Source organism: Streptomyces sp. NPDC055189 (assembly GCF_053606765.1).
The window spans coordinates 1-57,399 of sequence record NZ_JBSGSG010000015.1 but is presented as its reverse complement, the minus strand read 5'-3'; the positions used below and the strand labels follow the sequence as shown (position 1 = coordinate 57,399).

The 57,399-nt window shown below is 70.2% G+C and carries 47 protein-coding genes, 1 tRNA gene and 1 pseudogene; 23 read left to right on the top strand and 26 right to left on the bottom strand.

Features of this window, described 5'->3' with window-relative positions; all coding sequences use genetic code 11:
• Positions 1–247 precede the first annotated feature (247 nt).
• The 5 genes from ACWFR3_RS14070 to bldG form a co-directional block, all read right to left on the bottom strand.
• Positions 248–1,780 carry a DUF7059 domain-containing protein gene (locus ACWFR3_RS14070; protein WP_453734814.1) on the bottom strand — a complete coding sequence of 511 codons (1,533 nt, stop codon included), beginning with the start codon at positions 1,778–1,780 and terminating at the stop codon, positions 248–250.
• A gap of 174 nt (positions 1,781–1,954) precedes the next feature.
• The gene (locus tag ACWFR3_RS14065; RefSeq protein WP_453734813.1) at positions 1,955–2,536 is read right to left on the bottom strand and encodes a small secreted protein; all 582 of its coding nucleotides are present in this window, start codon (positions 2,534–2,536) and stop codon (positions 1,955–1,957) included.
• A 187-nt stretch (positions 2,537–2,723) separates the two neighbouring features.
• The gene (locus ACWFR3_RS14060; RefSeq protein ID WP_453734812.1) at positions 2,724–5,129 is read right to left on the bottom strand and encodes a sodium-translocating pyrophosphatase; all 2,406 of its coding nucleotides are present in this window, start codon (positions 5,127–5,129) and stop codon (positions 2,724–2,726) included.
• Between the two features lie 356 nt (positions 5,130–5,485).
• The gene (locus tag ACWFR3_RS14055) at positions 5,486–5,923 is read right to left on the bottom strand and encodes an ATP-binding protein (protein ID WP_453734811.1); all 438 of its coding nucleotides are present in this window, start codon (positions 5,921–5,923) and stop codon (positions 5,486–5,488) included.
• 113 nt (positions 5,924–6,036) lie between these two features.
• Positions 6,037–6,378, bottom strand: coding sequence for an anti-sigma factor antagonist BldG (gene bldG, locus ACWFR3_RS14050; protein ID WP_003975386.1), 342 nt, complete (start codon positions 6,376–6,378; stop codon positions 6,037–6,039).
• Positions 6,379–6,458: 80 nt separating this feature from the next.
• Here bldG and ACWFR3_RS14045 point away from each other — a divergent pair, with 80 nt between their 5' ends.
• A complete protein-coding gene (locus ACWFR3_RS14045; protein WP_453734810.1) occupies positions 6,459–8,912 on the top strand; it encodes a DEAD/DEAH box helicase in 2,454 nt (817 codons plus the stop codon).
• Between the two features lie 207 nt (positions 8,913–9,119).
• On the opposite strand, the pseudogene ACWFR3_RS14040 reads toward ACWFR3_RS14045, so the two are convergent.
• The 7 genes and pseudogenes from ACWFR3_RS14040 to ssd form a co-directional block, all read right to left on the bottom strand.
• Positions 9,120–9,455: pseudogene (locus ACWFR3_RS14040) on the bottom strand (Rv3654c family TadE-like protein); the annotation flags it as partial.
• Complete coding sequence (locus ACWFR3_RS14035; RefSeq protein ID WP_453734809.1) at positions 9,452–9,844, bottom strand: TadE family type IV pilus minor pilin; 393 nt, start codon at positions 9,842–9,844, stop codon at positions 9,452–9,454. The pseudogene ACWFR3_RS14040 and the gene ACWFR3_RS14035, both read right to left, overlap by 4 nt.
• The gene (locus ACWFR3_RS14030) at positions 9,831–10,034 is read right to left on the bottom strand and encodes a DUF4244 domain-containing protein (protein ID WP_453734808.1); all 204 of its coding nucleotides are present in this window, start codon (positions 10,032–10,034) and stop codon (positions 9,831–9,833) included. The genes ACWFR3_RS14035 and ACWFR3_RS14030 overlap by 14 nt, the downstream gene beginning before the upstream one ends.
• A 71-nt stretch (positions 10,035–10,105) precedes the next feature.
• The gene (locus ACWFR3_RS14025; protein ID WP_453734807.1) at positions 10,106–10,900 is read right to left on the bottom strand and encodes a type II secretion system F family protein; all 795 of its coding nucleotides are present in this window, start codon (positions 10,898–10,900) and stop codon (positions 10,106–10,108) included.
• Entirely contained in the window at positions 10,897–11,784 is an 888-nt protein-coding gene (locus ACWFR3_RS14020; protein WP_453734806.1) for a type II secretion system F family protein, read from the bottom strand. The genes ACWFR3_RS14025 and ACWFR3_RS14020 overlap by 4 nt, the downstream gene beginning before the upstream one ends.
• On the bottom strand, positions 11,781–12,956 hold the full coding sequence (locus ACWFR3_RS14015) for a TadA family conjugal transfer-associated ATPase (RefSeq protein WP_453734805.1): 1,176 nt from the start codon (positions 12,954–12,956) through the stop codon (positions 11,781–11,783). Before ACWFR3_RS14015 ends, ACWFR3_RS14020 begins: the two co-directional genes overlap by 4 nt.
• Positions 12,953–14,086: a septum site-determining protein Ssd gene (gene ssd, locus ACWFR3_RS14010; protein WP_453734804.1), complete on the bottom strand. Its 1,134-nt coding sequence runs from the start codon at positions 14,084–14,086 to the stop codon at positions 12,953–12,955. The genes ACWFR3_RS14015 and ssd overlap by 4 nt, the downstream gene beginning before the upstream one ends.
• A gap of 521 nt (positions 14,087–14,607) precedes the next feature.
• Between ssd and ACWFR3_RS14005 the strand changes: the two genes are divergently transcribed.
• The gene (locus ACWFR3_RS14005) at positions 14,608–15,447 is read left to right on the top strand and encodes an HAD family hydrolase (RefSeq protein ID WP_453734803.1); all 840 of its coding nucleotides are present in this window, start codon (positions 14,608–14,610) and stop codon (positions 15,445–15,447) included.
• Between the two features lie 338 nt (positions 15,448–15,785).
• On the opposite strand, the gene ACWFR3_RS14000 is transcribed toward ACWFR3_RS14005, so the two are convergent.
• Positions 15,786–16,601: an oxidoreductase gene (locus ACWFR3_RS14000; RefSeq protein ID WP_453734802.1), complete on the bottom strand. Its 816-nt coding sequence runs from the start codon at positions 16,599–16,601 to the stop codon at positions 15,786–15,788.
• 101 nt (positions 16,602–16,702) lie between these two features.
• Here ACWFR3_RS14000 and ACWFR3_RS13995 point away from each other — a divergent pair, with 101 nt between their 5' ends.
• Positions 16,703–17,683, top strand: coding sequence for an ATP-binding protein (locus tag ACWFR3_RS13995; protein ID WP_453734801.1), 981 nt, complete (start codon positions 16,703–16,705; stop codon positions 17,681–17,683).
• Positions 17,684–17,752: 69 nt separating this feature from the next.
• Here ACWFR3_RS13995 and ACWFR3_RS13990 read toward each other — a convergent pair whose 3' ends face one another.
• On the bottom strand, positions 17,753–19,042 hold the full coding sequence (locus ACWFR3_RS13990; RefSeq protein ID WP_453734800.1) for a hypothetical protein: 1,290 nt from the start codon (positions 19,040–19,042) through the stop codon (positions 17,753–17,755).
• A 352-nt stretch (positions 19,043–19,394) separates the two neighbouring features.
• On the opposite strand from ACWFR3_RS13990, the gene ACWFR3_RS13985 reads away from it, so the two are divergent.
• The 6 genes from ACWFR3_RS13985 (at position 19,395) to ACWFR3_RS13960 (ending at position 27,385) form a co-directional block, all read left to right on the top strand.
• The gene (locus ACWFR3_RS13985; RefSeq protein WP_453734799.1) at positions 19,395–21,758 is read left to right on the top strand and encodes a bifunctional SulP family inorganic anion transporter/carbonic anhydrase; all 2,364 of its coding nucleotides are present in this window, start codon (positions 19,395–19,397) and stop codon (positions 21,756–21,758) included.
• A gap of 49 nt (positions 21,759–21,807) precedes the next feature.
• The gene (gene acs, locus ACWFR3_RS13980) at positions 21,808–23,811 is read left to right on the top strand and encodes an acetate--CoA ligase (protein ID WP_453734798.1); all 2,004 of its coding nucleotides are present in this window, start codon (positions 21,808–21,810) and stop codon (positions 23,809–23,811) included.
• A gap of 234 nt (positions 23,812–24,045) precedes the next feature.
• Positions 24,046–25,470: a Na+/H+ antiporter NhaA gene (gene nhaA / locus ACWFR3_RS13975; protein WP_453734797.1), complete on the top strand. Its 1,425-nt coding sequence runs from the start codon at positions 24,046–24,048 to the stop codon at positions 25,468–25,470.
• A gap of 107 nt (positions 25,471–25,577) precedes the next feature.
• On the top strand, positions 25,578–26,099 hold the full coding sequence (locus ACWFR3_RS13970; protein WP_453734796.1) for a phage holin family protein: 522 nt from the start codon (positions 25,578–25,580) through the stop codon (positions 26,097–26,099).
• The gene (locus ACWFR3_RS13965; protein WP_453734795.1) at positions 26,096–27,043 is read left to right on the top strand and encodes an alpha/beta fold hydrolase; all 948 of its coding nucleotides are present in this window, start codon (positions 26,096–26,098) and stop codon (positions 27,041–27,043) included. The genes ACWFR3_RS13970 and ACWFR3_RS13965 overlap by 4 nt, the downstream gene beginning before the upstream one ends.
• Positions 27,044–27,196: 153 nt before the next feature.
• Positions 27,197–27,385 carry a hypothetical protein gene (locus ACWFR3_RS13960; RefSeq protein ID WP_453734794.1) on the top strand — a complete coding sequence of 63 codons (189 nt, stop codon included), beginning with the start codon at positions 27,197–27,199 and terminating at the stop codon, positions 27,383–27,385.
• Positions 27,386–27,425: 40 nt separating this feature from the next.
• Here ACWFR3_RS13960 and ACWFR3_RS13955 read toward each other — a convergent pair whose 3' ends face one another.
• From ACWFR3_RS13955 to nth, 3 genes are all read right to left on the bottom strand, one after another.
• Positions 27,426–28,628 (bottom strand): MarP family serine protease, encoded by a 1,203-nt coding sequence (locus ACWFR3_RS13955; protein ID WP_453734793.1) that lies wholly within the window; start codon positions 28,626–28,628, stop codon positions 27,426–27,428.
• Between the two features lie 49 nt (positions 28,629–28,677).
• Positions 28,678–29,496, bottom strand: coding sequence for an NUDIX hydrolase (locus tag ACWFR3_RS13950; protein ID WP_453734792.1), 819 nt, complete (start codon positions 29,494–29,496; stop codon positions 28,678–28,680).
• A gap of 106 nt (positions 29,497–29,602) precedes the next feature.
• A complete protein-coding gene (gene nth, locus ACWFR3_RS13945; protein WP_453734791.1) occupies positions 29,603–30,715 on the bottom strand; it encodes an endonuclease III in 1,113 nt (370 codons plus the stop codon).
• A 311-nt stretch (positions 30,716–31,026) separates the two neighbouring features.
• Between nth and ACWFR3_RS13940 the strand changes: the two genes are divergently transcribed.
• Entirely contained in the window at positions 31,027–31,701 is a 675-nt protein-coding gene (locus ACWFR3_RS13940; protein ID WP_016642758.1) for a Crp/Fnr family transcriptional regulator, read from the top strand.
• Positions 31,702–32,174: 473 nt separating this feature from the next.
• Here the strand turns inward: ACWFR3_RS13940 and ACWFR3_RS13935 are convergent, their stop codons facing one another.
• The 4 genes from ACWFR3_RS13935 to ACWFR3_RS13920 all read right to left on the bottom strand — a co-directional run bounded on the left by ACWFR3_RS13935 (position 32,175) and on the right by ACWFR3_RS13920 (position 34,667).
• On the bottom strand, positions 32,175–33,005 hold the full coding sequence (locus ACWFR3_RS13935) for an MBL fold metallo-hydrolase (RefSeq protein WP_453734790.1): 831 nt from the start codon (positions 33,003–33,005) through the stop codon (positions 32,175–32,177).
• Between the two features lie 79 nt (positions 33,006–33,084).
• Positions 33,085–33,951 (bottom strand): NUDIX hydrolase, encoded by an 867-nt coding sequence (locus tag ACWFR3_RS13930; RefSeq protein WP_453734789.1) that lies wholly within the window; start codon positions 33,949–33,951, stop codon positions 33,085–33,087.
• 87 nt (positions 33,952–34,038) lie between these two features.
• Positions 34,039–34,509, bottom strand: a complete 471-nt coding sequence (locus ACWFR3_RS13925; protein ID WP_453734788.1) for a RidA family protein — start codon at positions 34,507–34,509, stop codon at positions 34,039–34,041.
• Entirely contained in the window at positions 34,506–34,667 is a 162-nt protein-coding gene (locus ACWFR3_RS13920; RefSeq protein ID WP_453734787.1) for a DUF4177 domain-containing protein, read from the bottom strand. The genes ACWFR3_RS13925 and ACWFR3_RS13920 overlap by 4 nt, the downstream gene beginning before the upstream one ends.
• Before the next feature lie 82 nt (positions 34,668–34,749).
• Here ACWFR3_RS13920 and ACWFR3_RS13915 point away from each other — a divergent pair, with 82 nt between their 5' ends.
• Positions 34,750–35,730: an ArsA family ATPase gene (locus ACWFR3_RS13915; RefSeq protein ID WP_453734786.1), complete on the top strand. Its 981-nt coding sequence runs from the start codon at positions 34,750–34,752 to the stop codon at positions 35,728–35,730.
• A complete protein-coding gene (locus tag ACWFR3_RS13910) occupies positions 35,727–37,118 on the top strand; it encodes an ArsA family ATPase (protein ID WP_453734785.1) in 1,392 nt (463 codons plus the stop codon). The genes ACWFR3_RS13915 and ACWFR3_RS13910 overlap by 4 nt, the downstream gene beginning before the upstream one ends.
• 69 nt (positions 37,119–37,187) lie before the next feature.
• Here the strand turns inward: ACWFR3_RS13910 and ACWFR3_RS13905 are convergent, their stop codons facing one another.
• Positions 37,188–37,532 carry a WhiB family transcriptional regulator gene (locus ACWFR3_RS13905; RefSeq protein WP_167828965.1) on the bottom strand — a complete coding sequence of 115 codons (345 nt, stop codon included), beginning with the start codon at positions 37,530–37,532 and terminating at the stop codon, positions 37,188–37,190.
• Positions 37,533–37,957: 425 nt separating this feature from the next.
• Here ACWFR3_RS13905 and ACWFR3_RS13900 point away from each other — a divergent pair, with 425 nt between their 5' ends.
• Positions 37,958–40,246: a transglycosylase domain-containing protein gene (locus ACWFR3_RS13900; protein WP_453734784.1), complete on the top strand. Its 2,289-nt coding sequence runs from the start codon at positions 37,958–37,960 to the stop codon at positions 40,244–40,246.
• A 91-nt stretch (positions 40,247–40,337) separates the two neighbouring features.
• Here ACWFR3_RS13900 and ACWFR3_RS13895 read toward each other — a convergent pair whose 3' ends face one another.
• Positions 40,338–40,802 carry a GatB/YqeY domain-containing protein gene (locus tag ACWFR3_RS13895; RefSeq protein WP_453734783.1) on the bottom strand — a complete coding sequence of 155 codons (465 nt, stop codon included), beginning with the start codon at positions 40,800–40,802 and terminating at the stop codon, positions 40,338–40,340.
• Positions 40,803–40,877: 75 nt separating this feature from the next.
• Between ACWFR3_RS13895 and ACWFR3_RS13890 the strand changes: the two genes are divergently transcribed.
• The 5 genes from ACWFR3_RS13890 to ACWFR3_RS13870 all read left to right on the top strand — a co-directional run bounded on the left by ACWFR3_RS13890 (position 40,878) and on the right by ACWFR3_RS13870 (position 48,860).
• Positions 40,878–41,804, top strand: coding sequence for a metallophosphoesterase (locus ACWFR3_RS13890; RefSeq protein WP_453734782.1), 927 nt, complete (start codon positions 40,878–40,880; stop codon positions 41,802–41,804).
• Between the two features lie 122 nt (positions 41,805–41,926).
• Positions 41,927–42,000: transfer RNA gene (locus ACWFR3_RS13885), tRNA-Pro, on the top strand.
• 489 nt (positions 42,001–42,489) lie between these two features.
• Complete coding sequence (locus ACWFR3_RS13880) at positions 42,490–46,521, top strand: nSTAND1 domain-containing NTPase (RefSeq protein WP_453734781.1); 4,032 nt, start codon at positions 42,490–42,492, stop codon at positions 46,519–46,521.
• A 371-nt stretch (positions 46,522–46,892) separates the two neighbouring features.
• Complete coding sequence (locus tag ACWFR3_RS13875; protein ID WP_453734780.1) at positions 46,893–47,654, top strand: glycosyltransferase family 2 protein; 762 nt, start codon at positions 46,893–46,895, stop codon at positions 47,652–47,654.
• Positions 47,655–47,909: 255 nt separating this feature from the next.
• Positions 47,910–48,860, top strand: a complete 951-nt coding sequence (locus tag ACWFR3_RS13870; RefSeq protein WP_453734779.1) for an FkbM family methyltransferase — start codon at positions 47,910–47,912, stop codon at positions 48,858–48,860.
• A gap of 11 nt (positions 48,861–48,871) precedes the next feature.
• Here ACWFR3_RS13870 and ACWFR3_RS13865 read toward each other — a convergent pair whose 3' ends face one another.
• Positions 48,872–50,086 carry an amidohydrolase family protein gene (locus ACWFR3_RS13865; protein WP_453734778.1) on the bottom strand — a complete coding sequence of 405 codons (1,215 nt, stop codon included), beginning with the start codon at positions 50,084–50,086 and terminating at the stop codon, positions 48,872–48,874.
• A 213-nt stretch (positions 50,087–50,299) separates the two neighbouring features.
• Here ACWFR3_RS13865 and ACWFR3_RS13860 point away from each other — a divergent pair, with 213 nt between their 5' ends.
• Positions 50,300–50,749 (top strand): DoxX family protein, encoded by a 450-nt coding sequence (locus ACWFR3_RS13860; RefSeq protein ID WP_453734777.1) that lies wholly within the window; start codon positions 50,300–50,302, stop codon positions 50,747–50,749.
• Positions 50,750–50,821: 72 nt separating this feature from the next.
• Positions 50,822–51,358: a hypothetical protein gene (locus tag ACWFR3_RS13855; RefSeq protein WP_453734776.1), complete on the top strand. Its 537-nt coding sequence runs from the start codon at positions 50,822–50,824 to the stop codon at positions 51,356–51,358.
• A 33-nt stretch (positions 51,359–51,391) separates the two neighbouring features.
• Here ACWFR3_RS13855 and ACWFR3_RS13850 read toward each other — a convergent pair whose 3' ends face one another.
• Complete coding sequence (locus tag ACWFR3_RS13850) at positions 51,392–52,855, bottom strand: serine hydrolase domain-containing protein (protein WP_453734775.1); 1,464 nt, start codon at positions 52,853–52,855, stop codon at positions 51,392–51,394.
• A gap of 206 nt (positions 52,856–53,061) precedes the next feature.
• Here ACWFR3_RS13850 and ACWFR3_RS13845 point away from each other — a divergent pair, with 206 nt between their 5' ends.
• A complete protein-coding gene (locus ACWFR3_RS13845) occupies positions 53,062–53,655 on the top strand; it encodes a GNAT family N-acetyltransferase (RefSeq protein WP_453734774.1) in 594 nt (197 codons plus the stop codon).
• 14 nt (positions 53,656–53,669) lie between these two features.
• On the opposite strand, the gene ACWFR3_RS13840 is transcribed toward ACWFR3_RS13845, so the two are convergent.
• Positions 53,670–54,500: a class I SAM-dependent methyltransferase gene (locus ACWFR3_RS13840; protein WP_453734773.1), complete on the bottom strand. Its 831-nt coding sequence runs from the start codon at positions 54,498–54,500 to the stop codon at positions 53,670–53,672.
• A gap of 71 nt (positions 54,501–54,571) precedes the next feature.
• Here ACWFR3_RS13840 and ACWFR3_RS13835 point away from each other — a divergent pair, with 71 nt between their 5' ends.
• The gene (locus tag ACWFR3_RS13835) at positions 54,572–56,404 is read left to right on the top strand and encodes a prolyl oligopeptidase family serine peptidase (RefSeq protein WP_453734772.1); all 1,833 of its coding nucleotides are present in this window, start codon (positions 54,572–54,574) and stop codon (positions 56,402–56,404) included.
• 83 nt (positions 56,405–56,487) lie between these two features.
• On the top strand, positions 56,488–57,279 hold the full coding sequence (locus ACWFR3_RS13830; RefSeq protein WP_453734771.1) for an SURF1 family protein: 792 nt from the start codon (positions 56,488–56,490) through the stop codon (positions 57,277–57,279).
• Positions 57,280–57,399: the final 120 nt, after the last annotated feature.

Sequence of the window (57,399 nt, the reverse complement as noted above, 5' to 3'; positions counted from 1 at the left end):
CCGACTCGACCGGAACCGGTCACCCCGGAGCTGGTTCGCACAGTCCACCTTCTCGATGTACGTCCAGCGGCTCCCGATGTACGTCCGGCGGTCGCCGACGCCCATCCATCCCACCCAGAACGGGGGACCGATGTCCCCGAAACGTACGAGACACGCCGTATGCGTACCGCCAACGGCCCGGCTGGACCGCCCGCCTCTCGCAGCGGCGGCCCGTACCACCCGCCGCTGCGGCGGCCCGTGCGACCCGCTACGAGCCGGCAGGCTCCAGGAAACCCTGCTCGACGAGGAGCCTGATCTGCGCGGGCGTACGGTCGCGCAGCAATACGGGGTCCTCCCCCACCAGTTGGGCGATCGCGTCGAGGATGCGCCCCGCGCTCAGCGACCCGTCGCACACACCGGCGAAACCCGCGCCCACCGTGTCCACCTTGGTGGCCCGCCGCATCCCGCGGTGCTGGCGCAGCACGACGTGCTCCGGGTCCTCGGCGCCGGGCAGCCCGACCTGCTCCTGCACGACCTCGTCCGCGAGCTTGAAGTGCCCGGCGAGCAGCGCGGCGTCGTCGTGCGCCCGCAGGTAGTCCTGCCGCGCGAAGTGCTCCCGGACCGTCTCGCCCAGCGGCTGCTCGACGGGGTGCGGCCACTCCTCCACGGTCACGGACGGCTCGGCGGCACCCGACCCGGCAGCGGCCTTGCGCAGCGTGATCCATCCGAAGCCGACCGCGCGCGTCTTGCGGGCCTCGAACTCGTCGAGCCACGCGTCGTACCGCGCCGCGTACTCCTCCGGATCCGTCCGGTGGTCACCGGCGTCCCGCAGCCACAGCTCGGCGTACTGCGTGATGTCCTGCACCTCGCGCTGCACGATCCACGCGTCGCACCCGCGCGGCACCCAGGAACGGAGCCGCTCGGTCCACTCCTCCCCCTCCACGTGCTGCCAGTTGGCGAGGAAGTGCGCATAGCCCCCTTCGTTCAACCGCTCCCCCGCCTGCTGAACGAGCGACCGGCACAGATCGTCCCCGCCCATCCCGCCGTCGCGGTAGGTGAGCCGCGCACCGGGAGAGATCACGAAGGGCGGATTGGACACGATCAGGTCGTACGTCTCCTCGCCCACGGGTTCGAAGAGGGAGCCTTCCCGCAGGTCGGCCTCGGGGGCACCCGACAGTGCGAGGGTGAGTCGCGTGATGTGCAGGGCACGGGGGTTGAGGTCGGTCGCGATCACCCGGGTGGCGTGCTGCGCGGAGTGCAGCGCCTGGATCCCGGAGCCGGTGCCGAGATCGAGAGCGCTGGCCACAGGCGTACGCACCGTGAGCCCGGCGAGCGTCGTGGACGCCCCGCCCACGCCGAGTACGACCCCTTCGTCGTGGCTGCCGATGCCACCGGCGCCGCCGACCGCGCATCCCAGGTCCGAGACGATGAACCAGTCCTCGCCGCTCGGCCCGCCGTAGGGCCGCACGTCCACGGTCGCCTTCAGCGCGCCCTCGCCGTCCGCCGCGGACAGCCAACCGCTCTCCTGAAGAGGGCCGACCGGCAAAACGGCCGCCACGCGCGCGTGCGGCACGGAACGCTGCAGCAGGAAGAGGCGTACGAGGGTCTCAAGGGGCCCATCGCCACGGGTGGCCCGCAGCGCGGGCACGGTCTCGCTGCGGGCGAGCGCCGTGTACGCGGGCGCCCCGAGGAGCTCGAGCAGCCCGTCAGCGGTGAAGTCGGCCGCCAGCAAGGCTTCCCGCAGCTGGGCGGAGACATCGGCACGATCGGACGAGGGCAGGGGGGCGCTAGCGATACTCACCCCTTCATTGTGACCCGTTCACGCTCGTATCCACCGCTGTGGGCAGGCGTTCCGCAGGGCGGAACCGGTGAGCGCGGCAACCACGCCGCCGGGCACAGCTGAACGCAACGCTGCCCCGGCGCCGGGGGTAGTCCCGGGCGCCGGGGCAACACGCCAAAGAAGGGGGAGCAACCCCTAGGCGGCGGAAGGCGTGGCGCTGGCCGACTTGCAGCTGTCCTGCTTGCTCATCGCCTTGCCCACCTCGCCCTCCTGCAGCTTCTCCAGGGCCTCATTGCCGCTCTTGCTCAGCTTGTCCAGCTCACCGGCGACGCTCTTGAGCCCGTCGGCGAAGTCCGCCTGGTTCTTGGTGTCCAGGCCGTCGACCTTCTTCTTCAGGTCGCCGTACGACTTGGAGATGGCGTTCAGTTCCTTGACCGCGTCATCGGTCTTCTTCTGTCCGCCGTCGACCGGCGGGGCGCCCGCCTTCTTCACCGCGGCGCCCATCGCCTTGTAGGCGTCGGACATGTCCTGGAACGCCTTGGAGTCGGTCTTCTGGACGTCCTGCGGCGAGCTGTTGTCCGAGGTCTCCTTCTGGATCGCCGCGTTGGCGTCAGCGATCTTCTTCGACTGCGGCTGAACCGAGTCACAGACGTCCTTGGCCCAGGAGTCCAGTTTCTCGTTGCCGTCGTCGCTGCAGCCCGACAGCGCCAGTACCAGTACCGCACCGCCGGACAGTGCGGCTGCAAGCTTCTTGTTCACCGGATTGGTCCCTTCCATGGCTCTCGGCCCCGGAACTTACACGCCAACCGGGTTACAACCGCATGCCGAGGGTCCGGTACCACCCCTATTGCAGCCATTTGCACCAAGCAGAGAGCGCGAGAGAAGGCTCACGAGACGCACGAAGGGCGGACGTCGCGTCAGAACGCGCCGCCCGCCCCTGTGTTGGGCAGAGTCTGACCCGGTGTTACGAAACCACGGCCGGGTCAGCCGAGCTTTTTACCGGCTCGGCATCACCTTCCTCGTCCCCTACGGCGATGCCTCGCCTCTTGGACATGTACACCGCGCCGATGATCACCAGGATCGAAAGCACCGCGATCAGTGCCCGCACCCCGGCGCTCGCGTCTTCCCCGTAACTGAACTGGACGACCGCGGGCGCGATGAGCAGCGCCACCAGGTTCATCACCTTCAGGAGGGGGTTGATCGCCGGCCCTGCGGTGTCCTTGAACGGGTCACCGACGGTGTCACCGATCACCACCGCGGCATGGGCCTCGCTGCCCTTGCCGCCGTGGTGGCCGTCCTCGACGAGCTTCTTCGCGTTGTCCCAGGCACCGCCCGAGTTGGCGAGGAAGACCGCCATCAGCGTGCCCGTGCCGATCGCGCCGGCCAGGAACGAGCCGAGTGCGCCGACACCGAGCGAGAAGCCGACCGCGATCGGCGTGAGCACGGCGAGCAGACCTGGCGTGGCCAGCTCGCGCAGCGCGTCCTTGGTGCAGATGTCGACGACCCGCCCGTACTCCGGTTCCTCGGAGTAATCCATGATTCCGGGGTGCTCGCGGAACTGCCGCCGCACCTCGTAGACCACGGATCCGGCCGACCTCGACACCGCGTTGATCGCAAGCCCCGAGAAGAGGAAGACGACCGCGGCGCCCAGGATCAGGCCGACCAGGTTGTTGGGCTGCGAGATGTCCATGACCAGGTTCATCGGGGCGCCGTCGCCCATTTTCTCGCCGACGTCCTTGGCCGCGCCCGCGATGGCGTCGCGATACGAGCCGAAGAGCGCCGAGGCCGCGAGAACGGCTGTGGCGATGGCGATGCCCTTGGTGATGGCCTTGGTGGTGTTGCCGACGGCGTCCAGGTCGGTGAGCACCTGCGCGCCCGCTCCCTCGACGTCACCGGACATCTCGGCGATGCCCTGCGCGTTGTCGGATACCGGACCGAAGGTGTCCATCGCCACGATCACGCCGACCGTGGTGAGCAGGCCGGTTCCGGCCAGCGCCACCGCGAACAGGGCGAGCATGATCGACGTACCGCCGAGCAGGAACGCCCCGTACACGCCGAGCCCGATGAGGAGCGCGGTGTAGACGGCGGATTCGAGCCCGATGGAGATTCCGGCGAGTACGACGGTGGCAGGACCGGTGAGCGAGGTCTTGCCGATGTCCTTCACCGGACGGCGGTTGGTCTCCGTGAAGTAGCCGGTGAGCTGCTGGATCAGCGCGGCCATGACGATGCCGATCGCGACGGCGACGACCGCGAGGACCCGCGGATCGCCGTCATGACCCGCGATCGCCGTGTCCGTCACGCCGTCGAGGTCGGCGTAGGTCGACGGCAGGTAGACGAAGACCGCCGCGGCCACGAGCGCCAGCGAGATGAACGCGGAGATGAAGAACCCGCGGTTGATGGCGGTCATGCCGCTGCGGTCGGAGCGCCGTGGCGCCACCGCGAAGATCCCGATCATCGCCGTCACGACGCCGATCGCCGGAACGAGCAGCGGGAAGGCGAGTCCGGAGTCGCCGAACGCCACCTTGCCGAGGATCAGCGCGGCGACCAGGGTCACGGCGTACGACTCGAAGAGGTCGGCGGCCATACCGGCGCAGTCGCCGACGTTGTCGCCCACGTTGTCGGCGATGGTCGCGGCATTCCTCGGGTCGTCCTCCGGAATGCCCTGCTCGACCTTGCCGACCAGGTCGGCGCCGACGTCGGCGGCCTTGGTGAAGATGCCGCCGCCGACACGCATGAACATCGCGATCAGCGCCGCCCCGAGGCCGAAGCCTTCGAGGACCTTCGGCGCGTCGGCCGCGTAGACGAGCACTACACAGGAGGCGCCCAGAAGACCGAGCCCCACCGTGAACATGCCGACAACGCCGCCCGTGCGGAAAGCGATCTTCATGGCCTTGTGCGAAACGGCGGTGAGATCCTTTTCGGGTTCTCCTTCCGCCGGAGTGGCCTCTCGGGCGGCTGCCGCCACACGAACATTGCTGCGTACGGCGAGCCACATGCCGATATAGCCGGTGGTCGCCGAGAACACCGCACCGATCAGGAAGAAGATCGATCGGCCGGCACGCTGATTCCAGTCGTCTGCGGGCAGCAGCATGAGCAGGAAGAACACCACGACGGCGAAAACACCGAGAGTGCGCAGCTGCCTGCCGAGATAGGCATTGGCGCCCTCCTGGATCGCCTTCGCGATCTTCTTCATGCTGTCGGTGCCCTCGGTGGCCGCGAGCACCTGGCGTACGAGCACCCAGGCGACCGCGAGCGCCGCGATCGCGACGGCCGCGATGACCATCACGATGAGGCGGTTTCCGTCGGTCAGTACTGCGGCTGCGAAGGTAGTGGGCTGGTCAAACTGATGAGGGGTAGAAAGCCCCGCCATTCGTCCTCCTTGACGCTTGGGCTGAGCTCAAGATGTGGACGGATTGTAGGGAGCGGAACCTGATCAAAACAGAGCGCCGCAAACGGAATTGGCCGGAGATTGCTTCCCAGCAAATGATCGCGACCGCAGACTGGCCCCGAAAGCGGTAATGCCTCAAAACCGTTGACGACGGTCGGCAGTCCGCGGGCAATTGACCGAGGCAATGATCAATTAAATGATCAAAATAAGAAAAGGCCCTGCTCCCGCCTAGGGAGCAAGACCTTGGTGAAGCGATGAAGACAGTGGCGGGTGAGCCCGCGGTGGCAGGTGAGGCCGCTGGGTCAGAGGAGCCCGCAAGGGCAGAAGAGCCTGCTGGGTCAGAGGAGCGTCGCCGGGGTCGTCGGCCACGTCATGCGGATGAGACCGCCGCCCTCGCCCGCGGTGACCTCCACGTCGTCCACGAGCCCGCTGATGACGGCGAGACCCATCTCGTCCTCACCCTCGGTCTCCAGATCGAGGGACGCGTCGGGCCCGGAACCGGGCGGCCGGTCGCCGGCCGTCGCATGCGGGGCCTCGTCGCCGACCTCGATGGAGAACTGCTTCTCGTCCTCGATGAGGGCGACCCGCACCGGTGCGTCCACGCCGTTGCTCTGGTGGAGCCCGACGGCACGCGTGCAGGCCTCGCCGACAGCGAGTCTGACCTCGTCGAGAACGGCCTCGTCCACTCCGGCCCTGCGCGCGACCGCCGCCGCCACGAGCCGGGCGGTCCTGACGTGCTCGGGCAGCGCGCTGAAGCGGAGTTCAACGGTGGCCATGCATCCCCCTCGGACATACGCGCGTGCTGTCAGGGGGCCGGGCCGAGGGCCCGGTCCCCTGCTGTTCTGCCACACCCGGGCCGTGCAAGCACCCGACCCGGGACATCCGGCTCTCAGTCGGTGGCCGCGACCGCTTCCTCGACCGAGGTGTGAATGGGGAACACCTTGGTCAGGCCGGTGATGCGGAAGATCTTCAAAATGCGTTCCTGGTTGCAGACCAGGCGCAGCGAGCCCTCATGGGCACGCACCCGCTTCAGGCCGCCGACCAGAACGCCGAGCCCGGTGGAGTCGAGGAAGTCGACGCCCTCCATGTCGACGACCAGATGGAAACTGCCGTCGTTCACCAACTCGACCAACTGTTCGCGCAACTTGGGCGCGGTATAAACATCGATTTCGCCACCGACCTCGACGACCGTACGATCGCCGACGGTACGGGTCGACAGGGACAGGTCCACGGATCCTCCAGCACCTTGCTATCGAGCGGTCATCCCTCGGGACACCTCGGCAGAGCCCCCAGGACGGATCGCCAGCCGCGATGGCATTCAATCACTTACCGGCAGGCGTGCACGACGCCTTGGGACCATTGTCCATCCCGCCAGTGACACACTCGGTGCCGATGGCCAACTTTTCTCCGCCCGGAGGACCCTCCACGGGAGCCCCGGTACGCACGTCCCCACGGACGGTCCTGGACCGGCTCACCGCGGGGCCGAGCCGTGCTTCGCGCGTCACTCATACGGAGCACTTGCCCCCGCGCGCGGCACGATATGCAGTCTGGCCTGATCGCATTCGTTCCGAGGTCGTCGCCGCGGTGCAGTCGGCCGGTATCGAGCACCCCTGGGCCCACCAGGCACTCGCCGCCGAGCACGCCCTGGACGGCGAGTCGGTGATCGTCGCCACCGGCACCGCATCGGGCAAGTCCCTGGCCTACCTCACCCCCGTGCTCTCGGCCCTCCTTGACGGCTCAGAGGCTCCCAACGGGCGCGGCGCCACCGCGCTGTACCTGGCCCCGACGAAGGCCCTGGCGGCCGACCAGCGCCGCGCCGTACGCGAGCTGGCGGCGCCCCTGGGGAACGCGGTCCGCCCCGCCGTGTACGACGGCGACACCCCCGTCGAAGAACGCGAATGGGTACGTCAGTACGCCAACTACGTCCTGACCAACCCCGACATGCTGCACCGCGGGATACTCCCGTCCCACCCCCGCTGGTCCTCCTTCCTGCGCGCCCTGCGCTATGTCGTCATCGACGAGTGCCACACCTACCGCGGCGTCTTCGGCTCCCACGTCGCCCAGGTCATCCGCCGGCTGCGCCGCCTCTGCGCCCGCTACGGCTCCGACCCCGTCTTCCTCCTCGCCTCCGCCACCTCCGCCGATCCGGCCGTGGCCGCGGAACGCCTCACCGGGCTGCCCGTGAAGGAGGTCGCCGATGACGCCTCGCCCCGCGGCGACCTCGTCTTCGCCCTCTGGGAGCCCCCGCTCACCGAACTCCACGGCGAGAAGGGCGCCCCCGTCCGCCGCACCGCCACCGCCGAGACGGCGGACCTGCTCACCGACCTGACCGTCCAGGGCGTCCGCTCGGTCGCTTTCGTACGCTCCCGGCGCGGCGCCGAGCTGATCTCGGTGATCGCCCAGGAACGACTCTCCGAGGTCGACCGCTCCCTGGCCCGCCGCGTGGCCGCCTACCGGGGCGGATATCTCCCCGAGGAGCGCCGCGCCCTGGAGCGGGCCCTGCACTCCGGTGAACTCCTCGGCCTCGCGGCCACCACCGCTCTCGAACTCGGCGTGGACGTCTCCGGCCTCGACGCCGTGATCATCTCCGGCTATCCGGGCACCCGCGCCTCGCTGTGGCAGCAGGCGGGCCGTGCCGGACGCTCCGGGCAGGGCGCGCTTGCCGTGCTCGTCGCCCGCGACGACCCGCTGGACACGTATCTCGTCCACCACCCCGAGGCGCTGTTCCGGCAGCCGGTGGAGTCGACGGTCCTCGACCCCGACAATCCGTACGTCCTCGCGCCCCACCTCTGCGCGGCCGCCGCGGAACTTCCGCTCACGGAGGACGACCTGGCCCTCTTCGGGCCGGCCACCGGGGAACTGCTCCCGCAACTGGAGGGCGCCAAGCTGCTGCGCCGCCGTACGAAGGCCTGGCACTGGACCCGCAGGGAGCGGGCCGCCGACCTCACCGACATCCGCGGCGAGGGCGGCAAGCCGATCCAGATCGTCGAGGAGGGCACGGGACGCCTGCTCGGCACCGTCGACGCGTCCGCCGCGCACACCGCCGTCCACGAGGGCGCGGTCCACCTCCACCAGGGCCGTACGTATCTGGTGCGCCGCCTCGACCTGGAGGACTCGGTCGCCCTGGTCGAGGAGGCCGGTCCGCCGTACTCCACGACCGCCCGCGACACCACGGCCATCTCCATCCTGGAGACGGACACCGAGATCCCCTGGGGTTCGGGCCGCCTCTGCTACGGCTCCGTGGAAGTCACCAACCAGGTCGTCTCCTTCCTGCGCCGCAGGCTGATCACCGGCGAGGTCCTCGGCGAGACCAAGCTGGACCTGCCGCCGCGCACCCTGCGCACCCGCGCGGTCTGGTGGACGGTCACCGAGGACCAACTGGACGCCGCGCGCGTCAATCCGGAGATCCTCGGCGGCGCTCTGCACGCCGCCGAGCACGCCTCCATCGGGATGCTGCCGCTCTTCGCGACCTGCGACCGCTGGGACATCGGCGGCGTCTCCGTGCCGCTGCATCCGGACACGCTCCTGCCGACCGTCTTCGTCTACGACGGCCATCCGGGCGGCGCGGGCTTCGCCGAGCGGGCCTTCCACACGGCCCGCGAGTGGCTGACCGCCACCCGCCAGGCCATCGCCTCCTGCGAGTGCGAGGCCGGCTGCCCCTCGTGCATCCAGTCCCCGAAGTGCGGCAACGGCAACGACCCGCTGCACAAACGCGGCGCGGTCCGCCTCCTCACCACCCTCCTCAAGGACGCCCCTGCCTCGTGAGGGGCCTGCGCCATCCACCGCGTGCCCACGCGCGAGCGCGAGCCCCGCAAGCGCCACAGCGGCGTCTGACGGCCGTCCGGGGGCATCCACCGGCCACGCGTCCGCCCGACTCACGGCGAGCGCCACAGCCTCCGCTCCCGGCGTGGGAGCAACCGGGCCCGGCCGACCCGACTGCCCCACCTGACCGGTCGGACCCGCCGGACCCGCCCGGGATCTGACCTCGGTCACGAACGGGCCGAAGTCCGCAGCCGCGGTGACGTCCGAGATCTCGCCGCTCACCGCGCACCGCACGACGCGTGCCCCCTGCGCCTCGGCCACCCGCCCGGCCGCCGCACACGCCCCGGAACGCCCCTCCATCCAGTGGTCCGCCGCCGCCAGCGCCGCCAAGTCGGCCGCGCCGCCCGCTCGATGGCGGGCGAGGATCACCTGCCCCATGGCGAGGACGGCACCACAGACCACGCACAGCACGGCCATCACGACGACGACCCAGACCGTGGCGGCTCCCCGGTCCGACGCGGGCCGCGGAGCCGACAAGCCCTTCACGCGCTCACCCCCACCGTCTCCTCGGCCAACGCAACCGCCTCCGACCGCACCCGCAGCCCGAGCCCCAGCGCTCCCGGACCCGGCGAGTGGGCCACGACCTCCACCCGCACCAGGTCGCCGTCCCGTCGCACGGCCACCGACGCACCGCGCGGCGCCGCCTGCCGAGCCGCCGCCACGGCCGCGCTCCCGGGGTCCTGCCGGGCCGCGGCACGCGCCCCGGCCCGTGCCGCGTCCACGCACTGGATCTGCGCGGACGCGGTCAGCAAGGCCCAGACGAGCGCCATCGTGAACAGCACGAGCGTGGGCAGCACCACGGCCGCCTCGGCCGTCACGAACCCCTGGTCACCACGGCGCCACCGACCGCCCCGCCCCTTCTCAGAACTGGACATCGAGCGCCTTCTCCACGACCGCCTGCAAGGCCGCCCTGACCTGCCCGCTCGTCACCACCTTGTAGAGCAGTCCGGCGAACCCCACCGCCGCGATCAGACCCATCGCGTACTCCGAGGTGACCATCCCCGCGTCCCCCCGCATCGCGCGCGCCACTCGCCGCGACGCCCGCGCACACAGCTGTCCCCACATCTCAACCCCCGTGAATTCGCAGTCCGTTCAAGTCACGGCAGCCACGCCTCGCGAGGCCACCGTCCAGCCACTCAGATGCCGCTCAACAACCCACCCGCCAAACCGATCACCACCGGCAGCACGCCCACCGCGATGAACGCGGGCAGGAAACACAGCCCCACCGGCGCCGTCATCAGCACTCCGGCTCTGCGCGCGGCCGCCGTAGCCGCCCGCCCCCGTTCCGCACGGCAGTCCGCGGCGAGCCGCGCCACCGGTTCCGCCGCCGGGGCCCCCGACTCCCCCGCCCGCTCCAGCAAACGGGCCAGCGCCCCCGCGCCCGGTATCGCGCCCAACCCCCGCCACGCACCGCTCGGTTCACCGCCGAGGCGCAACTCCGCGGCCCCCTGCGCAAGCCGCTCCCCCACCGGCCCCTTGAGCGCATCACCCACCGCCTGCGCGGCCACGACGGGTCCCGCGCCCGCAGCGACACAGGCCGCCAACAGATCCGCCGCCAAGGGGAGTTGTCGAGCCGCCTCCGCGCCGTCGAACTCCGCGGCACGAGCACCCCGCCCCCGCCGCCAACGCCACACCCCGTACCCGGCGCCCAACCCCACGAGGCACCCCGGAACACCGCCCACCAGCACCCACCCGGCGCTCACCGCCCCGGCCACCACCAGCCACCCCCGCAGCACATCCCGCTGCCCGGGCCGCCGCAGGAACCACCGCCGCGTCAGACCCCCCGGCAGCCGCTCAGCCACCCCCAGCACGACCCCCGAACGCCCCCGCGCCGCCCTCTCACGCCGCGCCGCGAGGACCACCGACACCAGCCACAGCACGGCCGCCGCACTCCACACGGTCACCCCCACCCCGTGGACACCGAAATTCATCGCTCCTCCGCTCCTCGTACGATCCGCAGCGCCCACCACACGCCGACGCCCTCCAACACCCCGCCCACCGCAAGACACCCGAGCCCCGCCCCGGTGTGCAGCAGCACCCGCAACGGCGACGCCCCGAGCGCGCCGCCCATGAGCAGCCCGAGAACCGGCAGCCCCGCGAGCATCACCGCCGTCGACCGCGCCCCCGCCAACTGGGCCCGCAGATCAGCACGCTGGTCCCGCTCCGCCCGCAGCGCGCCCTCCAGACGTTCGAGCCCCGCCGCGAGTCCGGCGCCCCGGTCCACGGCCACCCGCCAGCACGCCGCGAGCCCAAGCAGCCCCTGCGCCCCCGGCTCCCGCGCCGCCTCCTCGAGCGCCCCCGGCACATCCCCGCCGAACCGCGCCGCCGCCAGCACCCCGGCCCGCGCCTCCCCGAGCCCGGCCATGGCCCCGGCTCGATCCCCGGCGTCCCCCAGCCCGAAGCCGCCGTCAGCCGCGGCCCTCAACGCCTCCCCCGGCTGCCGCCCCGCCCGCACCTCTCCCGCGAGCGCCCCGCACAACGCGATCACCGCGGCGGCCCGGCGCTCCCCCCGGAGCCGCGCACCCCTGGCCCGCCGTACGCGCCGTATCAGCGGCACCCCGGCCGCCCCCAGGACCAGCGGCACCAGGGACTCCCCGAGCAGTGCGACGGCCGCCCCGCCCGCCAGAGCCCACCACTCGTGCCGCACCCGACCACCGACACACGTCACCGCCCGCCGCCACGCCGCATCCCCCGTCGTGACCTCGCCCCCTGTCGCGAGGACCGCCCGCGCCCGCCGCAGCCCGCGATCCCGCCCGACCAGCAGCCAGGCCGCGCTCCCCGCACACGCGGCCGCCGCCACCCCCGTCGCACTCATCCCCCACCACTCCAACCACCGTCCGCCAGCAGCGAATCCAGCCGCTCCCAGCCCCGCTCACGGACAAATTCCTTCTCGCCCCACCGCAGCGCCGGCACCGTCACCACGAGGCCGGACCGATCTCGCTCCAGGACATGCACCTCCGCGATCCGCCGCCGCCCCGCCCGGTCCCGTACGAGATGGAGCACCACGGACAGCGCGGCCGCCAACTGGCTGTGCAGGGCCGCCCTGTCGAGCCCGGCCGCCGTGCCCAGCGCCTCCAGACGGGCAGGCACGTCCCGCGCGGCGTTGGCGTGGACCGTGCCGCAGCCGCCCTGATGGCCCGTGTTCAGGGCGGCAAGGAGGTGGACCACCTCCGCACCCCGCACCTCGCCCACGACCAGCCGGTCGGGGCGCATGCGCAGCGCCTGCCGCACGAGGTCGTCCAGGCCTACCTGACCGGCTCCCTCCTGGTTCGCGGGCCTGGCTTCGAGGCGCACCACGTGGGGGTGGTCGGGACGCAGCTCCGCCGAGTCCTCGGCGAGCACGATCCGCTCCCCCGGTCCGACCAGGCCGAGAAGCGCGCTCAGCAGCGTCGTCTTGCCCGAACCCGTCCCGCCGCTGATCAGGTACGAAAGCCGGGCGTCGAGCAGTGCCCGCAGCACCCCGTCCCCGCCCGGCGGCACCGTCCCCGCCGCGGTCAGTTCCGCGAGGGTGAAGGCCCGGGGGCGTACGACACGCAAGGAGAGGCAGGTCGACCCGACGGCGACCGGCGGCAGCACCGCATGGAGGCGGGTTCCGTCCGGGAGCCGGGCGTCCACCCAGGGCCTCGCGTCGTCGAGCCGGCGTCCCGCCACGGCCGCCAGGCGCTGCGCGAGCCGCCGCACCGACGCCACGTCCCCGAAGGACACTCCGGTCAGTTCCAGGCCCTTGCCGCGGTCGACCCACACCCGGTCGGGCGCGGAGACCAGCACATCGGTCACCGAGTCGTCCGCGAGCAGCGCTTCAAGGGGCCCTGCGCCCACCAGCTCCGAGCGCAGCTGTGCCGCCGCGCCCAGGATCTCCGAGTCGCCGAGCACCCTGCCCTGGGCCCGCAGCGCCTCGGCGACGCGGGCCGGTGTCGGCTCGGTCCCGTTCTCCGCGAGCCACTGACGCACCCCGTCCAGCATCCTGGCCCCGACGACGGCGCTCATGAGCCGCCCCCGGTGGCATCGACCGGAACGCGCTCCCAGAAGGCCGTGCAGAACCGGGCCAGCGGCCCCCGCACGACGCCTCCGGGCGGCATTCCTCCGGCCTGCGCGGCCAGCAGGCCCGACTCGCGTGGCAGTTCGCCGACGAGCGGCAGCCCGAGCAATCGCGCGACCTCTTCCGCGTCGAAGCCACCGGGTCCGTCCGGTCCGCCGCGCCCTGCGCCGCCTCTGCCGACCACCACCCGCAGATCCCGCAGCACCATGCCCACCGCGGACGCGACCCGCCGGGCCCCCGCCACCGAACGCAGCTCCGCCGGCACCACCAAGAGCCCGAGATCGACCTGGGCCAGCGCCTCGGCCACTCCTTCGTCCACGCGCCGCGGCAGATCGACGACCACCGCTCCGCCCCGCCGCCGTGCGGCAGCGATCACCGCCCGCATGGCCTCGGGCGGAATGACCACCGCGTCGCCCCGGTCCCAGCTCAGAACCCGCAGGGAATGCAGCTCGGGCAGCGACTCCTCGAGCGCGCCCCCGCCGACCCGGCCCCTGGACTGTGCGAAGGCGGGCCAGCGGAGGCCGTCGGCCGCCTCGCCGCCGAGCAGCACATCAAGGCCACCGCCCAACGGGTCGCCGTCGACGAGCATCGTCCGCCGCCCGGCGCGGGCCGCCGTGACGGCCAGCGCGCACGCCAGGGTCGAGGCTCCGGCTCCTCCGCTGCCGCCGATCACCCCCACCGTGAGCGCGGGCCGCCCCACGCCCTCGGCGACATCGGCGATGCGGTCCACCAGCCATCGCTCGCCGTCCGGCAGGACGAGCACATGATCGGCACCGATCTCCACCGCGCGCTGCCAGACCCCGGAGTCGTCCTGATCCCGCCCGACCAGGACGACCCCACGCCTGCGCGCGGCTCCCCGCACCCGGTCCACCGCGTCGTCCCCGACGAGCACCAGCGGAGCCGCGTCCCAGCCGCTCCTGCGCTCGGGTACACCGTGCTGCACCTCGGGCCGCGCCCCCGCGGCGGCGCACAGCCGCAGCAGGTCGTCCAGCAGGTCCACATCTTCCGTGACGATCAGTGGTCCGCCTTGCCGTCCATCGGACGGCGGCGGCCCGCCACGCGTAATCACTCCAGCCACGATCCCCGACCCCCTCTCACTACAAGCCCGTTGAATGCCGTGTTCCACATCGGCGATGAACCGGACAAGGCAATCCGGCCATGAACTTCGCGTGCAGAACGGGCGGAATCAGCGTGCAGCGATCGCGGATAACGTGTGGATCTTGGTGAATAACTGTGGACAAGACGGGGCCTGTGAATATCCCGTTCACCCATACCGGTGACAACTCAAAAGGTTTCCGTACAGCAGCCTGACGGCTACACACAGTGACGGATCATGGGCAAGAAAAAAGATCGCCGAGACGGCTGCCGGAAGGCGCCTGGCGATCGGATGTGGGTCGAACGAGGCCCGGAAAACCCATCCGGACATGCGACGACCCCCGCCGGGGGGGAGAGCGGGGGTCGTCCCCACGGTCCGACTCGGGGGGGGAGGAGCCAGACCGGGTTAGCACGGTCGCGAACGATCCGTGACTTCCATGGTGTACCCGAGAGCCTTCTCAGGCAAACCCACGCGCCTCACCTTACGCCGAATGGTGGGCGCCTATGCTCGACCTCGTGGAAAACCACTCCTTGCCCCGCACAGCCGCCTTCTTTGACCTGGACAAGACGGTCATTGCGAAGTCGAGCACTCTCACCTTCAGCAAGTCGTTCTACCAAGGCGGCCTGATCAACCGCAGGGCGGTACTGCGAACTGCATATGCACAGTTCGTCTTCCTTGCCGGCGGCGCCGATCACGACCAGATGGAGCGGATGCGCGAGTATCTGTCCGCCCTGTGCCGCGGATGGAACGTGCAGCAGGTCAAGGAGATCGTCGCCGAGACGCTGCACGACCTGATCGACCCGATCATCTACGACGAGGCCGCATCCCTCATCGAGGAGCACCACACCGCGGGACGGGACGTCGTCATCGTCTCCACGTCGGGCGCCGAGGTCGTCGAGCCGATCGGCGAGCTCCTCGGCGCGGACCGGGTGGTGGCGACCCGGATGGTCGTCGGCGACGACGGCTGCTTCACCGGCGAGGTGGAGTATTACGCGTACGGCCCCACCAAGGCCACGGCGATCAAGGAGCTCGCGGAATCCGAGGGGTACGACCTCGACCGCTGTCACGCCTACAGCGACTCGGCGACCGACCTCCCCATGCTCGAATCCGTGGGACATCCGCACGCGGTGAACCCCGATCGCGCTCTGCGCCGTGAGGCACTCGCGCGCGGGTGGCCGATTCTCGACTTCCACCGTCCGGTCAGGCTCAAGGAGCGGCGCCGGACACCGTCCCGGCCCGCGGTCGTCGCGGCGGCAGCGGTGGGCGCCGCGGCGGCCACCGCGGGGCTCGTGTGGTTCGTGAGCCGCCGCCGGACCACGCGTGCCCGATTCACCCTTATTTGAACCTAAAAGTAAAGAAGTAGTGCCAGGACTTCCGCTTACTCCAGGACAGGAGTACAAAGGAGTCAACGGCCCGCGAGACCAAGGACATCCGAGAGGATTACCTTTAAACGCAACCAAGGCCCCACGGACCGAAGCATGAACACCGAGCACCCACGCGACGTCGACCCGTCGATTACGGGCCAGCCGCACCAGGTGACGGGCTAAGTTCCCGACCTGATGGGCAACCTTCGAGGACGCTTGGTAACCCGGTGAACATGCCAGCGGCGGTACGAGAACTCGTACCGCCGCATCCCTGTGTGAGGCCCTTCCCGCGCTCCCGCGTGAGACCTGCGGCCCTTTTACGCAGCGCCGCGCTGCATCGCTTCGCAGACCGCCGTCGACTCCCTGGCTCCCAGTTCGACCGCACGCCCACAATGGGCGATCCATGCGGCCATCCCCTCCGGCGTCCCGGACGCATAGTCGTCGAGCGCCCCCACGTAGGCCGCCCGCCCCTGTTCCGCGTGTCCCGCCTCGGCCGGGCAGACCGACTTCGGGTCGAGGCCGCTGCCCACCAGGACGATGCGCTCGGCCGCCCGCGCGACCAGGCCGTTGTGCGAGCCGAAGGGGCGCAGGCTGAGCAGCTCGCCGTGCACCACTGCCGCCGTCACCAGGGCCGGCGCGGAGCCGCCCGCGATGATCAGCTGCGAAAGCCCCTCCAAGCGGCCCGCCACCTCGTCGGAGTCCGGCACGTCGAGCTCGACCAGCGGCTCGTCCACCGGCTCGCCCGCGAGACGCGGCCGTCCGGCGGCCTCGTCGTTCTCCGCGGCGGCGACCAGGTGGAGTCGGGCGAGGACCCGGAGCGGCGACTGCCGCCAGATGGACAGGAGTTGACCCGCCTCCGCGGTCAGCCGCAGGGCCGCGCCGACCGTGCGGGCCTCGCCGTCGCCGCTGAAGTCGCTGCGGCGGCGCACCTCTTCGAGTGCCCAGTCGGCACCGGAGAGCGCCGCCGAGCCGCGGGCGCCGCGCAGCGCCGCCTCGGAGGTGATCTCGTTGCTGCGGCGCCGCATGATCCGGTGGCCGTAGACCCGGTCCACGGCCTTGCGCACGGAGTCCACGGAGTCGGCCACGCCGGGCAGTGCGCCCAGGGCCGCGAGCGGATCGGCTGTCGTACTCATGAGTACGACCCTACGCACCCCCGGCGCTCCCCCCACGAAGGAGTGGTCTTCTTCACGCCGGATCGATACGACAGGTAGTCATCCGGCTACCCTTGGTGAACATGAAGATCGCTTTCGTAGGGAAGGGCGGCAGCGGCAAGACCACGCTGTCCTCGCTGTTCATCCGACACCTCGCCGCCACCGGAGCTCCGGTCCTCGCGGTGGACGCCGACATCAACCAGCACCTGGGGCCCGCGCTCGGCCTCGACGAGGCGGACGCCGCCCGGCTGCCCGCCATGGGCGCGCGCCTGCCGCTCATCAAGGACTACCTGCGGGGCTCCAATCCGCGGATCGCCTCCGCCGCCACGATGATCAAGACGACGCCGCCCGGCGAGGGCTCGCGGATCCTGCGGGTGCGCGAGGACAACCCGGTGTACGACGCGTGCGCGCGGCCGGTGGAACTCGACGACGCTGCCGTGCGTTTGATGGTCACAGGGCCGTTCACCGAAGCCGACCTCGGTGTCGCCTGCTACCACTCCAAGACGGGGGCGGTGGAGCTGTTCCTGAACCACCTGGTCGACGGACGCGACGAGTACGCGGTCGTCGACATGACCGCGGGTTCGGACTCCTGCGCGTCCGGCATGTTCACCCGCTTCGACATGACGTTCCTGGTGGCCGAGCCGACCCGGAAGGGGGTCTCCGTCTATCGCCAGTACAAGGAATACGCACGGGACTTCGGCATCGACCTCAAGGTCGTCGGCAACAAGGTGCAGGGCCAGGACGACATCGACTTCCTGCGCGAGCAGGTGGGCGACGACCTCCTGGTGACGGTGGGGCACTCGGACTGGGTGCGCGCCATGGAGAAGGGCCGCCCGCCCCGGTTCGAGCTCCTGGAAGACGACAACCGCCGTTCCCTGCGGGCGCTTCAGGGCGCCGTCGACACCTCGTACGAGCGCAGGGACTGGGACCGCTACACCCGTCAGATGGTCCACTTCCACCTGAAGAACGCGCAGAGCTGGGGCAACGAACGAACGGGGGCCGACCTGGCCGCGCAGGTCGACCCCGGCTTCGTTCTCGGTGAGCGAGCCGTCGCCACGGCCTGAACCGAGCCGAGACGAGCCGAGCTGGGCTGAGCTGGGCTGGGCTGAACCGACCAGTCCGGGCGAAGGGCGTTACGGCTTCTCTGCCGGGGCGCCCGGAACGCCCTTCGGGGCCGGTGCGGGCCGGGCGGAGAGGAAGGACGCCCAGCCCTCCTTCGGCGCCTGGCCGACCTTCAGCTTGGTGAGGCGCTCCACGGTCTGCGGGTCCTGGGCGTCGAGCCAGTCGGCGAGCTGCCGGAAGGAGACGCACCGCACGTCGCGCTTCGTGCAGACGTTCTCGATCGTCTCCTCGATGGCGCGCATGTACGTGCCGCCGTTCCAGGACTCGAAGTGGTTGCCGATGATCAGCGGGGCGCGGTTGCCCTTGTAGGCGCGGTCGAAGCCCTGGAGCAGGCCGTCGCGCATCTGGTCGCCCCAGTACTCGTGCTTGTCCGGGTCGCCCTGCGACGTGGTGCCCGACTGGTTCACCATGAAGTTGTAGTCCATGGTGAGCGTCTCGAACTTGCGGCCGGGGACCGGGACAAGCTGCATCGAGAGGTCCCAGAGACCTTCCTTCTTCTTGGGCCAGATCTGGTCGTTGACGCCACTGGTGTCGTAGCGGAAGCCCAGCTCGCGGGCCGCCCGCATGAAGTTCTTCTGGCCTTCGAGGCAGGGCGTGCGGGCTCCGATGAGTTCCTTGTCGTAGTCGAAGGGCAGCGGCTGCGCCTTCTTCATGCCCGTGTTCGTCTTCCAGGCCTTCACGAAGGACTTGGCCTGGTTGATCTCGCTCTTCCACTCGTCGACCGACCACTGGCCCACTCCGCCGCTGGTGCCGCAGAAGTGGCCGTTGAAGTGGGTGCCGACCTCATTGCCGTCGAGCCAGGCGCCGCGGAGCTGCTCCACGGTCTGCTTGATGCCCTTGCGGTCGTTGAAGCCGATGTCCGAGCTGCCCGAACGGTGCTGCGGCGGCTCGTAGAGCTTCCGCTTCGACTCGGGGAGCATGTACACGCCGCTGAGGAAGTACGTCATCGTGGCGTCGTTCTTCTTGGCCACCTTGCGGAAGTGCGAGAAGAGTTTCTGGCTGTCCTCGCCCGCGCCGTCCCAGGAGAAGACCACGAACTGCGGCGGCTTCTGGCCGGGTCTCAGGCGCTCGGGCCTCGGCAGGTGCGGCTGCTTGCCGGTGAAGGCGGTGGAGCCGTCACCGATCATGCGGACCGCACTCTTGGGGGCAGGTGCGGGGGACGCCTTCTTGGCGCCGTGCGCGCCCTTCTCGGCGCCGGATTCGCCGCTGCCGCCGCTCGCGCAGCCGGCCAGTACCGCGACAGATGCCACAAGGGCGGTGGAGCCCGCGGCGATCCGCTGGATCCTCTGGGTGGCGGCCATCTTCCGCCCACCTTCTTCCTTCAAGTCGGCTTCACTTCAGGGGTCGTCACCGACGGGCATTACGTCCCAAATCCCCGCAAATACCCGATAGCGCCGCCAACGTCGCACGCGGGCGTGGGCCACGCGGTACGACAAGCCGACAAAATGCTTTATTCACCCTTCAGGGTGATCTAGTGCCCCATTTGCCTTATATGTCTATCCGAGACCTTTACTCTGCATTACGATTCGTTTACCGAGAGTTGATAGATCCCGCCGCTGCAACGCCGTGACCCACGGCCGCGACCCGCCCTCCGCAGACCGCCGGAGGACCCCCTGTTCCGCGACCGCGCTGCCCCGGAGGAGACGGGAAAACATGTCTGCCTGCGTCCCCACCCACGCCACCGACTCGGCCCACGCATCCCGCGACCACGAGCCCCACGGGCCGCCGCCCGGCAAGTTCCGCAAGTTCCGTAAATTCCGCATCGCCGGCGCCGACGTATCCGCGTCGATCGCCGTCTTCCTGATCGCCCTGCCGCTGTCCCTGGGCATCGCGCTGGCCACCGGAGCACCGCTCCAGGCGGGCCTCGTCGCCGCCGCCGTGGGCGGCCTGGTCGCCGGACGGATCGGTGGATCACCGCTCCAGGTCAGCGGCCCCGCCGCAGGGCTCACCGTCGTCACCGCCGACCTCATCCACCGGTACGGCTGGCGGACCACCTGCGCCATCACCGTTCTCGCCGGGCTCACCCAACTCGCCCTCGGCTGCCTGCACGTGGCCCGCTCGGCGCTCGCCGTCAGCCCCGCCGTCGTGCACGGCATGCTGGCGGGCATCGGCGTCGCCATCGCCGTCGCCCAGCTGCGCATCGTGCTCGGCGGCACCCCGCAGAGCGTCGTGCTCGACAACCTCCGTGCGATTCCGGGGCAGTTGGCGGACCTCCATCCGGCCACGCTGTCGATCAGCCTGCTGACCCTGGCCGTTCTGCTGCTCTGGCCGCGGATCCCCGGACGTGCGGGCAGAGCCGCCCGTGTCGTGCCCGCCCCGCTCGTCTCCGTGGCCGCGGCGACGGCTGTCGCCGCGCTCGCCGGGCTGAGCGTGACCAAGGTCGAACTGCCGTCGTGGCGCAGTCACGCGCTGGCGGGCCTGCCGGAAGGCCCCGTGCTCGGGATCGTCGCCGCCGTCCTCACGGTCACGCTGGTCTGCAGCGTGCAGTCACTGCTCGGCGCCGTCGCCGTGGACAAACTCGTATCGGGGCGGCGCGAACCGCTCGCCGGCGGCAGCCGCTCCGACCTGGACCGCGAACTGCTGGGCCAGGGCGCCGCGAACGCCGTGTCCGGCGCGCTCGGCGGCCTCCCCGTCGCCGGGGTCGCGGTGCGCAGTGTGGCCAATGTGCGGGCCGGCGCCGTCAGCCGGAACTCCACGATGCTGCACGGCGTTTGGGTAGTAGTAGCCGCCCTGCTGATGGTCCCCGTCCTGGAGCTGATCCCGCTCGCCGCACTCGCCGCTCTGGTGATGGCGGTCGGCATCCAGATGGTGAACCTGAACCACATCCGCACCATCACCCGCCACCGCGAGATCCTCGCGTACACCACCACGACGCTCGGCGTCGTCTTCTTCGGCGTGCTCGAAGGCGTGGCCATCGGCGTCGCCGTCGCCGTGGCCGTCGCGCTGCACCGCCTCGCGCACACCCGGATCACGCACACCGAGGAGGACGGGGTGCACCACGTGCGCGTACGCGGCCAGCTGACCTTCCTCGCCGTGCCGCGCCTGAGCCGAGCGCTGCACCTCGTACCGCAAGAAGCCACCACCATCGTGGAGTTGGACGGATCATTCATGGACCACGCCGCGTACGAAGCGCTGCAGTGCTGGCAGGACGCGCACACCGCACAGGGCGGCACCGTCGAGATGACCGGGCGCGCCGGGACCCGGATCGCCGAGCCCGCGAGCGCGTCGCACTCCTGCTGCAGGCCCTGGACGGCCTGGCGCAACCACCACTGCGACCGCCCGCAGGAGACTCCGCAGGGCCAGGAGCGGCCCAGCGGGTATCAACTGGCCAGCGGTATCAGCGCGTTCCAGCGCAACACCGCGCCGCATGTGCGCGGCGAGCTGGCACGGCTCGCACGCGAAGGCCAGCAGCCCTCGCAGCTCTTCCTGACCTGCGCCGACTCCCGGCTCGTCACCTCGATGATCACGTCGAGCGGCCCGGGCGACCTCTTCGTCGTACGCAACATCGGCAACCTCGTGCCGCTGCCGGGCGACGACAGCGGTGACGACTCGGTGGCCGCGGCGATCGAGTACGCGGTGGACGTGCTGCAGGTGCGGTCCATCACCGTGTGCGGGCACTCCGGGTGCGGGGCGATGCAGGCGCTGCTCAACACTCCGCCCGGCGGCGCGCAGACGCCCCTGAAGCGGTGGCTGCGGCACGGCGCGCCGAGCCTCGAACGGCTTGCGGCGCACAAGGAGGAGGGATGGGCGCGGCTCGCGGGGCGGGCGCCCGCCGACGCGGTCGAGCAGCTCTGCCTGACGAACGTCGTCCAGCAGTTGGAGCACCTGCGCAAACACGAGTCCGTGGCGCGGCGCATGGCCGAGGGCACCCTGGAGCTGCACGGCATGTACTTCCATGTCGGCGAGGCACAGGCGTATCTCCTGACCGAGAGCGCGGACGACGTATTCGACCAGGTCACGCCGTCACCGCACGAAGGATCACCGCGTGAGGAGCCGCCCGCCCGAGTAAAGGTCTAAACCAATTTTCGGCAGGCTCTTGTCACCAGGGGTATACGTCTGATGAGCTGTGGCTTTGGACACAACGGACACCCTGGGAATGGGAGATGTCGTGAGCAACGAAAGCCTGGCCAACCTTCTTAAAGAAGAGCGAAGGTTCGCGCCGCCGGCCGACCTGGCGGCCAACGCCAACGTCACCGCGGAGGCGTACGAACAGGCCAAGGCTGACCGGCTCGGCTTCTGGGCCGAGCAGGCCCGCCGGCTGACCTGGTCCACCGAACCGACCGAGACGCTCGACTGGTCGAACCCGCCGTTCGCGAAGTGGTTCGCCGACGGCAAGCTCAACGTCGCGTACAACTGCGTGGACCGCCACGTGGAAGCCGGCAACGGCGACCGTGTGGCGATCCACTTCGAGGGTGAGCCCGGCGACAGCCGGGCCATCACCTATGCCGAGCTCAAGGACGAGGTCAGCCGCGCCGCCAACGCGCTGACCGAGCTCGGCGTCCGGCAGGGCGACCGCGTCGCCGTCTATCTGCCGATGATCCCCGAGGCCGTCGTGTCGATGCTGGCCTGTGCCCGCATCGGCGCCGCGCACTCAGTGGTCTTCGGCGGTTTCTCGGCCGACGCCATCGCCAAGCGCGTGAAGGACGCCGACGCCAAGGTCGTCATCACCTCCGACGGCGGCTACCGCAGGGGCAAGCCCGCCGCCCTGAAGCCCGCCGTCGACGACGCCGTGGCGCGCGAGGACAGCTCCGTCGAGCACGTCCTCGTCGTGCGCCGCACCGGCCAGGACGTGGCGTGGACCGAGGGCCGCGACGTGTGGTGGCACGAGCTCACCGAGCGCCAGTCCGCCGAGCACACGCCCGAGGCCTTCGACGCGGAGAACCCGCTCTTCATCCTCTACACGTCGGGCACGACGGGTAAGCCCAAGGGCATCCTGCACACGTCCGGCGGCTATCTGACGCAGGCCGCGTACACCCACCACGCCGTCTTCGACCTCAAGCCGGAGACCGACGTCTACTGGTGTACGGCCGACATCGGCTGGGTCACCGGGCACTCGTACATCACGTACGGCCCGCTGGCGAACGGCGCGACGCAGGTCATGTACGAGGGCACGCCCGACACCCCGCACCAGGGGCGCTTCTGGGAGATCGTCCAGAAGTACGGCGTGACGATCCTCTACACGGCGCCGACGGCGATTCGTACGTTCATGAAGTGGGGCGACGACATCCCCGCGAAGTTCGACCTCAGCAGCCTGCGGGTCCTCGGTTCGGTCGGTGAGCCGATCAACCCCGAGGCGTGGATGTGGTACCGAAAGAACATCGGCGCCGACAAGGCCCCCATCGTGGACACCTGGTGGCAGACCGAGACCGGCGCGATGATGATCTCGCCGCTGCCGGGCGTGACCGAGACCAAGCCGGGAAGCGCCCAGCGCGCGCTGCCGGGCATCTCGGCGACCGTCGTCGACGACGAGGCGCGCGAAGTGCCGGACGGCGGTGGCGGCTACCTCGTCCTGACCGAGCCGTGGCCCTCCATGCTGCGGACCATCTGGGGCGACGACCAGCGCTTCATCGACACGTACTGGTCGCGCTTCGAGGGCAAGTACTTCGCCGGTGACGGCGCGAAGAAGGACGACGACGGCGACGTCTGGCTGCTCGGCCGCGTGGACGACGTGATGCTCGTGTCCGGGCACAACATCTCCACCACCGAGGTCGAGTCGGCGCTCGTCTCGCACCCGTCGGTCGCCGAGGCGGCGGTCGTCGGCGCAGCGGACGAGACCACCGGACAGGCCATCGTCGCGTTCGTGATCCTGCGGGGCACGGCGAACGCCGACGACGAGGGCCTCGTGGCGGACCTGCGCAACCACGTGGGCGCGACGCTCGGCCCGATCGCCAAGCCCAAGCGCGTCCTTCCGGTGGCCGAGCTGCCGAAGACGCGCTCCGGGAAGATCATGCGGCGCCTGCTCCGGGACGTCGCCGAGAACCGCGAGCTGGGTGACGTCACCACGCTCACGGACTCCTCCGTGATGGATCTGATCCAGACCAAGCTGCCGGCCGCGCCGAGCGAGGACTAGTCAGACCCGAGGCGAAGAGCCGAAGGATCGAAGAGTCGAAGAGGGGCATCCGGCACCACGCCGGGTGCCCCTTTTGCGCTTAAAGTGACGATCACCGGATAGGTCCGGTCGCATGTTAGGTACGCTAAGGATTGCGTCAACATCGCGACAAGAAGAACCACGAAGAACCTAGGTGCGCCGGGAAGTCTGGTCGGCAAGTGTTTCGTCCTGCCTACCGACCGGAGGTCGACCCCCGTGGCCGCGCCCGCACCCAGCAACGGCAAGAACCGCAGCAGCAACAGCAACAGCCGCAAGGTCCTCGGACGGCTCTCGCTGCCCGAACGGAACTTCGTCGCGAACGCGCTGCGTGCCGAGACCGTCGGCGGTGTCCTCCTCCTCGTCGCCGCCCTCACCGCACTGATCTGGGCCAACACCGCCGGCGGATCGTACGAGTCCGTCCGCGGCTTCCACCTGGGGCCGGGCTCCCTCGGCCTCAACCTCTCCGTCCAGCACTGGGCGGCCGACGGACTGCTCGCCGTCTTCTTCTTCGTCGCGGGAATCGAGCTCAAGCGTGAACTCGTCGCGGGCGATCTGAGCGACCCGAAGGCCGCCGCGCTGCCCGTCGTCGCCGCGCTCTGCGGCATGGCCGTACCGGCCCTCGTGTACGTCCTGGTCAACACGGTCGGCGGCGGATCGCTCGACGGCTGGGCGGTACCGACCGCCACGGACATCGCCTTCGCCCTCGCCGTCCTCGCGGTCATCGGCACCTCGCTGCCGTCCGCCCTGCGCGCCTTCCTGCTCACGCTCGCCGTCGTCGACGACCTCTGCGCCATCCTGATCATCGCCGTCTTCTTCACCGGCGAGCTCAACTTCGCGGCACTGGCCGGCGCGGTCATCGGCCTCGCGGTCTTCTGGCTGCTGCTGCGCAAGGGCGTACGCGGCTGGTACGTCTACGTCCCGCTGGCCCTGGTCATCTGGGGGCTGATGTACAACAGCGGCATCCACGCCACGATCGCCGGAGTCGCGATGGGCCTGATGCTGCGCTGTACCCGCCGCGAGGGCGAGGAGCACTCCCCCGGCGAGCACATCGAGCACCTCGTGCGGCCCCTCTCCGCGGGCCTCGCAGTTCCGCTGTTCGCGCTCTTCAGCGCCGGTGTCATGGTGTCGGGCGGCGCGCTCGGGGACGTGTTCAGCAAGCCGGAGACGCTCGGCGTGGTGCTCGGCCTCGTGGTCGGCAAGGCGGTCGGCATCTTCGGCGGCACCTGGCTCGCCGCCCGGTTCACCAAGGCCGAACTCAACGACGAACTGGCCTGGCCGGACGTGTTCGCGGTCGCCTCGCTCGCCGGCATCGGCTTCACCGTCTCGCTCCTGATCGGCGAACTCGCCTTCACCGAGGACCCGCTGCTCGCCGACGAGGTCAAGGCAGCCGTCCTGATGGGCTCTCTCGTCGCGGCCGTCCTTTCCGGGATCCTGCTGAAGGTGCGCAACGCCCGATACCGCGCGCTGTACGACGACGAGGAGCGCGACGACGACCTCGACGGCATCCCGGACGTGTACGAACAGGGCAAACCGGAGTACCACCTGCGGATGGCCGCGATCTACGAAAAGAAGGCGGCCGAGCATCGCAGGCTTGCCGAAGTGTCGGCCGGGGCACGCGCCGATGACGACGGTCCGGCATGATCTGAGCAGACCTGACTGCGCAGGCTGAGCCGAGCGGTCGAAAACGAACAGTCGTTGTGAGCACGCTTACACACGCTTACGCAGGCTTACGGAGAAGGGGAGAAGCGATGAGCACACCCGACGGGCCCGTCGGCACCGAACGCAGCCTCGGCCAGCTGGTCTCATCGGCGACCAGCGAGATGTCCGCGCTGGTGCACGACGAGATCGCGCTGGCCAAGGCCCAGCTGCGGCAGGACGTCAAGCGGGGTGCGGTCGGCGGTGGCGCCTTCGCCGCGGCCGGGACGGTGCTGCTCTTCTCGCTGCCGATGCTGAGCTTCGCCCTTGCGTACGGCATCCGTACCTGGAGCGGCTGGAACATGGCGGTCTGCTTCCTGCTCTCCTTCGCGGCGAACGTCCTCGTCGCCGGAATGCTCGCGCTGATCGGCGTCGTCTTCGCCAAGAAGGCCAAGAAGGGCAAGGGTCCGCAGAAGGCCGCCGCTTCGGCCAAGGAGACGGCTGCCGTGCTCCAGAACGTCAAGCCGCACCCGCGTCCGGTGACCCCTGCCGTGGGCCCTGTGGTGACCCATACGGGTGCGACCCTCGACCGTGTCGGTGACAAGCCTGCGGCTGTGGCACGCTCGTCTTCATGACGGACCCCGCCACACCCGCCCCCCATCCGGCCCAACCCGCGTCACCCGTACGCATTGAAGGGCCGTGGACCCATCGTGACGTCGCCGCCAACGGCGCGCGCTTCCACATCGCCGAGATGGGCGACGGGCCGCTCGTGCTGCTCCTGCACGGCTTTCCGCAGTTCTGGTGGACCTGGCGGCACCAGATGGTGGCGCTAGCCGATGCGGGCTTCCGGGCGGTCGCGATGGACCTGCGGGGCGTGGGCGGCAGCGACCGTACGCCGCGGGGTTACGACCCGGCGAACCTCGCGCTCGACATCACGGGCGTCGTGCGGTCGCTCGGCGAGCCGGACGCCGCGCTCGTCGGGCACGACCTGGGCGGGTACCTCGCGTGGACGGCGGCCGTGATGCGGCCCAAGCTGGTGCGCCGCCTCGCCGTCTCCTCGATGCCGCATCCGCGGCGCTGGCGCTCGGCGATGCTGTCGGACCGCAAGCAGACCGCCGCCGGTTCGTACGTGTGGGGTTTCCAGCGGCCGTGGCTGCCGGAGCGTCAACTCGTCGCGGACGACGCGGCTCTGGTGGGGCGTCTGGTGCGCGACTGGTCGGGACCGCGGCTTCCGGAGGACGAGGCGGTGGAGACGTACCGCCGCGCGATGACGATTCCGTCGACGGCGCACTGCTCGATCGAGCCGTACCGCTGGATGGTGCGGTCGATGGCCCGTCCGGACGGCATCCAGTTCAACCGGCGCATGAAGCGCCCTGTCCGGGTTCCCACGCTGCATCTGCACGGCTCCCTGGACCCGGTGATGCGTACGCGCAGCGCGGCGGGCTCCGGCGAATACGTCGAAGCGCCTTACCGCTGGCGGCTGTTCGACGGTCTCGGGCACTTCCCGCAGGAGGAGGACCCGGCGGCCTTCTCGACCGAGTTGGTGAACTGGCTGAAGGACCCCGAGCCCGACCGGTAGGGGCACAGAACCCCCTGAATCGGGGTCAGGAAGACGCCCGTACCGGCGGGTAGGCGAACGCCTGTCCTACGAACGGCTACTTGCCACCCGCATAGGCCAATTGGGGCGCGTGGGCGCGATTACCGACCTTGAGGCACGGGCACACGTCGGGGTATGGGCTGGACGCACGACTACAGTGAAGTAGCACGCAACCGCCGCTCAGCCATCGCGCTGAACAGCCGTGAGAGGGGCGGCCCACAAGATCCGGGCCATGAAAGCCCTGCTCAAGGCATTGGCATTCCCCACATCCTGCGCCGCAGGGCCCGCTGGGTCTCGGCGCGGCTGAGGCATACGCGCGACTGATCCGCCTGCTCCTGCGACTGCTCCCCGACTGCGGCTCCGGCTACAGCGCGCAGCCCTCGCTGTCGACCTCCTGGTTGGCGGTGCGGCCCGCTTCGATGTCCTCGCGGACCTCGTCGGCGGTGAGCGCGTAGCCGGTGTCCGGGTCGTCCAGTGACTTCGCGAAGACCACGCCGTAGACCTTGCCGTCGGACGTGAGCAGCGGGCCGCCGGAGTTGCCCTGGCGGACGGTCGCGTAGAGCGAGTAGACGTCGCGGCGCACGGTGCCCCGGTGGTAGATGTCCGGGCCCTTGGCCGTTATGCGGCCGCGCACGCGCGCGGGGCGGACGTCATAGGGGCCGTTCTCCGGGAAGCCGGCGACGATGGCGTTGTCACCGCTGCCCGCGTCCTTCGACGTGAACCGCAGCGCGGGGGCGTCGAGGGTCGGCACGTCCAGTACGGCGATGTCGCGCTCCCAGTCGTAGAGCACGACCTTCGCGTCGTACGTACGGCCGTCTCCGCCTATCTGGACCGTCGGTTCGTCCACGCCGCCGACCACGTGTGCGTTCGTCATGACGCGGCGGTCGGAGAAGACGAAGCCGGTGCCTTCGAGCACCTTGCCGCAGCCGCGGGCCTCGCCCTGCACCTTCACGATGGAGCGCTTGGCCTTCGTGGCGACGGCGCTCTTGGCGAGCTTGGGGTCCGGGGCCTTCACGTCGGTGATGGGCTCGTTCGAGAACGGGCTGAAGACCTGCGGGAAGCCGTTGCGCGCGAGGACCGAGGAGAAGTCGGCGAACCAGGTGTCGGCCTGGCCCGGCAGCGTGCGCGAAACACCGAGGAGGATCTTGGAGTTGCGTACTTCCTTGCCGACCGTCGGCAGCGTCGTGCCCGCGAGGGCGGAGCCGATCAGCCAGGCGACGAGGAGCATCGCCACCACGTTGACCAGCGCGCCGCCCGTGGCGTCCAGGGCTCTGGCGGGCTGCCAAGTGATGTATCTGCGGAGCTTGTTGCCCAGGTGCGTGGTGAAGGCCTGGCCGATGGAGGCGCAGACGATCACGATGACCACGGCCACGACGGCGGCCGTCGTGCTCACCGATCCCTCGTCGTCCGTCAGGGCACCCCAGATGACGGGCAGCAGGTACACCGCGACGAGTCCGCCGCCCAGGAAACCGATCACCGACAGGATGCCGACGACGAATCCCTGGCGATAGCCGACGACCGCGAACCACACGGCGGCGACCACCAGAAGGATGTCCAGCACGTTCACCGATTCAATCCTCGCCTCGCATCGCGGTCGCCACGTCCCCGCAACCTTGTCATGCGCGCCAGTCGAGCGGCACCTGCTTGGTGCGGTCCCAGGGGCGCTCCCAGCCTGCGAAGTGCAGGATTCTGTCGATCACTCCGGCCGTAAAACCCCAGACCAGAGCGGATTCGACGAGGAAAGCCGGGCCTTTGTGGCCCATTGGATGAACCGCCGTCGCGCGGTTGCCGGGATCCGTGAGATCGGACACGGGGACCGTGAAGACGCGGGCCGTCTCGGCCGGATCGACGACGCCGACCGGGGTGGGCGTGCGCCACCAGCCGAGCACCGGGGTCACCACGAAGTCGCTCACCGGGATGAAGAGCTTGGGGAGCACGCCGAAGAGCTGGACGCCGCGGGGGTCGAGCCCGGTCTCTTCCTCGGCCTCGCGCAGGGCGGCGTGCAGCGGGCCGTCCGTCAGCGGATCGCCGTCCTCGGGGTCGAGGGAGCCGCCGGGGAAGGAGGGCTGGCCGGCGTGCGAGCGGAGGCTGCCGGCCCGCTCCATGAGGAGCAGCTCGGGGCCGCGAGCGCCTTCTCCGAAGAGGACCAGTACGGCGGACTGTCGTCCGGCGCCGCTCTCCGGGGGCAGGAAGCGGCTGAGCTGGGTCGGCTGGACCGTCTCGGCGGCGCGGGCGACGGGGTGCAGCCAGGCGGGCAGGTCTCCGGTGCTGAGGCGCACGTGTCCGTTGGCGTCGCCTGTGCTGCGAGGGCCGCCTGTTGTCCGCCCGGGCACGCCTGCTGTGCTGCGGGGCACGCCTGCTGTGCTGCCGGGTCCGCCCGGACCGCGGGGTGCGCCGGGACCGTCGGGTCCCTGGAAGCCGTTGCCATTGCTCATGTGCGTATCGCTCGTGTCGGTTGTCTCGCTCGTGTCGCTCGCGTGCGTCATCGGCACCCCCGTCCAACTGTGGACAACGCCTGTGGGCCCTCGGTTGGTTCCTCGGTCATGCGGCGCCCAGCGGGGGCGCGGCCTTTCCGGGGTAGTCCGGCGGGGGCTTGAGACGCTGGCCCGGCAGGCCGCCCATCTCGTACTTCAGGAGCTTCTTGGCCTTCTCCGGATCGGTCTCGCCCTCTCCGTACGAAGGGCAGAGGTCGGCGATCGGGCAGGCGCCGCAGGCGGGCTTGCGGGAGTGGCAGATCCGGCGGCCGTGGAAGATCACCCGGTGCGAGAGCATCGTCCACTCGCTCTTCGGGAAGAGGTCGGCGACGGCCGCCTCGACCTTCACCGGGTCGGTCTCCTCGGTCCACTTCCAGCGGCGGACGAGACGCCCGAAGTGGGTGTCCACGGTGATTCCGGGGACTCCGAAGGCGTTCCCGAGCACGACGAAGGCGGTCTTGCGGCCTACTCCGGGGAGCTTGACCAGGTCTTCGATGCGGCCGGGGACCTCTCCGCCGTGGTTGTCCCGCAGGGCGGTGGCGAGCCCCATGATCGACTTCGTCTTCGCCCGGAAGAACCCGGTCGGCCGGATCAACTCCTCGACCTCTTCGGGGTTGGCGGCCGCGAGGTCCTCCGGGGTCGGGTACGCGGCGAAGAGGCGCGGGGTCGTCTGATTCACCCGCAGGTCGGTGGTCTGCGCGGAGAGGACCGTGGCGACGAGGAGCTCGAAGGGGTTCTCGAAGTCCAGCTCGGGGTGGGCGTACGAGTACACCTCGGCCAGCTCGCGGTTGATGCGGCGCGCGCGGCGGACGAGGGAGGCGTGCGACTCGGGCTTGGCTTTGGGCGCTTTGGGCGGGGTGGTCTTCTTGGCCGCGGCGGTCTTCTTGGCCGGGGTGACCTTCTTGGCTGCGGTGGCCTTCGAAGCGGGGGTGGCCTTTTTGGCCGCGGTGGCCTTCGAAGCCGGAGCGGTCTTCTTAGCCGGGGCGGTCTTCGAAGCCGAGGCTGCCTTCTTGGCCGGGGTGGCCTTCCTGGCCGGGGTGGCCTTCGAAGCAGGGGCGGTCTTCGAAGCCGCAGTGGTCTTCGTAGCCGGGGTCGTCTTCTTCGCCGCCGCGGCCCTCTTGGCCGCGGTCGGTTTCGCCGCGCCGGCGGTGGCCTGATTCTTCTCCGAAGGCTTGCTCACCGGTGGCACCCTTGTCCCTTTTGTCGCATTGTCTGACTTGGCGGAAGCCTGTTCGCCCACAGCAGAATCCGAACGGCCTTTCACCATCCGAGCCCCTCTGGCCTGTGTTCTCACCGGCTTTTTGGACACCCGGCCAGCCTAGAGCCCGACACTGACATCCGCCCTTGACCCTATGGATCGGCCCCCAATTGGCCCCCTCCCGCACAGCATGCGACGCCGGTGCGGCAGACTTGTGACTGATCACACTGTTTGGACCGTCCGGCAAAATGGGGAGCACGGTCCCCTGATGCAGGTCGACAAGGAGAGAACTCGTGGACGACGTTCTGCGGCGCGCCCCGCTCTTCGCGGCGCTCGATGACGAGCAGGCCGCGGAGCTCCGCGCCTCCATGAGTGAGGTGACGCTCGCGCGCGGGGATGCGCTTTTTCATGAAGGTGACCCCGGAGACCGCCTTTACGTGGTCACCGAGGGCAAGGTGAAGCTTCACCGCACCTCACCCGACGGCCGCGAGAACATGCTCGCGGTGCTCGGTCCCGGCGAGCTCATCGGTGAGCTCTCGCTGTTCGACCCGGGCCCGCGTACGGCAACCGCCTCCGCGCTCACCGAGGTCAAGCTGCTCGGTCTGGGCCACGGCGACCTTCAGCCGTGGCTGAACGCGCGGCCCGAGGTGGCCGCGGCGCTGCTGCGTGCCGTTGCCCGGCGCCTGCGCAAGACGAACGACCAGATGTCCGATCTGGTCTTCTCCGATGTGCCCGGGCGTGTGGCCCGCGCTCTTCTGGACCTGTCGCGCCGCTTCGGCGTGCAGTCCGAAGAGGGCATCCACGTGGTGCACGACCTCACGCAGGAAGAGCTGGCCCAGCTGGTCGGCGCCTCCCGCGAGACGGTCAACAAGGCTCTGGCGGACTTCGCCGGGCGCGGGTGGCTCCGCCTGGAGGCCCGCGCGGTGATCTTGCTGGACGTGGAGCGGCTGGCCAAGCGGTCGCGCTGACGGGGGTTCGCTGACGCGGGTTCGCTGACGCGGGTTCGCTGACGCTGTTTCTGTACGGGGACGGGGTCCCGCCTCTCTTGAGGCGGGGCCCCGTTCGCGCTTCCGCACAGGCTTTCCCACCCACCCGCCCGATTGCCCCGCGTTGAGGGCGGGTGGGTAGCACCTCGCTGCGGGCTCGGGCGGGTGACGCCCGGCCCGGGGGTGGCGCCTCGCTCCGGGGTGGGTGGGTGACGCCTGGTGGGTGGGGCACGCCCCGGTGGGTGGGTGACGCCCGGCGAGTGGTTCACCCACCGGTGCGTGGATCACGCCCCGGTGGGCGGGTGACGCACCGGCCGGTGGGTGACGCCCCGGCGAGTGGGTCACGCACCGGTCGGTGGGTGACGCCAGGTGCGTGGGTGACGCCCCGGCGAGTAGGTCGCGCACGGGGTGGTGCGTGACTCCTCGGGGCGGGGGGGGCCGGCTGCTGGATGCGGCTAGATCAAGCCATGTTCCTGCAAGTAGTCCAGCTGCGCCCGCACCGACAGTTCCGCTGCCGGCCACAAGGAGCGGTCCACGTCCGCGTATACGTGGGCGACCACCTCCGAGGGGGCCACGTAGCCGTTCTCGACGGCCGTCTCGACCTGGGCCAGGCGGTTCGCGCGGTGGGCCAGGTAAAACTCGACGACGCCCCTGGCGTCCTCCATGACCGGGCCGTGGCCCGGCAGGACCGTGTGTACGCCGTCGTCGACCGTCAGGGACCGCAGGCGCCGCAGGGAGTCCAGATAGTCCCCCAGACGGCCGTCAGGGTGCGCCACGACCGTCGTACCGCGGCCCAGGACCGTATCTCCCGTCAGGACCGCCTGGTCCGCCGGGAGATGGAAGCAGAGGGAATCCGCGGTGTGGCCCGGCGTCGGGACCACGCGCAGCTCCAGGCCGCCCGTCGTGATCACGTCCCCCGCGGCCAGGCCCTCGTCGCCCAGGCGCAGCGCGGGGTCGAGGGCCCGCACCTTGGTCCGGGTCAGTTCGGCGAAGCGCGCGGCGCCCTCCGCGTGGTCCGGGTGGCCGTGGGTGAGGAGGGTGAGCGCGACCCGCTGCCCGGCCTTCTCCGCCGTGGCGATGACGTTCTGGAGGTGTCCGTCGTCCAGGGGGCCCGGGTCGATGACGACCGCGAGCCCGGAATCCGGCTCGGACACGATCCACGTGTTGGTCCCGTCCAGCGTCATCGGGGACGCGTTGGGGGCCAGTACGTTGACGGCGCGGGCGGTGGCGGGACCGCTGAGGACCCCGCCCCTGGGCTGGCCGGGGAGGGCGGCGGCTTCGGTCATGCGGGGATGGCTCCCGTCCGGTTCGTGGCGGAGAAAGGGAAAGGGGCAGGGGCAGGGGCAGGGGCGAGCGTCCTCGTGGTCACGCGTGGCCCCTCGTAGGGATGTGCTTGGTGAATTCCTCGTGGCCCGGCCAGGACAGCACCAACTCGCCGTCCTCGAAGCGCGCTTGCGCGAGCACCGGGGTCAGATCACGCTCATGGGCCCCGGCCAGGGCGTCCGCGGCCGAGCCGTAGGGGCTCAGCTGGCGCAGGGTCGCGATGGTCGGCGGCATCATCAGGAGGTCGCCCTTGTCGTATCCCGCGGTGGCCTCCCCCGGAGCGATCCACACCGTACGGTCGGCCTCCGTGGAGGCGTTGCGGGTGCGCTGCCCCTCCGGGAGGGCCGCCACGAAGAAGAACGTGTCGTAGCGCTTCGGCTCGAACTCCGGAGTGATCCAGCGCGCCCACGCGGCGAGCAGGTCGCTACGGAGGACCAGGCCCCGCCGGTCCAGGAACTGGGCGAAGGAGAACTCGCGGGCGACCAGCGCCTCGCGATCCGCCTCCCAGTCGTCCCCCGTGGTGTCGCCGACGACGCTCGACGGGGTCGGCCCCGCAAGGAGCACGCCCGCTTCCTCGTACGTCTCGCGGACGGCGGCGCACACGATCGCCTGGGCGCCCGGCTCGTCCACGCCCAGGCGCGCGGCCCAGGTCGCCAGGGACGGACCCGCCCAGCGCACGAGGTGGTCGTCGTCGCGCGGGTCCACGCCGCCGCCCGGATACGCGTACGCGCCTCCGGCGAAGGCCATGGAGGCGCGTCTGCGCAGCATGTGTACGGCGGGGCCCGTCACGGAGTCCCTCAGGAGCATGACCGTGGCCGCCCGGCGCGGAGCCGCGGGCTTCAGTTCGCCGCTGCTCAGCGCACGGATGCGGTCGGGCCACTCCGGCGGATACCACTGCCCATTAGCCATGGGCGGAGGCTATCCCCTAGTGGGCTGATGTTCGAGAGGCAACTATCGGGTGCCAGAAGGCGGCCCGAAAGGACGGCAGAGCAACGGCTACGCCTCGGTCAGCTCCACCTGGATCTCGACCTCGACCGGCGCGTCCAGCGGCAGGACCGCGACACCCACCGCGCTGCGGGCGTGCACGCCCTTGTCGCCGAGCACCTCGCCGAGCAGTTCGCTCGTGCCGTTGATCACCGCGGGCTGGCCCGTGAAGTCCGGGGCCGATGCCACGAAGCCGACGACCTTCACGACGCGGGCGATCCGGTCCAGGTCACCGGCGATGGACTTCACCGCGGCGAGCGCGTTGAGACCGCACGTACGGGCCAGTTCCTTGGCCTCCTCGGGGGTCACCTCCCCGCCGACCTTGCCGGTCACCGGAAGCTTGCCCTCCACCATCGGGAGCTGGCCCGATGTGTACACGTACACACCGGACTGCACCGCGGGCTGATAGGCGGCGAGCGGCGGCACGACCTCGGGCAGCGTCAGGCCGAGCTCGGCCAGCTTCGCCTCGACGGCCCCGCTCATCCCTGCTTCTCCCGCTTCAGGTAGGCCACGAGCTGCTCGGAGTTGTTCGGCCCGGGCACGACCTGGACGAGCTCCCAGCCGTCCTCGCCCCAGGTGTCCAGAATCTGCTTCGTGGCATGGACGAGCAGCGGCACGGTCGCGTATTCAAACTTGGTCATATGGCCGACTGTAGCCGTTGTGAGGCACTGCTCACGGTGGCCTCCTGCTTAGCCCCGGCAGCGACTGGTTAGGCTCGGAAGTGTGAGCAGGCTCCAGGTCGTCAGCGGCAAGGGCGGTACCGGCAAGACCACGGTGGCCGCCGCACTCGCGCTCGCCCTCGCGACGGAGGGCAAGCGCACCCTCCTCGTCGAGGTCGAGGGCAGACAGGGCATCGCGCAGCTCTTCGAAACCGAAGCGCTGCCGTATGAGGAGCGGAAGATCGCCGTCGCTCCCGGGGGCGGGGAGGTGTATGCCCTCGCCATCGATCCCGAACTGGCGTTGCTCGACTACCTCCAGATGTTCTACAAACTGGGGGGCGCCGGACGCGCGCTCAAGAAACTCGGCGCCATCGACTTCGCCACCACCGTCGCGCCCGGTCTGCGGGACGTCCTGCTGACCGGCAAGGCCTGCGAAGCCGTACGCCGCAAGGACAAGAACGGGCAGTACGCGTACGACTGCGTGGTGATGGACGCGCCGCCCACCGGCCGCATCACGCGCTTCTTGAACGTGAACGACGAAGTCGCGGGGCTCGCCAAGATCGGGCCCATACACAATCAGGCGCAGGCCGTGATGCGCGTCCTGAAGTCTCCGGAGACAGCGGTTCACCTGGTGACGCTCCTCGAAGAGATGCCCGTCCAGGAGACCGCCGACGGGATCGCCGAGCTGCGGGCCGCCAAGCTCCCCGTGGGGCGCGTCATCGTGAACATGGTGCGGCCCGCGCTGCTCGACGAGGCCTCCCTGGAGCTCGGACTCGGGCAGACCCCGCGCACCGCCATCGCCAAGTCCCTGTCCGCCGCCGGGCTCGGCGGGGCCCGGCGCGGCGGTGTCGCCGAGCGCCTGGTCGACCCCCTCCTGGAGCAGGCCGCGGAGTACGCCGAGCGGCACGCCCTCGAGCACTCCCAGCGGGACGTGCTCGGCGAGCTCGGCCTCCCCCTGCACGAACTCCCGCTGCTGGCCGGCGGAATGGACCTGGCGGGCCTCTACGAACTCGCCACGGAACTGCGGAAGCAAGGGATCGCATGACCTCGGACCCCGCACGACACCAGGACACGACACGCCCCCTGGACCCGGCCCGCGCGCTCGACGTCGACACCCTGCTCGACGACCCGACGACCCGCATCGTGGTGTGCTGCGGCTCCGGAGGCGTCGGCAAGACGACCACGGCGGCGGCGCTCGGCCTGCGCGCCGCCGAGCGGGGCCGCAAGGTCGTCGTCCTGACCATCGACCCGGCGCGCCGGCTCGCGCAGTCCATGGGGATCGACTCGCTCGACAACGTCCCGCGCCGGGTCAAGGCCATCGACGGGTCCGGCGACGGCGAGCTGCACGCCATGATGCTCGACATGAAGCGCACCTTCGACGAGATCGTCGAGGCGCACGCGGACAAGGAGCGGGCGAGCGCGATCCTCAACAACCCCTTCTACCAGTCGCTTTCGGCGGGCTTCGCGGGCACGCAGGAGTACATGGCGATGGAGAAGCTGGGGCAGCTGCGCGCCCGTGACGAGTGGGACCTGATCGTCGTCGACACGCCGCCCTCGCGCTCGGCCCTGGACTTCCTCGACGCGCCCAAGCGCCTCGGCTCCTTCCTGGACGGGAAGCTGATCCGGGTGCTCATGGCACCGGCGAAGGTGGGCGGCCGGGCCGGGATGAAGTTCCTGAACGTCGGGATGTCGATGATGACGGGAGCCCTCGGCAAGCTGCTCGGCGGGCAACTGCTGCGTGACGTACAGACCTTCGTCGCGGCGATGGACACCATGTTCGGCGGATTCCGCACCCGCGCTGACGCCACGTACCGGCTGCTTCAGGCGCCGGGAACGGCGTTCCTCGTGGTGGCTTCACCGGAGCGGGACGCGTTGCGCGAGGCCGCGTACTTCGTGGAGCGCCTGGCCGCGGACGACATGCCGCTCGCCGGTCTCGTGCTCAACCGGGTGCACGGCAGCGGCGCCGCCCAGCTCTCGGCCGAGCGGGCTCTCGCCGCCGCGGAAAATCTTGACGAGAGCCGCATTGTGGATCAGGAGGACGGGAAGGTTGGAGTTCGTAACTCCCACGAGGCTCCCGGCCACTCCCCCGAGACCCTTGCAGGTTCCGAAACCGCCGGTTCCGAAACCGCCGGTTCCGAGGCCGTCGGTTCCGAGGCCGTCGGTGACGGCGAGACCCCAGCACCTTCCGAACTCGACGACACGCATCCACCCGTGGCACAGCTGACCGCCGGTCTGCTGCGTCTGCACGCGGAACGCATGCAGCTGCTCGCGCGCGAACAGCGCACGCGCGATCGCTTCACCGCGCTGCACCCCGAAGTGGCCGTTGCCGAAGTGACGGCACTGCCGGGTGACGTGCATGACCTGGCAGGTCTTCGGGCCATCGGAGACCGGCTCGCGGCCGGTACTGATGGTGATCCGGCCGGAGCTGCCTGAGCAGGGGGACCGCCCCGCTGCCGCTTTGACGGTGGGGGCCCTCCCCCACCGCCACGCGGCGGACGGGCTCTACCCCACTGCCGCGTAGCTCTCGTACGTCTCGTCGTCCTCCAAGTCCACGGGCAGCAGGCCCGCGCCACGCTCGTACTCGGAGCGCGCCGTCTCCAGCAGACGGCGCCATGAGGTGACTGTGGGACGCCTGCGCAGCAATGCGCGGCGCTCCCGCTCGGTCATGCCACCCCACACGCCGAATTCGACGCGGTTGTCCAGCGCGTCGGCCAGGCACTCCGTGCGCACCGGGCAGCCGGTGCACACCGCCTTGGCCCTGTTCTGCGCTGCTCCTTGAACGAACAGTTCATCTGGATCGGTAGTGCGGCAGGCCGCCTGCGCACTCCAGTCGGTTACCCAGCCCATACCGGCGCCGTCCTCTCCCGAATCGAGGCTCCCCCACGGCGGCAGCGGCATATTCACCGCCGCCAGTTGAGGACGTTACGGAAGGTGGGCACAGCGCAACACCCCCTTCGGGCCCAATCTTGAATGGCCCGAACGGACTATGCGTAAGCGGCAGATCACCCGACGGAGTGAGCTGGCGACATGCGTGATTAACCCGGCAAAAGCGGGCACTTCAGCTGAGTCACAACGGGCATCGAATGCCGCATGAGGCGAATTCGGGCACTCATCCGAGCTCGATCCGAGCGCAAGAAGAGCAGGGGGGACCCCGTTCGGGATTCGGGACCGAGGGAGGGGTTGTTGCCAAACCGCACTGCTGTGACAGTTGAGAGCAGCTTAGGCCAAGGCATTGAGGCGTGTCCGGCGATTCAGAACGTAGGCTGCTGTCCATGGGAAAGAAGCGCTCCGGCGGTGGTCTGTCACCAACTCAGCAGGCCGCGAAGTTCCTAGGTGTCAGTGTGCTCGCGGGAGCCGTGCTGGCAGGCATCGCTCTGCCCGCGGCCGGGGCGCTCGGCCTCGCGGCGAAGGGCTCGGTGGAGGAGTTCGACGAGATCCCCTCCAACCTGGAGCAGCCGCCGCTGAGTCAGCGCACCACGATCCTGGACAACAAGGGCGGCTCCATCGCCACGGTCTACTCACGTGACCGCACCGTGGTGCCGCTCAAGGAGATCTCGCCTTACATGCAGAAGGCGATCGTCGCGATCGAGGACTCGCGCTTCTACGAACACGGCGCGGTCGACGCCAAGGGCATCCTGCGTGCGCTGAACCAGAACGCGCAGAGCGGCGGCGTATCCCAGGGCGCCTCCACGCTCACGCAGCAGTACGTGAAGAACGTCTTCGTCGAAGAGGCGGGCAACGACCCCACTAAGGTCGCCGAGGCCACCCAGCAGACGCTCGGGCGCAAGATCCGCGAGCTGAAGTACGCGATCCAGGTCGAGGACAAGCTCGGCAAGAAGCGCATCCTCAGCAACTACCTGAACATCACCTACTTCGGGCAGCAGGCATACGGAGTCGAGGCCGCCGCCCAGCGCTACTTCTCCAAGCCCGCCAAGGACCTCCAGGTCCAGGAGGCCGCGCTGCTCGCCGGCATCGTGCAGTCCCCCAGCCGGTACGACCCCGTGAACGACTCCGAGGAAGCCACCAAGCGCCGCAACACCGTCCTGCAGCGGATGGCGGAGACGCACGACATCACGCAGGCGGAGGCCGCGGAGGCGAAGGACAAGCCGCTCGGCCTGAAGGTCAGCAAGCCCAAGAACGGCTGCATCACGGCGGTCAGCGGCGCCGGGTTCTTCTGTGACTACGTACGCGAGGTCTTCCTCTCCGACCCGGTCTTCGGCAAGACCCAGAAGGACCGGGCCAAGGTCTGGAACCAGGGCGGTCTGCGGATCAAGACGACTCTCGATCCGCAGTCGCAGCAGTCCGTGCAGGCCTCCATAAAGGATCACGTCAACCAGAGCGACGACGTGGCGACGGCCGCCACCATCGTCGAGCCGGGCACCGGCAAGATCCTGGGCATGGGGCAGTCCCGGCCCTACGGCATCAATCTCAAGGACAACGAGACCTCGATGAACCTGTCCGTGGACCACGCCATGGGCGGCGGCGCGGGCTACCAGCCGGGTTCGACCTTCAAGCCGATCGTGGCGGCTGCCGCCCTGGAGGGCGGCATGTCGCCGACGAAGAGCTACGGCTCTCCGTACGAGATGCCCTACCCCGACAGCGTCGCGGCCTGCGACGGCAAGAAGTGGCTCAACTCGGGCGGCGCCAAGCTGACCAACGAGAACGAGTCCGAGGTCGGCCCGTACGACATGCGGGAAGCGACCGCGAAGTCGGTCAACACCTACTACGTGGAGATGATCGGCGACATCGGGATCTGCCCGGTGACGCAGATGGCCAAGAAGATGGGCGTCGAGCGGGCCGACGGCAGGAAGATCGACCAGGCGCCGTCGATCGCGCTCGGCACCCAGGAGATGTCGCCGCTGACGATGGCGGGCGCGTACGCGACGTTCGCGGCGCGCGGTAAGTACTGCTCGCCGGTCGCGATCGAGTCGATCTCCGCTCCGGGCGGCAAGTCGCTGCCGGTGCCGAAGTCGACGTGCTCGCGCGCGATGTCCACGAAGACCGCCGACACGATCAACACCCTCCTGAAGGGCGTGGTCGAGGACGGAACCGGCAAGCAGGCCGGTCTCGGCTCCCGGGCGAGCGCGGGCAAGACGGGTACGACCGACTTCCGCTACGCCGCCTGGTTCGTGGGCTACACCCCGAACATGTCGGGCGCGGTCTGGGTCGGCGACCCGCAGCACAAGCGGCAGATGGTCGACATCACCATCGGCGGGCGCCCGTACGACAAGGTCTTCGGTGGTGAGGTGCCGGGTCCGATCTGGCGGGACGCGATGAGCGGCGCGCTCGCGGGCAAGCCCGCGCCGGGCTTCAACACCGTCCACATCCCGAACGGCGACAAGGACAAGGACAAGGACCACGACGACGGCAAGCCGGGCGGCGGCGGCAACAACGGCGGCGGTGGCGGTGGTGGCGGCAACAACGGCGGTGGCGGCTCAGACGACGGCGGCGGCGACAACCCCTGGCCGGACATCGACCTGCCGCCGGACGTCATCGGCGGTGGCGGCAACGGCGGGAACGGCAATGGCAACGGAGGCGGGATCGGCGGCTGGAACCGCTAGATCCGGATCTCCCGTTCGCGGCCCTTCATGAATGAGGGCGCCCCCTGAAGCCAGGGGGCGCCCTCATTCACGTACGTACGACGGATGGCTCTCAGCCCGCGAGCAGCTTCTTGACCGCGGCGGCGACGCGGCCGCCCTCCGCCAGGCCCGCGACCTTCGGGTTCACGATCTTCATGACCTGGCCCATGGCGCGCGGCCCCTCTGCGCCGGCGGCCTTCGCCTCCTCGACGGCCCCGGCGACGATCGCCTGGAGTTCGTCCTCGGAGAGCTGCTTGGGCAGGTACTCGGCGAGGATCTCGCCCTCCGCCTTCTCCCGCGCGGCCTGCTCGGCGCGACCGCCCTGGGCGAAGGCCTCCGCGGCCTCGCGGCGCTTCTTCGCCTCACGCGTGATCACCTTCTGCACCTCGTCGTCGGAGAGCTCACGGGCCGTCTTGCCCGAGACCTCCTCCTTCGTGATGGCGGTGAGGGTCAGCCGGAGCGTCGAGGAGCGCAGCTCGTCACGCCCCCTGATCGCGGCGGTGAGGTCTTCCTGGAGCTTCGACTTGAGCGTGGTCATGCGGTGATTGTCGCAGGTGCGTACGGCCCGACGCCCGCTGATTTAAGGGGCCTTCGGGTCTGACACGATGGGTGGATGCGCGCGCGATACGCAGTACCCCTGGGAATCACGGCGACAGCCGCCGCCGGTCTGGCCTACTCGGTGGGCTTCGAAGCCCGCTCCTTCCGACTGCGACGGGTCACGGTGCCGGTCCTGCCGCCGGGGATGCGGCCGCTCAGAGTCCTCCAGGTTTCGGACATCCACATGGTGTCCGGGCAGCGCAAGAAGCAGCGCTGGCTGCGCTCGCTCGCGGGCCTGCGCCCCGACTTCGTGATCAACACCGGCGACAACCTCTCCGACCCGGAGGGCGTGCCCGAGGTCCTCGACTCGCTCGGCCCGCTGATGCAGTTCCCCGGTGCGTACGTCTTCGGCTCGAACGACTACTACGGGCCCAAGCCGAAGAACCCCGCCCGCTACCTCCTTGAGAAGTCGCGGGGCAAGCACGGCCTGAACGGCAACCCGCCCGCCGTCGGCGTGATCCACAACCCGTGGGAGGACCTGCGCGACGGCTTCGACGCCGCGGGCTGGGTGAACCTGACGAACACGCGGGGCGCCCTGAAGGTCGAGGGCTACGAGATCGGCCTCACGGGCCTTGACGACCCGCACATCAAGCGCGACCGGTACGAGCGCGTGGCCGGCGGTCCCGACGCGGGCGCCGACTTCTCGATGGGCATCGTGCACGCCCCGTACCTGCGCACCCTCGACTCCTTCACGGCCGACGGCTACCCCCTGATCCTCGCGGGCCACACCCACGGCGGTCAGCTGTGCATCCCCTTCTACGGGGCGCTCGTCACCAACTGCGACCTGGACACGGATCGCGTGAAGGGCCTGTCGCGGCACGAGGCGGAGGGGCGGACGTCGTACATGCACGTCTCGGCGGGCTGCGGCGCCAACCGCTACACCCCGATGCGCTTCGCGTGCCCGCCCGAGGCGACGCTCCTGACGCTGACTCCGCAGAGCTGACCCGGCGGCTCCGGGGCCCTGTGGCCAGGGCCCCGGAAACCGGATTTCGTCTCAGGGCGCCGGTCCGCTAAAGTAATCGATGTCGCCACGACCTGCGCAGCGGGCCGGTGGAGCAACGACATCGGGGTGTAGCGCAGCTTGGCAGCGCGCTTCGTTCGGGACGAAGAGGTCGTGGGTTCAAATCCCGCCACCCCGACAGCTGAAACAGCAGATCAGGCCCGGTTTCCAGAAATGGGAACCGGGCCTGACTCGTTCTACGGGCGGATTCGTTCAGCAGGGCTGACTCGTTCTACGGGGCCCTCGCCCCTCCCGCTCCTCCGCCACGTCGTTTCGGCGCCGGTCCCTCCCCTGTGGGGACCGGTGCCGAACGACGGTTTCGACCCGCGCCGCATCGGCGTATCGGAGCGGGTCGAGCAGAGGCCGGATCCGCGGTCGACGTGCATGCGGTCCGGACGTGATCGACGGAAACAAGCCGAAGCCGTGCGGCGTCACGATCCATCTCTGCGGGTAGCACAGGTGGATGACCTACCCTGACGCTGCGCGGTTGCTTCGCTACCGCTTCGCGATCCTGCCAGCTAGGTCACCGGAAGGGGAGATTCCGCCACCGTCCGGAGGCCTTAACCGCAGGTCAGCCGTATAAGGTGAGTTTTCCGGTCCGGATGTCCAGGTGCGGGGGAAGTAAGGAGTGAAGGCCTTGCGTTCCGATTCAGGGGCACGCACAGCCTTCGCGGAGCGTCTCGCGCTGCTGTACAAGGAAGCCGGTAATCCGCCCCTCCAGCGTGTGGCCGAGGCGGTCGTCCGGCATCAGCGGGTCGACGAGCGGGGGCGGCCCGTACGGGTCTCCGCCCAGCGGATCAGCGACTGGCGGCGGGCCAGGAACGTGCCCGCCCAGTTCGCCGCCCTCTCTGCGGTGCTGCACGTCCTGATACCCGAAGCGCGCCGCGAGCGGCCCGCGCCGGTGTCCGCGGGTCTGTACGACATGGCCCAGTGGCAGCTCCTCTGGGAGCGCGCGCTGGCCGACCCGGTCAGCGGCCGGGCCGCTCCGGCAGCCGCGGAGGACGGGGAAGGGCAGGAGGGCCAGGAGGGGCCGCAGGACGAGGCTCCGGCCGCCGTCCCCGTCGTGTGCCCCTACCGGGGTCTTGCTTCGTACCGGCAGCAGGACTCCCGGTGGTTCTTCGGCCGGGAGCGGAGCACGAAAGCCCTCGTAGCCCAGCTCCGCGCGGCGGAGAAGACGGGCGGCCTGATCATGCTCGTGGGCGCATCGGGGGCGGGAAAGTCCTCCCTCCTGAACGCCGGCCTGGTGCCCGCGCTCCAGAACGGCGCCCTGAGCGGGGCCGGCAAAGAAGCCGGTCCCGTGCTGCAGCTCGTACCGGGCGCCGACCCTCTCGCGGAGCTGACCGGCCGCATACCCGAGCTTGCGCACGCCGTCTCGGCCGCGGAGGAGTCGGCGGCCGCGGAGGCCGGTACTCCGCACTTCGCGAAGGCGGTGCGGGAGGCCTTCTCTGCGTGGGCGCTGCGCGAGGCGCCCTCCGGTGCCCGTCCGGTCGTCATCGTGGACCAGTTCGAGGAGACGTTCACCCTCTCCTCCGACGAAGCCGCCAAGCGCACCTTCATCCAGCTCCTCGACGCCGCCGGTTCGCCCGCCGTGGCCGGTGGTCCGGCTCCCGCGCTCGTGGTCCTCGGCATACGCGCCGACTTCTACGAGCAGTGCCTCGGGTATCCCGAACTCGCCGACGCGCTGCAGCACCGGCACATGGTGCTCGGGCCGCTGACCACCCCGGAGCTGCGCGAGGCGGTGACCGGCCCGGCCAAGGCGGTGGGCCTGGAGCTCGAAACGGGGCTCGCCGAGCTGATCGTCCGCGAAGTGAGCGCGGACGGGCCCCGCGGGACGCACGACGCGGGGGTGCTGCCGCTCCTCTCCCACGCCCTGCTCGCCACCTGGCAGCGGCGCAAGACGGGGAAGCTGACGCTGGCCGGCTATCGCGCGGCGGGGGGAATCCAGGGTGCCGTCGCGGCGAGCGCCGAGCGTGCCTGGTCCGGCCTCGACCCGGCGGCACGCACGGCCGCCAGGCTTCTCCTCCTCAGGCTGGTCCGGCTCGGCGAGGACACCCGGGCCACCCGCAGACGGGGGACGCGGCGGCAGCTGGCGCAGGAGTCGACGGACCCCGGCAAGACGGAGGAGTCGCTCGAAGCGCTCGTGAGCGCCCGGCTGGTGACTCTCGACGCGGAGGCCGTGGAGATCACGCACGAAGCGCTGCTCCATGCCTGGCCGCGGCTGCGCGACTGGATCGACGAGGACAGGAACGACAACCTGCTCCGCCAACGACTTGAGGAGGACGGCAGGGCCTGGGAGGACTCCGACCGCGATACGTCGCTGCTCTACCGGGGTTCGCGTCTCGAACAGGCCCGTGCCTGGACGAAGACCGCGGGGGGCACCTTCCTGACGACGGGCGCGGTGGAGTTCCTGGCGGCTTCGGCCAGGCTCCGCAGGCGTACGGTCCTGATCACGCGGGGCGCGGTGGCGGCGCTGGTCGTCCTGTCGATGGTGGCCGTCATCTCGGCGGTCGTCGCATGGCGGCAGCGGGACGACGCGGTGTTCCAGCAGGTGGTCGCCGAGGCCGATCGCGCCCAGCACGCGGATCCGTCGCTGTCCGCTCAGCTCGATCTGGTGGCGCACAACCTGCGGCCGAAGGACGCGGGCACCAGGAACCGGCTGCTCTCGATCGTGAACGCCCCGCTGGCCACCCCGCTCCTGGGCCACAAGGGCGCCGTCTACCTCACCTCGTTCAGCCCGGACGGACGGCTCCTCGCCACCGCCAGCTACGACAGGACCGTACGGCTGTGGGACGTTTCGGACCCGTCGCGTCCCGAGCCGCTGGGCAAACCCCTCACCGGGCACACGAGTTGGGCGAGCAGCGCGGTCTTCAGTCCGGACGGCGACACCCTGGCCACCGCTTCGGACGACGGCACGGTCCGGATGTGGGACGTACGCGAACCCGGCCGTCCGCGGGCGCTGGGGCCGCCCGTGACCGGTCATGGGGGACCGATCTATCTGGTCGCCTTCAGTCCGGACGGGCGCACTCTGGCCTCCGCCAACGACGACCACACGGTCCGTCTGTACGACGTGGCCGATCCGGGCCGGCCGAAGGCGCTCGACACTCTGACCGGCCACAGCGCCGCCGTGCGGTCCGTGGCCTTCAGTCCCGACGGCAAAACCCTGGCGGCCGGTGGCGACAGCGGCAGGATCAGGCTGTGGAACGTGGCCGATCCGCGCCGCCCGAAGCCGGTCGGCAAGGCGCTGACCGGGCACAGCGGCACGGTGCACTCCGTGGCCTTCAGTCCCGACGGACGCACGCTGGCCAGCGGCAGCAGCGACAACGCCATCCGGCTCTGGAACGTGGCCGATCCGCGCCGGGCGAAGTCGCTCGGCGAGCCGCTCACCGGCCATACCGGCGCGGTGTGGTCCGTGGCCTTCAACGCGGCAGGGACGACGCTCGCGGCCGCCAGCGCGGACAGTACGGCGAGCCTGTGGAACGTACGCGATCCGGCGCATCCGTCGCAGGTCGGCGAGCCTCTCGCGGGCAGCATCGGGGAGATATACGCCCTCGGCTTCAGCCCCGACGGACGCACTCTCGCCACCGGGAGCGGCGACAACAAGGTGCGGCTGTGGTCGATACCGACGTCGGACATGATCGGCAGGATCGGGGCGTTCAGGCCCGACGGGAAGGTGCTCGTCACGGCGGCGCGCGACGACCAGCTCCGGCTGTGGGACGTGCAGCGGCCCAAGCGGCCCGTCGCGCTGGGCGAACCGTTCAAGCCCAAGGGCGGGTACGTGCGTTCGCCGGTGTTCTCCCCCGACGGCCGCACGATCGCGGTGCTCACGGGAAACCGCGCGGTGCAGCTGTGGAACGTCGCCGACCCGGAGCACCCTGTTTCCTACGGGCCTCCCGTCGCCCTGCGGACACGGTTCGCCGCCGCGCTGGCCTTCAGCCCGGACGGGCGGACGCTGGCGACCGCCGACACCGATCACACCATCCAGTTGTGGGACGTCAGTGATCCCTCCCGGCTCCGCAAGCTCGGCGGGCCGCTCACGGGCCACAAGGGCTACATCAATTCCCTCGGCTTCAGCCGGGACGGCCGTACGTTGGCCAGCGGCAGCGCGGACGGCACCATCCGGCTCTGGAGCGCGTCCGATCCGCGTCATGCCACGCGGCTCGGCAAGGCGCTCAAGGGGCACCTCGGGCCGATCAACGAGCTCGCCTACAGCCCGGACGGCCGCACGCTGGCCAGCGCAAGCGATGACGGCACGGTCCGGCTCTGGGACGTCACCGCTCCCCGCAAGGCGACGCAGCTCGGCTCCTCCCTCACCGGCCACACCGAGGCGGTGATGTCGCTGACGTTCAGCAAGGACGGCGGGACGCTGGCCAGTGGCGGCAACGACAACACGGTCCGCCTCTGGGACGTCACGACGCCCGCCAAGGCGTCTCCCATCGGGCAGTCCATGAGCCCCAACGCCAAGACGGGCACTTTTCTGTCGTTCAGTCCCAAGGGCGAGATGCTCGGGGTTTCGAGCGGCACCGATACCGTCCGGTTGTGGAACTTGGACATCGACGAGGCGATTGACCGCATTTGCTCGACCACGCAGGGCGTCCTGACCAGGGATAAATGGCACGAGTATCTGCCCCGGCTCTCGTACGCGCCGCCCTGCGACGACTAGTGGTTCGTCGTGACCGCGCTGCGGATCTCGTGGCGTGATCCCGATCACAGCACCCTATTTCGGCTGAGTAGTTGCCTCCCCCAACGCAATCAGCCTTGCTACGGTTGGGCATAGCCCGATCGCTGGTGCATCCCCCGTCGCCAGCGGTCGGGCGTTTTCGTGATCTCGCCGCCCGGTGACTGCTTGAGGTCGCCTTCCGGCGGAATTGAGACATGGCCGTCCGGCTATCTCCGGACCAACTGGGTGGCATGGCCATGCTTCGTGGCGGCGGGGCCTTGCATAACGTGGTTCGGGCCGGGCTCGCCCGTTAACGAACCGGACCTGATTGATGGTCCGAAACCCCACTTGGAAACTCGGAAAGGTGGTGAACCGTGACCCGGCGCATCGTCGTCATCACGGCCGTCCACGCACCGTCGGCGCGCTTCCTGGCCCAGGCGTACAAGTCGCTTTGCGAGCAGGAGCTGCCCGCCGGGTGGGCGTGGCACTGGCTGATCCAGGAGGACGGGACGACGGACCAGGTCGCGCCGTACGTACCCGACGACGACCGGGTCACGTTCAAGCAGGGGCGCCCTGGCGGGCCCGGCGTCGCCCGGACCATCGCCCTGGCGCACGCGGACGGCGAGTACATCAAGGTCCTCGACGCCGATGACCAGCTCGCGCCCGGTGCGCTGGCCCGCGACCTCGCGGCCCTCGAAGCCGATCCGGACATCGGCTGGGCGACGTCACGCGCGCTCGACCTGCTCCCCGACGGAACCACCGCCGGTTTCCCCGGCGACCCCGCGACCGGCCCGATCGAGCGCCGCGAAGTGCTCGACCACTGGGCGTCGCACGACTATCGCGCCCAGGTCCACCCGGCGACGCTCTTCGTCCGCCGCGAACTGCTCGTGGCCCTGGGCGGCTGGATGGCACTCCCCGCCTCCGAGGACACCGGTCTCCTGCTGGCCCTGAACGCGACTTCCCGGGGCTGGTTCTCCGCCGAGGCAGGACTGCTCTACCGCAAGTGGGAAGGCCAGATGACCGGCCTGTCCGAGCACACGGACACAGCGGAACGCACCGCCCGCATGACGGTGATCGAGGCAAGGGCACGGGCGCTGGGGCGTTTTCAGTGGGGTTATCCCGGGGGGGCCGGGTGATCGGAGGTACCGCGCGACCGGAGTTGCCTCCCCCCTTTCGTCATAGCCGTCGGTATTTCGGCGCACGAGTGGCGTCTGGTGGTCCGTAACCGGTGGCGTATGCCCGTCGGGGAATGGGCGCTCCTTGCCGTCGCCCACGCGGGGTGTGCCGCTTCCCTCGCTGTCGTCCTCGATTTCCCGCGCTACTGACGCATATTGCGCGGCCGACCCTGCGGATCTTGCCGCGGAAGCGGCGGACTACGTACGGTCACGGATATGCCTCGCACTTCCCTCCGCAACGCGTCGGAACTTCTGGTCACTCTCGGCCGCGGCTATGTCCGCAATGCGCCCGGATCGCTGGCCAAGGGCCCGCTCTCTGCCCGCTTTCTCAACGCGTACCTGCGTGACCATCCGCGTCAGCGCGTCGTCGAGGCACGGTTCGACGCCCGCTTCGCCTGCGATTCCCGCGACCTCATCCAGCGCTACATCAGCCTGTACGGGGTGTGGGAACCCCACATGACGCGGTGGCTGCGGAGCCGTCTCGGCGCCGGGGACACGTTCGTCGACGTGGGCGCCAACATCGGCTACTTCGCGATCCTGGGCTCGCGCCTCGTCGGCAGCACGGGAAGGGTGGTGGCCGTCGAAGCGTCTCCCGCCTTCCACGAACGCGTGCTGCAGCACGTCAGGCTCAACGGCTGCCGCAATGTCCGCACGGTCAACGAGGCGGTCTCCGACAGCCACAAAAAGCTGACCTTTGTGCTCGCCAGCTCGAACAACATGGGCGCCAACTCGATAGTCCCGTACGACGGCCCGGCCGAGTCGACCTTCGACATGGCGGCCCGCCCCCTGCCCGAGATCCTGCACGAGGACGAACTCACCGCGGCCCGCGTGATCAAGATCGACGTCGAGGGCGCCGAGGGCGGTGTCATCAGGGGCCTGGCGCCCGCCCTCGGGCGGCTGCGCCCGGACGTGGAGATCGCCGTGGAGGTCACTCCGGACCGCATGGAGCAACTCGGCGACTCCATCGACGAGTTGATGGACACCATGACCCGGCACGGCTTTCGCACCTACCGCCTGCCCACCGACTACCGGCCGGAGAACTACCCCCGCGCCCTGCGACGACCGGAGCCTCCGGTGCGCTGGCGCGGCCCGATCGTCGGCGAGAGCGAGCTGGTCTTCTCCAGGGTCGACGCCGAGACCCTGGGACAGAGCCCCGGCTACCGGTGACAAAGCCCCGGCTACCGGTCGAACGGCAGGTCCAGCATCCGGATGGCATTGCCGCGGAGCAGCTTGTACTGCACGTCCTGGGGGAGGTGGCCGACGTGGTCCTCGGCCACCGCCTTCGTGTGCGGCCACGTCGAGTCGACGTGCGGATAGTCGGTCTCGAAGGTGGCGTTGTCGACGCCCACGGTCTCGATGGAGGCGACACCGTGCTTGTCCCGGAAGAAGCAGCAGTAGATCTGCCGGTAGTAGTACGACGACGGCGGCTCCGGGATCAGGTCCTTGACCCCGCCCCAGGCCCGGTGCTCCTCCCATACGTCGTCGGCGCGCTCCAAGGCGTACGGGATCCAGCCCATCTGGCCCTCGCTGTAGGCGAGTTTGAGGCGCGGGAACTTCACCAGGACCCCGGAGAAGAGGAAGTCCATCATCGAGGCCATCGCGTTGTTGAAGCTCAGGGACGCCTGGACGGCAGGGGGCGCGTCGGGGGACGCCGCCGGCATCTGTGACGACGAGCCGATGTGCATGTTCACGACCGTGCCGGTCTCCTCGCACGCCGCGAAGAAGGGGTCCCAGTAGCCGGAGTGGATCGACGGAAGGCCGAGGTAGGTCGGGATCTCGCTGAAGGTCACGGCGCGGACGCCGCGCGCGGCATTGCGCTTGATCTCGGCGACGGCGAGGTCCACGTCCCACAGCGGGATCAGGCAGAGCGGGATCAGCCTGCCGCCGCTGTCACCGCACCACTCCTCCACCATCCAGTCGTTGTAGGCCCGGACGCAGGCGAGCCCGACCTCCTTGTCCTTGGCCTCGGAGAAGGTCTGCCCGCAAAAGCGCGGGAACGTCGGGAAGCAGAGGGAGGCCTCGACATGGTTGACGTCCATGTCCTTCAGGCGGGCCGCCGGGTCCCAGCAGCCGCGGCGCATCTGCTCGCGCGTGATGCCGTCGAGCGTCATCTCGTCCCGCGAGAATCCGACGGCGGCGATGATGCGCTTGTACGGGAAGATCTCTCCCTCGTACTCCCACCAGTCGGTGATCTGTCCTTCCGGGTCCGTCGTGAACTTGTACTTGCCGCCGATGTACTCCAGCTCGCCGATACCTGCGGTGAAGGGCTTCGGGCCCCGGTCGCGGTACTTGCCCGGGAGCCACTTCTCGAAGAGGTGCGCGGGTTCGATCACGTGGTCGTCCACGCTGATGACGCGGGGGAGCTCCTTGGCCCCGACCTCGTTGTTGTCCACTGCTGTGCCCCCTACTACCTGCCGGTTTCCCTTACCTGCATCTGACGACCCATCAGATTGAGGTTATGGGCTCACTTCGGCGACGGCAACAGCCCGCCTCAAACTGGACCCCTTGCGCGATCGCTCCGGATCCGCTGAACTGACGCTCCATCAGATAATCGATGGGGCGGCGCATCAGACACCCCGTCAGATCAGCTGGAGGGAGGGCCTCCGATGGAGACGATGTGGCTCGGCGGAGCCGAGTGGCTCGCCGTGCTCCGGATCGGGCTCGGCTTGTGGTGGCTGGAGAGTTGGCGCCACAAGGACAAGAAGACCTGGTTCAGCGGCGGCGGGATCGACTGGGCCGCGGGGATCGCGGACAAACACCGCTGGGCCTTCGTGCGATCGGGCTTCGACGTCGTGGTGAAGCCCCGCCCCCGCACGATGGCGTACGTCGTCGCCTACGCGGAACTGGCCCTCGGCCTGGGTCTCATCGTCGGTTTCCTCACGCCGATCGCCCTCGTCTGCGGCTTCGCGCTGAACCTGATCTACCTGGTCCTGATGATCCACGACTGGGGCGAGCAGGGACAGAACCTGATGATGGCGCTGATCTCCGCGGTCGCGTTCTTCGGGATGGCCTGGCAGGTCTGGTCGCTCGACAACGCGTTCGGGCTCTTCGCGTAGGCGCTCGGGTCTGGCCTGTTGTACGGCGACGTGCCACCCTGCGGGCGAAACCAGGGACATGAGGAGGTGCCGGTGAACGCACATGACCACGCAGGGCAGGAACCGACGGCCGAAACCCTCAAGGCGGGGCATGCCGCCCGTGCCGAGAGCGCGGCGGCGCGGGCGGCCGCTCTCAGCCATTACGTGGAGCAGGCCTCCGAAGGCAACGCGGATGCCGTCTGGAAGGCAGCTCACGCGGCCCGCGTGGCGGCGCAGGCCCTGGCCGTGCTCTCCGAGAGCGAGCCCGATCCGGCCGCGGATTCGCGTTGCGCGCGGAACGCGTCCGCGTCGGCGGCGCAGGCTTCCCAGATGGGTCAACTGGTGGACGGCGACGCCGAGTCGGCGACCCTGGCATGCCGGGCCGCCCTCAAGGCATCGCTGACGGCCGGAGCAGCGGCCGGGGCCAAGTCCCAAGGCATCGACGAAGACCTGAACGCCGAAGCGGACGCAGCGGAGAAAGCCGCCGTCACCGCGGCCGAAGCAGCGGGCTGGCTCCGCCCCGGCGAGCAGGTCCCCGGCGTGGCCACCGGCATCCGAAGCCCCGAAGTGATGACCATGATGCATCTGTGACCGAAGGCCACCCGGAGGAACCTCGTCCGGGCGCTACGCCACCTTCGGCGCCGCTCGCATCCCCACGTAGCAGCACTCCGTGCCGTCCGTCAGGGTCGAGAAGACCACCGGCATGTAGTCCTCGCTGAACGAAGGGCCCGCGCCCGATGCCGCGAAGACGGTGTCCGTCACCGGGGTCAGGTCCATGTCCAGAGGCGGGGAGAAGTCCGCCATGCCGTCGACGAACTCGTAGCGCAGTTGCGCCGGGCCGCCCTCCTCACCTGTGGCCGAGACCGTGATGATCACGCCCTCGCGCTTGTACGTCCCGATGTACGGGGTCATGTCCACCGCAGGCGGCACCTCCGCGGGGCCGAACGCGTCCGGCATCCGCACCCCCGCAAGTTCGCTCAGGAGCTCACGGAACAGCGCCGCGTAGAGCTGGCGCGCTCCCCCGCCGTTCGTGAGGAGGACCACCGCCACACCTGCATCCGGGACCACGCGCAGGTACCCGTACTGGCCGATCGAGGCGCCGTCGTGGCCGTAACCGCCGATGCCCTCCCAGTCGTAGAGCGTCCAGCCGAGGCCCCAGCCGTCCGCGCTGACCGTCCACTTGTCGGGGACGTCGACCTCGCGGCGCTGCATCCGCGCGACCGCGCCGGCGGACAGGACACGGGTGCCGTCCGGGGCGGTGCCGCCCGCCAGGTGCATCCGGGCCAGGCGGGCCACGTCGGCCGCGGTGACCAGGACCCTGCCGTACGGACCCGCCGAGCGCGGCATCAGATCCCAGGCCGGTGCCGGGTCGGGGTCCTGGCCGGGCTCGCCCAGGTGACTCATCGCCACGCGGAAGCTCAGTGCCTCCTCGGGCAGCGTCATGGAGTGTTCGAGGCCGAGCGGGGTGAAGAGGCGGTCCTTGAGGGCCTGGTCCCAGGTCTGGCCGGTGATGACCTCGATGATGCGGCCGAGGACGTTGTATCCGAGGCTGCTGTACGAGACCGCCGTCCCCGGCGGACAGTCGAGCGCCACGCCCTTGCTCGCCTCTACGTAGCGCGCGAGACAGTCGTCCCCGCGCCCGGCGTCGTACGTGAAGTCGCAGGTCAACCCGCTTGTGTGGGAGAGGAGTTGCCGGGTCGTGATGGCCGCCGTGGCCTCCGGGTCGGCCGTCGCGAACTCCGGCACCACGGAGACGACCGGCGCGTCGAGATCGAGTTCTCCGGAGTCGGCCAATTGCATCACGACCGTCGCGGTGTAGACCTTGGCGATCGATCCGGACTGGAACACGGAGTCCGTCGTGACCTCCACGCCGGTGCCCCGGTGCAGCACGCCGCTGGCCAGCTCGTGGATCTCGCCGTCGGCCAGGACGGCCAGGGTGGCGCCCGGCACGTGGTGCGCGGCGCGCAGCTCGTCGAGGCGGGACTGCCACCGCTGCAGCCGCCGCAGCCGCCGCACCTCGGCGTCGGCCGTCAGGCACTCGGTGGTCGTCCCGGCGGTCGTCCCGGCGGTCGTCTCGGTCCTCGGCATGGGGGTCTCCTCCGTGAAATTCCTGCGGTTTCTCGTACGGCGTTCGTTGCTCCGCACACTGTACGGAGACCGCACAGCGTGCGCAATAGTCGATGTATACCCGACGCCCCGTTCCGCTCGCCCTTCCGTGGTGTCACCATGCGGAGTCCAGGGGTGTCGAGGGGTGTCCAGGGGGCTCCCTCGGCAGGGGCGGGGCGGAGGAACGAATGGCAGAGGTGTTCTTGCGGCGGCTGAGCCGCTGGCAGGCGGAACAGCAGCGGGAATCGGTCGCCGACGTCTACGTCGAGGCCTACGAAGGAGACGCGGGAGCCGAGTACCGGGACCGGCAGGGGTTCCTGCACGTCTTCGAGAACACCGTGCAGCGGCCCGACTTCGACATGGTCGTCGCCGATGGGGCGGGCAGCATGGTCGGCTGTCTCTACGGGTATCGCGCCGCGCGTACCGGCGACTGGTGGGAAGGGTTCCGCGGGGTCCTGCCCCCGGAGGTCGAGGAACGCACGGCGTCGGGCCGGGTCTTCATCCTGACCGAGCTGATGGTGGTGCCCGCCTACCGGCGCCAGGGCGTATCGGAGCGCCTGCGCACGCTGCTCCTCGTGCGGCACGCCACGGATCTGGTCGTCTCGGTCATCAAGCGGGACGACGATCTGGGGCGCGAGGTCCTGCGGTCGTGGGGCTGGACGAAGCTCGGCGAGTTCGATCCGGGCGGGCCCGGATCGACGGCGCCGCCCCGGCGGGGAGAGACCGAGACGCCGGGACCCGACGGTCTGGTGTGGGAGGGCTGGATGCGGCCGATGCCCTGAGCCTCAGCCCTGGCTCAGGCCACCGCCTTGCTCGCCTTCAGGGAGTACATGAGGGGGATGCGCGGGCGGTCCACGGGGAACCGGTAGGCGCCGTCGCGGAGTTCGAGGGCGCCGAAGCGTTCGAAGAGCGTGGTGTCGTGCTCATGGAGGAAGTCGATGCGCAGGCCGGCCGCCGCCAGGGCCGTGACGACCTCGCCCACCGGGTGCTGCCATTCCACGCTGCGGTTGTGGACCGTGGGCGTGGTCATGTCCGCGTAGCCGCCGGGGGCCTCGTCGATCCAGGCGTCGCGGGCGAAGTAGTCGTACTCGATCCGTGAGCCCGTGGCGTCGTCCAGGATGTCCGCGAGCGGGTGGAACTCGGAGAGGTAGAGGAAGCCGCCGGGCGCCACGAGCGCCGCCGCGGTCTCGGCCCACCGCTGGATGTCGGGGAGCCAGCACAGGGCCCCCACTCCGGTGTAGACGATGTCGTACGAGGAGTCGGGCACCGCATCCGCCGCGTCGTACACGTCGGCTGCCACGAAGGACGCCTGGTCGGCGGTGAGGCCGAGCTCGGCGGCGAGGTCGCGGGCCGCGTCGACGGCGGGCTCGGAGAAGTCGAGCCCGACCACGCGGGATGCGCCGTGCCGGGCCCAGGAGAGGGTGTCGAGGCCGATATGGCACTGCAGGTGGAGCAGCGAGCGCCCCGTGACGTCACCGACCTCCGCGAGCTCGAAGGCGCGCAGCGGGTCCTTGCCGGAACGGAAGGCTTCCAGGTCGTAGTAGTCGCTGGCGAGGTGGAGGGGAACACGCTCGTCCCAGCGTTTTCGGTTGGCCTCGCGCCAGTCGGCGGGGGTCGGTGAGTACATTCCAGAAAGTTATCCACAGGCTGGGGACCCTCGCCAGCGGATTGTCGGCGTGTGCGTGCACTATGGGGTCCATGAGCGACTTGGGTGCGGGTGCAGTGGATACGTCGAGTGCGGGCGAGGGCGCCGGAATGCCGGACTGGGAGAAGCGGTTCCGTGCGCCGCGGGTGTCACTGCCCGACTGGGCCGAGGACGCCCCCGACCGGTCCTTGTTCGTGTCGAACGCGACGGGGACGTACGAGCTGTACGCATGGGACCGCGCCACCGGCGAACAACGCCAGGTGACGGACCGGCCGAACGGCACGACGGACGGACTGCTCTCGCCGGACGGCGAGTGGATCTGGTGGTTCAACGACACGGACGGCGACGAATTCGGCGTCTGGATGCGCCAGCCCTTCGCGGGCGGCGGCACGGACGAGCCCGCGGTGGCGGGCCTCGAAGCGTCCTATCCGGCGGGCGTCGCCCTCGCGCGGGACGGTCTGATGTCCGTCGTCGGCCGCTCGACGGACGAGGACGGCTCGACGATCCACGTCGTAAGCGCACCGGGCGCGGACCCCGTCGAGATCTACCGCCACCGCGAGTCCGCGGGCGTCGGCGACCTCTCCCACGACGGCTCGCTGATCGCCGTCGAACACACGGAGCACGGCGACGCGATGCACTCCACCCTCCGGGTGATCAGGCCGGACGGCTCCACCGTCGCCGAACTCGACGACACCGAGGGCGGCACGGTCGAGCTGGGCCTGGAGGTCCTCGGCTTCGCGCCGGTCGGCGGGGACACGCGGCTGCTGGTCGGGCATCAGCGGCGCGGCCGCTGGGAGCCGATGGTGTGGGACGTCGCGTCGGGCAAGGAGACGGAGCTGGCGCTCGACCTGCCGGGTGACGTGAGCGCCGAGTGGTATCCGGACGGCTCCGCCCTGCTCATCGTGCACAGCTTCGAGGCCCGCAGCGAGCTGTTCCGGTACGTGTTCGCCTCCAGCGAGCTGATCGAGGTCGAGACGCCCACGGGCTCGGTGTCGGGAGCGACGGCTCGGCCGGACGGCAGCGTGGAGTACCTGTGGTCGTCGGCCGCCGAGCCGCCGGTGGTGCGCTCGACGACGGGCGGCGTCGTGCTCGACCCGCCCGGCATGAAGGCCCCGGCCTCCGTGCCGGTCGAGGACGTCTGGGTGGAGGGTCCCGGCGGCCGGGTGCACGCCCTCGTACAGAAGCCGGCCGATGCGACCGGCCCGCTCCCCACCGTCTTCGAGATCCATGGCGGCCCGACGTGGCACGACAGCGACGCGTTCGCGGCGGGCCCTGCGGCCTGGGTCGACCACGGCTATGCGGTGGTCCGCGTCAACTACCGCGGCTCGACGGGGTACGGCCGCGAGTGGACGGACGCCCTCAAGCACCGGGTCGGCCTGATCGAGCTGGAGGACATCGCGGCGGTGCGGGAGTGGGCGGTGACGTCGGGTCTCGCGGACCCGGCCCGGATCGTCCTGGCCGGCGGCTCCTGGGGCGGGTACCTCACGCTGCTCGGCATCGGCACCGAGCCCGACGCCTGGGCCCTCGGCCTGGCCGCGGTCCCGGTCGCGGACTACGTGACGGCGTACCACGACGAGATGGAGGCCCTCAAGGCCATGGACCGCACCCTCCTCGGCGGTACGCCCGAGGAGGTCCCGGAGCGCTTCGAGGCCTCGTCCCCGCTGACGTACGTGGACGCGGTGAAGGCGCCGGTCTACATCTCGGCGGGCGTGAACGACCCGCGCTGCCCGATCCGCCAGATCGACAACTACGTGGACCGGCTGAAGGCCCGCGAGGCAGTGCACGAGGTGTACCGGTACGACGCGGGGCACGGCTCGCTCGTCGTGGACGAGCGGATCAAGCAGGTGCGGTTGGAACTGGACTTCACCGAGCGGCACCTCCGCTAGGGCCTTCGCCGGCCGGGGCGTCAGCAGGAACCGGTGCATACCCCGCGGGCCGTCTCCCGCGGGCGCCCCCGTACCGTGGGGGTGTGTACCGGTTCCTGCTGACGCCCCGCTGGTGGGGGATCAACGTCTTCGTACTGCTGGCCATCCCCTTCTGCATCTTCATGGGGTCATGGCAGCTGGGGCGGTTCGAGGACCGCGTCGAGGCACATGACGCCGCGCAGGCGCAGGCGGACCAGCAGAAGTCACCCACGCGGTCGCAGGCGAAGGCCAGGCCGCTCGACTCCCTCCTCCCCGTGGACCAGGACACGTCCGGCGAGCGGGTGTCGGCTTCGGGCCGGTACGGAAAGCAACTGCTCGTGCCGGGCCGGGAGTTGGACGACAAGTCGGGTTACTACGTCCTCACGCTCCTGCGCACCGGCAACGGCAAGGACCTGCCCGTCGTGCGGGGCTGGCTCCCCGGTGACGCGGGTGCGGCGAAGGCCCCCGCGGCGCCTTCCGGTGAGGTCACCGTGACCGGCTCGCTCCAGGCCTCCGAGAGCCCCGGGTCCAACGGAGTCAGCTCGGCGGGCGGACTGCCGTCCGGGCAGCTCGGCGCCATCAGCGCGGCCTCCCTGGTGAACGTGGTGCAGGGCGACGTGTACGACGCCTGGGTCACCCTGGACAAGGGTGACTCCGGGATGAAGGCGGTCCCGGCGGCCGCGCCGGACAACTCGGGGCTCGACCTCAAGGCCTTCCAGAACCTCGGCTACACCGGCGAGTGGTTCGTCTTCGCGGGCTTCGTCGTCTTCATGTGGTTCCGGCTGTTCCGCCGGGAGCGGGAGTTCGCACGGGACGCCGCGCTCGGCCTGCTGCCCGAGGAGCCTGCTTCCGTCTGACCCGGCGAGGGTGGCCGCGAACGCCGGACGGGCCGGATGGCTTGGCTACCGCCCGGCCGCCCGAACAACCCCCCCCGCGACGGAACAGGCAGCCAACCCCGCCCGGAGACCCGCCCCCCC

Excerpts from the sequence above, each read along its gene's own strand:
- ACWFR3_RS14065 (WP_453734813.1), bottom strand. The coding sequence starts at position 2,536 with ATGGAAGGGACCAATCCGGTGAACAAGAAGCTTGCAGCCGCACTGTCC.
- ACWFR3_RS14060 (WP_453734812.1), bottom strand. The coding sequence starts at position 5,129 with ATGGCGGGGCTTTCTACCCCTCATCAGTTTGACCAGCCCACTACCTTC.
- ACWFR3_RS14055 (WP_453734811.1), bottom strand. The coding sequence starts at position 5,923 with ATGGCCACCGTTGAACTCCGCTTCAGCGCGCTGCCCGAGCACGTCAGG.
- ACWFR3_RS14045 (WP_453734810.1), top strand. The coding sequence starts at position 6,459 with ATGGCATTCAATCACTTACCGGCAGGCGTGCACGACGCCTTGGGACCA.
- ACWFR3_RS14035 (WP_453734809.1), bottom strand. The coding sequence starts at position 9,844 with ATGTCCAGTTCTGAGAAGGGGCGGGGCGGTCGGTGGCGCCGTGGTGAC.
- ACWFR3_RS14030 (WP_453734808.1), bottom strand. The coding sequence starts at position 10,034 with ATGTGGGGACAGCTGTGTGCGCGGGCGTCGCGGCGAGTGGCGCGCGCG.
- ACWFR3_RS14025 (WP_453734807.1), bottom strand. The coding sequence starts at position 10,900 with ATGAATTTCGGTGTCCACGGGGTGGGGGTGACCGTGTGGAGTGCGGCG.
- ACWFR3_RS14020 (WP_453734806.1), bottom strand. The coding sequence starts at position 11,784 with ATGAGTGCGACGGGGGTGGCGGCGGCCGCGTGTGCGGGGAGCGCGGCC.
- ACWFR3_RS14015 (WP_453734805.1), bottom strand. The coding sequence starts at position 12,956 with ATGAGCGCCGTCGTCGGGGCCAGGATGCTGGACGGGGTGCGTCAGTGG.
- ACWFR3_RS14005 (WP_453734803.1), top strand. The coding sequence starts at position 14,608 with ATGCTCGACCTCGTGGAAAACCACTCCTTGCCCCGCACAGCCGCCTTC.
- ACWFR3_RS14000 (WP_453734802.1), bottom strand. The coding sequence starts at position 16,601 with ATGAGTACGACAGCCGATCCGCTCGCGGCCCTGGGCGCACTGCCCGGC.
- ACWFR3_RS13995 (WP_453734801.1), top strand. The coding sequence starts at position 16,703 with ATGAAGATCGCTTTCGTAGGGAAGGGCGGCAGCGGCAAGACCACGCTG.
- ACWFR3_RS13990 (WP_453734800.1), bottom strand. The coding sequence starts at position 19,042 with ATGGCCGCCACCCAGAGGATCCAGCGGATCGCCGCGGGCTCCACCGCC.
- ACWFR3_RS13985 (WP_453734799.1), top strand. The coding sequence starts at position 19,395 with ATGTCTGCCTGCGTCCCCACCCACGCCACCGACTCGGCCCACGCATCC.
- ACWFR3_RS13970 (WP_453734796.1), top strand. The coding sequence starts at position 25,578 with ATGAGCACACCCGACGGGCCCGTCGGCACCGAACGCAGCCTCGGCCAG.
- ACWFR3_RS13965 (WP_453734795.1), top strand. The coding sequence starts at position 26,096 with ATGACGGACCCCGCCACACCCGCCCCCCATCCGGCCCAACCCGCGTCA.
- ACWFR3_RS13960 (WP_453734794.1), top strand. The coding sequence starts at position 27,197 with ATGGGCTGGACGCACGACTACAGTGAAGTAGCACGCAACCGCCGCTCA.
- ACWFR3_RS13950 (WP_453734792.1), bottom strand. The coding sequence starts at position 29,496 with ATGAGCAATGGCAACGGCTTCCAGGGACCCGACGGTCCCGGCGCACCC.
- ACWFR3_RS13935 (WP_453734790.1), bottom strand. The coding sequence starts at position 33,005 with ATGACCGAAGCCGCCGCCCTCCCCGGCCAGCCCAGGGGCGGGGTCCTC.
- ACWFR3_RS13930 (WP_453734789.1), bottom strand. The coding sequence starts at position 33,951 with ATGGCTAATGGGCAGTGGTATCCGCCGGAGTGGCCCGACCGCATCCGT.
- ACWFR3_RS13925 (WP_453734788.1), bottom strand. The coding sequence starts at position 34,509 with ATGAGCGGGGCCGTCGAGGCGAAGCTGGCCGAGCTCGGCCTGACGCTG.
- ACWFR3_RS13920 (WP_453734787.1), bottom strand. The coding sequence starts at position 34,667 with ATGACCAAGTTTGAATACGCGACCGTGCCGCTGCTCGTCCATGCCACG.
- ACWFR3_RS13910 (WP_453734785.1), top strand. The coding sequence starts at position 35,727 with ATGACCTCGGACCCCGCACGACACCAGGACACGACACGCCCCCTGGAC.
- ACWFR3_RS13905 (WP_167828965.1), bottom strand. The coding sequence starts at position 37,532 with ATGGGCTGGGTAACCGACTGGAGTGCGCAGGCGGCCTGCCGCACTACC.
- ACWFR3_RS13900 (WP_453734784.1), top strand. The coding sequence starts at position 37,958 with ATGGGAAAGAAGCGCTCCGGCGGTGGTCTGTCACCAACTCAGCAGGCC.
- ACWFR3_RS13895 (WP_453734783.1), bottom strand. The coding sequence starts at position 40,802 with ATGACCACGCTCAAGTCGAAGCTCCAGGAAGACCTCACCGCCGCGATC.
- ACWFR3_RS13890 (WP_453734782.1), top strand. The coding sequence starts at position 40,878 with ATGCGCGCGCGATACGCAGTACCCCTGGGAATCACGGCGACAGCCGCC.
- ACWFR3_RS13870 (WP_453734779.1), top strand. The coding sequence starts at position 47,910 with ATGCCTCGCACTTCCCTCCGCAACGCGTCGGAACTTCTGGTCACTCTC.
- ACWFR3_RS13860 (WP_453734777.1), top strand. The coding sequence starts at position 50,300 with ATGGAGACGATGTGGCTCGGCGGAGCCGAGTGGCTCGCCGTGCTCCGG.
- ACWFR3_RS13850 (WP_453734775.1), bottom strand. The coding sequence starts at position 52,855 with ATGCCGAGGACCGAGACGACCGCCGGGACGACCGCCGGGACGACCACC.
- ACWFR3_RS13845 (WP_453734774.1), top strand. The coding sequence starts at position 53,062 with ATGGCAGAGGTGTTCTTGCGGCGGCTGAGCCGCTGGCAGGCGGAACAG.
- ACWFR3_RS13840 (WP_453734773.1), bottom strand. The coding sequence starts at position 54,500 with ATGTACTCACCGACCCCCGCCGACTGGCGCGAGGCCAACCGAAAACGC.
- ACWFR3_RS13835 (WP_453734772.1), top strand. The coding sequence starts at position 54,572 with ATGAGCGACTTGGGTGCGGGTGCAGTGGATACGTCGAGTGCGGGCGAG.